Origin of the sequence: Metapseudomonas phytobenefica, from assembly GCF_043392685.1 — a bacterium.
Classification (GTDB): domain Bacteria; phylum Pseudomonadota; class Gammaproteobacteria; order Pseudomonadales; family Pseudomonadaceae; genus Metapseudomonas.
Genome location: NZ_JBHZGM010000001.1, coordinates 56,675 through 111,587 on the forward strand (window position 1 = coordinate 56,675; position 54,913 = coordinate 111,587).

Sequence of the window (54,913 nt, forward strand, 5' to 3'; positions counted from 1 at the left end):
AACTGGGCGAGGCTGGCGCCACTGTGGCGGCGGTAGGCCAGGGCGCTGCGCAGGGCCAGCAGCAGGCGCTTGAGGCCGCCGGAGCGCTCCAGGCGGTCCAGCAATTCATTGCGGATCATCCGCTGGGGCATGCCGTCGATGGCGCGGCTGACGATAATCGCCGCCGGGTCGCGGACCTTCAGGTAGCGCTCCAGGGTGGCCGGCGGCACCGGGCTGTCGGCGCTCATCAGAAAGCGCGTGCCCATGGCGATGCCGTCGGCGCCCAGCGCCAGGGCGGCGAGCAGGCCGCGTCCGTCCTTGAAGCCGCCGGCGGCGACCACCGGTACGTCCACGGCTTCGACGACCTGGCCGAGCAGGATCGAGGTGGGCACCGAGCCAGTGTGGCCGCCGCCCTCCCCGCCCTGCACGGTCACCGCGTCAGCGCCCAGTTCCACGGCTTTCACCGCGTGCTTCAGGGCCCCCACCGTGGGGATGCAGACCACGCCGGCCTCCTTCAGCCGGGCGATCATCGCCTTGCCCGGCGAGCGGCTGTAGCTCACCGCGCGCACGCCGTGCTTGAGCACCAGCTCGACGATCTCGCCGGCGTTGGCCTGGTACATGTGGAAGTTGACGCCGAAGGGCTGGTCGGTCAGCCGCCTGGTTTCGAGGATGGCGGCTTCCATGTGTTGCGGTTCGATGGTGGCCCCGGCGAGGAAGCCGAAGCCGCCGGCATTGCCGGTGGCCGCCACCAGTTTCGGGTCGGCCACCCAGCCCATGGCGGTCTGGATGATCGGGTAGCGGCAGCCCAGCAGGCGGGTCAGGCGGGTGTCGAGGGAAATCGCCATCACGCCTCCGACGGGTTGCGCTGGGACTGGGCCATGGCGCGGGCGTCGTAGCCACCCAGCTTGTCGCCACTGACCAGTTCGTTGTGCACATGGGCGAAGTGGTGCAGGCCGAACACCATGTCCATGGTGGCGCGCTTGCCCATCAGGTCTTCGGCGTTGTTCACCGCCTGTTTGGTGAGTTGCAGGCCCAGGCGCGGCATCTGCGCGATGCGCCACGCCACGTCCAGGGTCACGTCTTCCAGCACGTCACGCGGCACCACCTTGTTGACCATGCCCATCTGGTACGCCCGCTCGGCGCCCATGCGCTCGCCGAGGAAGAGGAATTCCTTGGCGATGCGCGGGTTGAGCTCATGGACGTGGGCGAAGTACTCGACACCGGGAATGCCCATGCGCACCACCGGATCGGCGAAGTAGGCATCTTCCGAGGCGATGATCAGGTCGCAGACCCAGGCCAGCATCAGCCCGCCGGCGATGCAGGCGCCCTGCACCATGGCGATGGTCGGTTTGGGCATGTCGCGCCAGCGCCGGCACATGCCGAGGTAGACCTCCTGTTCGCGGGCGTAGAGGAACTCGCCGCCCGGCTTGTTCACATGGTCGTACCAGAGGCTGGCGCGTTCGAAGCTCTGGTTGACGTCGCGGCCCGGCGTGCCAATGTCGTGGCCGGCGGAGAAATGCTTGCCGGCGCCGCGCAGGACGATGACCTTGACGTTGTCATCGTCGCAGGCGCGTTTGAAGGCGGCGTCCAGGGCGTAGGTCATGCGCGAGTTCTGCGCGTTGTGGTACTCGGGACGATGCATGGTGACCAGGGCCAGCGGGCCCTGCACCTCGTAGCGCACCACCTCTGCTTCGTGCTGTTCGTGGTTCATCAGCGGATTCGCCTCAGTGGCTGGTGGCGCGGGCACGCACGCCCGGTGGGTTGTCCTTGAGCTGGCTGGCACGCAGGTTGTGCGGGTCCAGTTGCTGGATGAGGATCAGTTGTTCGAGAGTCGGCGCGGCGGTGGTCGGGATGTCGTCCGGCACGTGCAGCGGGAAGCCGGTGGCGGCCTGCACTTCGTCCGCCGTGACGCCCGGATGCAGCGAGCGGATGCGCATTTGCCGGTCGGGGCCCTGGAAGTCGAGCACGCAGAGATCGGTGATGATCCGGCGGATGTCGATGTCGTCCAGGGACCAGCCACGGGCGAGGCGCTCGGGGTTGTAGCCGACCGATGCCACCACATCCACTTCGCCGTCCACGAACACCCGCTTGTTGTGGCTGGGTACCAGGAAGGAGTTGGCGTGGCTGATGGAGTTGCCGGGGAAGCCGCGCACCCCGAGCATCTGCGACTTCGGTTTGGCATGGTCGCCGATGCAGGAAATGTTGGCCTGGCCGAAGCGGTCGATCTGCACCGGGCCCACCAGGGCGTGGCGCTTGCCGCTCCAGACGTTGTCGAAGATGCGCGAGAAGCCCATCCAGCTGTCGAACTTGGGCTGGTAGCCGCCGCGCGGGCCCAGAGGCACCGGCTCGGCGACCATGAAGGCTTCGGAGTCGGTCATCATCAGTTCGGCATTGCTGTTGAGCATCGCCAGCGACGCGGCCAGGCGCTGCAACACGCCGATGCCGGTGGCGAGCACCTCGCCGTCGTCCGCGAAGGCTTCGGAAGCGGCGCAGATCATCAGTTCGGCGAGGCTGTAGGGTTGATTGGTGGCAGTCATCTCAGCGTCCTCAGAAAACCGGGAGCGGCAGTTGGCGAATCGCCTCCAGGCCGCCTATGCGGGCCAGGTATTCCGCTTCCCCGCAGTTGACGTAGCGCTCCATGTAGGCCTGCCAGCCATCCGGCTCGGCGGCCGAGGCGTTGTAGGCCTTGAAGTGGGCGGTATCGAAGCCGTAGAGCGGCGCGCAGGACGACGGATGGGCGCCGCCCGGCAGGTGCACCACGGCGCTGGTGCGGTTGCGCTCCCAGAACACCTGGCGGGCGCGGGCCGGGTCCTCGTGGAACCAGGCGCTGCCCACCAGTTCGTCGCAGCTGACATAGGCCTTCTCGGCGGCGCGCACGAAGAGGTCGTCCATGTAGTGGTCCGGGCCGGCGATCTGGCAGACGCCACGGGCATCGGCGCGGTCGACGTGGATCAACGCGGCGTCCAGCTTCAGCGCCGGCATGGCCACCCAGTCGCGGTCGTCGTAGGGCGAGCCGACCAGTTTCAGTTCCGGGTTAATGCGCAGCACGTCGGTGCCCAGACCCACGGCGGTGGGAATGAACGGCACGCCCATGGCGGCGGCCTTGAGGCCGAGCAGCAGCATGCCTTCGTCGATTTCCATCACCTCCACCGCGCCTTCCTGGCGGGCCTTACGGAAGTAGGGTTCCAGCGGGATGAAGTCCAGCGAGACGAAGGCGTAGACCAGCTTCTTCACCTTGCCGGCGGCACAGAGCATGCCGACGTCGGCGCCGCCGTAGGCGACCAAGGTGAGGTCCTTGAGGTCGGATCGGAGGATCTCGCGCACCAGGGCCATGGGCTTGCGCCGCGGGCCCCAGCCGCCGATGCCGAGGGTCATGCCGTCCTGCAGCTGGCCGACCACGTCGGCGGCAGTCATGCGTTTATCCATGATGCGTTCTCTCCTAACGACGGCCGACACTGAAGTCGTGGCCCCAGTGGCTGACCACGGTGCTCTCGAAGGGGGTGTGGCGCTCCCAGTCCATGACCTTGCCGCCGCAGCCGTACTCCAGGTCGAAGCCGCCCGGGGTCTGCATGTAGAAGCTGGTCATCTCGTCGTTGGTGTGACGGCCGAGGGTGGCGGAGAGCTTGACGCCGCTGGCATGCATGCGGTCCAGGGCGCGGCCCACGTCGTCCAGTTCGCCCACTTCCACCATCAGGTGCACGCAACCGGAGGGAATCGGGCACTCGAACAGCGCCAGGGAGTGATGGCGGCCGTTGTTGCAGTGGAGGAAATGGATGCGCTTCTCCGGCTCGGCCGGATCGGGGGTGAAGCGCACCTTCATCAGGTCGGAAAGACCGAAGCCCATCACCCGCTGGTAGAAGTCCAGGCAGCGGTCGAAGGAGGGAGCCGGCAACACGGCGTGGCCCATGCCCAGATCGCTGGTGACGAAGCCGGAGACACCGGCCGGGGAAACGAAGGGGGCGAAATCCTGCTGCGGACCCCAGAAGAGTTCGTGGCGGTTGCCATCCGGGTCGGCGAAGCGCGCCAACTCCTGCACCTTGCGGCCGGAGGCGTCGGCGGCGCTGGCCCGCTGGACCTCGACGTCGGCCTGCTGCAGTTCGGCGATGGCCTGCTCGAAGGCGGCCTTGCCGGCCACTTCCCAGCCACAGGCGCCGTAGCCGTCGCGGTCGGCACGCTCCACCAGGATGCGGTAGGGGCGTTCATCCATCTTCAGGTAGAGCCGCTCGTCCGTAACGGCATCCACCATCATGCCGAGCACCCCGGTGGCGTACTCGCGCCAGCGGTTCAGGTCTGTCGAGGCTACGGTGACGTACCCCAAGCCACGGATATCCATGCGGTTCTCCTCATTGTCGTTATCGCCGCGCAAGCCAGGCGCGGAGCGCTATGGGGAGGGATTAAATCGGTGCCCCGGAGAGCGGGCATCGTCCGTTGGGACTAGCGCGAAAGGCACGTGGGGCGGGGCTTCGACCTTCATGGCAACGCCCGTGTAGGAGCGAGCTTGCTCGCGAACCTCCTGAGCCCGCCCTTTCGCGAGCAAGCTCGCTCCTACGCAGTGGATTCGCTCCACAAGCAGCGGAATCATCTGGTGGATATTTCCTGCTGCCGGAGTGCTGGCCGGCGCAGTAACTTAGCTGGCGGATCATTCTTGAGGGACGGCGATGGACTCAATCACCCAGGCGATGCTCGGCGCCAGCATCCAGGGCGCGCTGCTCGGCCGCTGGCAGGGGCGCAAGGCGCTGCTCTATGGCGCCCTGCTCGGCACCCTCCCCGACCTGGACGTGGTAATCCGCTACACCGATGCGGTGGAAGCCATGACCCATCACCGGGGCTTCAGCCATTCGATCTTCGTGCTCAGCGCCCTGGCGGCGGTGCTTACCCTGCTGGTGCGACGATGGCGACCGAATCCCGGCTATTCCACGCGGCGACTGTTCCTCGCCCTCTGGCTGGTGCTGGCCACCCATCCCCTGCTGGATTGCTTCACCAGCTATGGCACCCAGCTGTTCTGGCCACTGATGACGCCCCCCATCGTCTGGTCGAGCATCTTCATCATCGACCCGCTCTACACCCTGCCGCTGCTGGCGGCGGTGATCGGCGGCCTGGTCTTCGGCCTGCGCGACCGCTCGCCACGGCTGCCGGTGGCGGCGTTGGCGCTGTCCAGCCTCTACCTGCTCTCGACCCTCGGCGGCCAGGCCATGGCCAAGCAGCGCGTGCATGAGGTACTGGAACGGGATGGCATTCGCCCGCAGGCGATGTTCATCACGCCGACGCCGTTCAACACCCTGCTCTGGCGGGTGATCGTGCTCGACGGCGAGGACTACCACGAAGCCCTGGTGGGCTGGTTCGACCGCGAGCCGCCACGGCTGGAACGTATCCCCCGAGGTACCGGACTGGCGCGGCGCCTGCGGGACTCGCCACAGCACCAGCGGCTGGCCTGGTTCACCCACGGCATCCTGCGCTACGACCAGATCGACCAGGCGCTGGTGGTCACCGACCTGCGCCTGGGCATGACCGGCTTCCACCCCTTCCGTTTCATCCTCGCCGAACACCGGGATGGCCACTGGCAGCCGGTGAAGGAAGCTCGCCGCTGGCCTGCCGAGCGGGGAGACCTGGACCGGCTCAGGGTGCTCTGGCAGCGCATCTGGCGTGAGGATCAGGCGGTTCCGCTGTCCGCCTGGGCGGGGCTGCTGCAGCACTAGATCGGTCTTGGCGCTGCGCCGTAACGCTCCGCCAACGGGTGTAGCTGCTGTCGTAGGAGCGAGCTTGCTCGCGAAGCCTTGCGAGATATCGCCCATTCGCCAGCAAGCTGGCTCCTACAGCGTTTCCCCAGCGCACCCTACCCGTCCCGTCCCCAGGATCTGGTTTCCCAGCTTCACATGAAAAGGCCCGGCGCTGGGCCGGGCCTGGGTGGAGCCTGGGGAAGCAATCAGCTGGCGGCGTAAGCCTGGGCGGCCTTGGCCGAGCTGGACAGCTTCAGGCGGTAGCAACCCCACATCACCAGCAGCCATACCGGGATGGCGTACACCGATACCTGGATGCCCGGGATCATCAGCATGATGCCGAGGATGAACAGCACGAAGGCCAGGCACAGGTAGTTGCCCATGGGGTACCAGAGGGCGCGGAAACCGGTGCGCACGCCGTCCTGGTCCATCTGCTTGCGGAACTTCAGGTGGGAGTAGCTGATCATCGCCCAGTTGATCACCAGGGCGGCCACCACCAGGGACATCAGCAGCTCCAGCGCGTTCTGCGGAACCACGTAGTTGACCACCACGGCGAGGAAGGTCACGGCCGCCGACACCAGCAGCGAACGCACCGGTACGCCGCGCTTGTCCACCTTGGCCAGGGCACGCGGGGCGTCGCCCTGCTCGGCCAGGCCCAGCAGCATGCGGCCGTTGCAGTAGGTACCGCTGTTGTAGACCGACAGGGCGGCGGTCAGCACCACGAAGTTCAGCAGGTGGGCGGCGGTATCGCTGCCGATCAGCGCGAAGATCTTCACGAAGGGGCTGCCGCTGTAGGCATCGCCCGCGCCGTTGATGGAAGCCAGCAGCGCATCCCAGGGGCTCAGGGAGAGCAGCACGACCAGGGCGCCGACATAGAAGATCAGGATGCGGTAGATGACCTGGTTGATGGCTTTCGGGATCACCTGCTTCGGCTTGTCGGCCTCGGCCGCAGTGAAGCCAAGCATTTCCAGGCCGCCGAAGGAGAACATGATGAAGGCCATGGCCATCACCAGCCCGCTGACGCCGTTGGGGAAGAAGCCGCCATGGGCCCAGAGGTTGGCGACCGTCGCCTGCTCGCCGCCGCTACCGCTGAACAGCATCCAGCAGCCGAGGACGATCATGCCGACGATGGCGACCACCTTGATCATGGCGAACCAGAATTCGGCCTCGCCGAAGAGCTTCACGTTGGCCAGGTTGATGGCGTTGACCACCAGGAAGAAGATCGCGGCGGTGGCCCAGGTGGGAACGTCCGGCCACCAGTAGTGGATGTACTTGCCCACGGCGGTGAGCTCGCTCATGCCCACCAGGATGTAGAGCACCCAGCAGTTCCAGCCCGAGAGGAAGCCGGCGAAACCGCCCCAGTACTTGTGTGCGAAGTGGCTGAAGGAGCCGGCGACCGGCTCTTCGACGATCATTTCGCCCAGCTGGCGCATGATCAGGAAAGCGATGAACCCGCAGATGGCATAGCCGAGGATCATCGAAGGACCGGCGGACTTGAGCACGCCGGCGGAACCGAGGAAGAGACCGGTGCCGATGGCGCCGCCGAGGGCAATCAACTGGATATGGCGATTCTTCAGGCCGCGTTTCAGCTCGCCCGAGTGTTGCATCTCACTCATTGCGTCACCTTTTGTTGTTGTCGTGACGGGATTTCACCCGCAGGGCTTGTGGCCCGGCGGAACGTTGCAAGGCAGGTGGGTAGACCAGACCCCGGATCACTGTGCGTCTGGCTGTACCTCCGGAGCAGCATTTCTGAATGCTTCGAGGGCTTCGCAGCGCGCAGCGATATCGAGGATGCGCGGATAGGCCGAAAGGTCACAGTCGAAGCGTCGTGCGTTATAGACCTGGGGCACCAGGCAGGCTTCCAGGTAGCCGGGGCGGCTGCCCAGGGAGAGCTTGCCGCCAAGGGCTTCCAGGCCCTTTTCCACAGCGGCGAAACCTGCGGCCACCCAGTGACGGTACCAGGCATCCTTGGCCTCATCGGCGATGCCCAGTTCAGCCTTGAGGTACTGCAGCACCCGCAGGTTGTTCAGCGGATGCACGTCGCAGGCGATATGCATGGCCAGGGAGCGCGACAGGGCGCGCTGGGCGGGATCGGCCGGCAGCAGGGCCGGTACGGGGAAGACTTCTTCGAGGTATTCGAGGATGGCCAGGGACTGGGCGATGCGGATTTCGCCACCGGCATTGCCGGCATCCACCAGCAGCGGGACAAGCCCCTGGGGATTGAGTTCGCGATAGGCGGCCTGGTGCTGCTGGCCGCCATCCTTGACCAGGTGCACCGGTTCCTGGCGATAGGCCAGGCCCTTGAGGTTGAGGGCGATACGCACGCGGTAGGCAGCGCTGGAGCGCCAGTACCCGTAGAGGGTGAGTTCTGTATTCATGGCGTCGGGCCGAATTTTTGTTTGCGCCATCTCACTCTGGCAGGGCCTGGCGAACAAGGCACGGAATCTCCCGAAAAAACGCGTCGGACGGGCGATACGGAAAGTTTTCCTTACACCCCTGAAAACCCGGCGATACCACCTGCCAGACGCTCCGCCTTCGTAAGGTTTTCTTTACAGGGCGTTCAGCCAGGCTGCCAGGCGGGAGCGGCATTGGCAGCAATCTCCCATCTGAAAGCACGATTTCATCTATCCGGAGGATTGCGGCCGGATCACCTTCAACTAAGGTTCTACACGGAGACAGCACCTGCCTTTATCCCGCGTGCCGGGTCAAGGAATCCACGTTTGGCCAGAGGAGGTGGCGTGTGGAAGAGACCAGTAGTCCGGAAGGAGCGAGCAGAGGCATCCAGGAACAACAACAGGTCAGACAGGAACTGGCGGCAATCACGGCCGAACGCGAGCAGCTGCAATTCGACACACCGGCACCGCCCCGGGAAGAGGCCCCGCCGCAGAGCAACATCCTTCCCTTCCCCAGACGAACATTGCCAAGCCCCGGCCTGCGCTGCGGCAACGCACTGTTGCTGGACTATCTCTACGGCGTCGAATCGGAAGCCCTGCGCAACCTGCCCGAGGAGCGCACCCGCCAGCTGTTCGATTTCGCCACCACTTCGCAGGCGGCCCGGGCCCTGCGTTGTCGTCGGCGCATGCTCGCCCGCGCCCTGGACGAAACCTGCCTGGACTCCGGCAAGGGCGCACGCATGCTGTGCATCGCCGGTGGCCACTTCCGCGAGGCGGAGCTGGCCCGCGAACTGCGCCACGGGCGCTTCGGCGAGATGCTGGTGTTCGATGACGATGCGACGCGCCTGGACAGGGTACGCAAGAGCTATGGCGCCCTGGGCGTGCGCACCCGCCTGGGCAACCTGGACCAACTGCTGAACGGCGAGTGCCAGTTCGAGGACTACGACCTGGTGTATTCCGCCGGCGTCACCGAGCTCCTGGACGACCGTCGTTGCGAACGCCTGGTATACCGGCTGTTCCAGGCCCTGCGGCCGGGCGGCCGCCTGTTGCTGGCGAACTTCCTGCCGGGCGTCAATGCCATCGCCTATCTCGAAGGCCTGCTGGACTGGCACCCGCACTATCGCCACGACGTGCAGATGCTCAGCCTGCTGGATGGGGTGGATTACAACCAGATCGCCTCGGCACGGGTTTTCCACGACATAGGCCAGCGCATCGTCTTCCTGGAGGCACTGAAGTACGGCTAAGCGGCCTCGGTCCCGTAGGTTGGTCCGAGCCCGCGAGGCCCAACGTGACCACATACGAACATCGCAGCGTTGGGTTTCGCTGCGCTCTACGCCAACCTACAAAGGCCTCTCCCCCGCCCCTCTCCCGGAAGAGGAGAGGGGGGACGAACGGAGGCCTCTGCAGGGGCGAATTCATTCGCGATTGAAATCACCCCCACAGCATCAGGACAGGGCTCAGCCCTGTTGCAGGTGCCCGTAGAGCTTGGCGTAGAGCCCGCCTTCGGCGATGAGCTGCTGGTGGTCGCCGTCTTCGGCGATATGGCCGCCGTCGAATACCAGCACCCGGTCCGCCTGCTTAACCGCGGACAGGCGGTGGGCGATGATCAGGGTGGTGCGGCCATTGAGGAAGGTGCCGAGGGCCTGGTGCAGGGCATACTCGGTGGCAGCGTCGAGGGCCGAGGTGGCTTCGTCGAGGATCACCACCTTGGGTTCGGCCAGCACCATGCGGGCGATGGCCAGGCGTTGCCGCTGGCCGCCGGACAGGCGCACGCCGGAGCGGCCCACCACACTGTCCAGCCCCTGGGGCAGGTTGCGGATGGTATCGGCCAGCTGGGCGATTTCCAGGGCGCGCCAGCAGGCGTCGTCGCTGCGTTCGCGGCCCATGGTCAGGTTGGCGCGCACGCTGTCGTTGAACAGCGCCGGGTGCTGCAGGACCACAGCGACGTTGTCGCGCACCTCGGCCAGGCCGATCTCTTCCAGCCGGCAACCGCCATAGCGGATCTGTCCGGCCTGGGGCTGGTAGAGCCCCAGCAGCAGTTGCACCAGGGTGCTCTTGCCGCCGCCGCTGGCGCCGACTATGGCGACCTTCTCGCCGGGAGCGATGGACAGGTTGAGGCCATCGAGCACCGGCTCCTCGGAATAGGCGAAGCGCAGGCCCTTCACTTCGATGCCCACGGTTTCGCGGCCGCGGAACGGATCGACGCTCGGGCTGTACTGCGGCTCGTCGGCGCGGGCCAGCAGCTCGTTGATGCGGCCCAGCGCGGCGCCGGCGGAATAGTAGGAATACTGCAGGCCCAGCAACTGCTCCACCGGGCCGATCATGAACCAGAGGTAGCTGAACACCGCGAGCATCTGGCCGATGGACAGGTCGGAGAACAGCACGGTGAGCATGGCCGCGGCGCGGAAGAAGTCGATGCCGAACTGGAACAGCAGTCCGCTGGTGCGCCCCGCCGCGTCGCTTTTCCACTGGGAGGCGACGGCGTAGTCGCGGACTTCCTGGGCGCGCTGGCCGAGACGGCCGAAGAAGAAGCCCTGGCGGTTGCTGGTACGCACTTCCTGGATGGCTTCCAGGGTTTCCGTCAGCGCCTGGGTGAAGCGCGCGGTGCTGTCGTTCTCCAGCTTCTTCAGGTGCTTGACCTTCTTGCCCAGCTGCACGGTGGCGTAGATCACGAGCGGGTTGAACAACAGGATCAGCAGCGCCAGCTGCCAGTGCATCCAGACCAGGATGGCCGCCGTGCCGGTGAGGGTCAGCACGGCCACCAGGAAGCGGCTGAGGGTTTCGCCGACGAACTTGTCCACAGTGTCCAGGTCGGTGACCAGGTGGGCGGTGACGGTGCCGCCGCCAAGGCTTTCGTATTCGCCGAGGGAAATACGCTTCAGGCGTTCGATCAGGCGGGTGCGGATGCGGTAGACGATGTCCTTGGCGAGCCGCGCGAACAGCCGCGCCTGCAGCACGTTGAAGATCAGGGCCGTGCCGCGCAGGACCAGGGTCGTCACCAGCATCAGGCCGATGTAGCCAACGGCGCTCTCCCAGGGCTGGGGCAGGAAGTGGTCCATGAAGCGCAGTGCCGCATCGCCGCGCTGCAACAGCACTTCATCCACCAGCAATGGCAGCAGCAGCGGAATGGGCACGCTGCAGAGGGTGGCCAGTACGGCAACCAGATTGGCCAGCCAGAGAGCTTTCTTGTGGCGCAGGGCCAGACGGCGAATCTCCGCCCAGCTCAGGCGATCAGGCATGATTGCCGCGCTCCAGCCAGCGCCCCAGCAGCGGTGCCAGTTCCTCGAGCGGCTGGTAGCCGTTGGTCAGCAGCGCCAGTTGGCCATCGCGCTCGGCCAGCAGGGTGGGGAAGCCGGCGATGCCGAGGTCCTGCACCCAGGTGAAATCGGCAACGGTCGCCTCATGGCTGGAGGCGGCGTCGAAGGCTTCGGCGAATTCGATGCGCGGAATCCCGGCCTGTTCGGCCAGTTCCACCAGGACCGCGGCCTGAGTCACATTGCGACCTTCGGCATAGAAGGCGTGCTGGATCAGCCGGACCAGCGGCCAGGCCAGGTCCGGCGCAAGGGAACGGGCGACCACCAAGGCGCGGCAGGCCGGCTCGGTGTCATAGATGAAGCCGTCGGGCAGGGCCCCGTCGAAGCGGAACGGCTGCCCGGTGGCCCGATGCACCGCTTGCCAGTGCTCGAGGATGTAGCGCCGGGTGTTGGCCTCCAGGGCGGCGCCCTGGCCGGCGCGCAGACCGCCGGCCACCAGGTGCAGCGGAACGCCGGCCGCCGCGGCCTGCTCGGCGAGTGCCGAGGCCACCGGGGCGAACCCCCAGCACCAGGAACACATGGGGTCCATCACATAGAGCAGGCGGGCGTTGGACAAACTCAGTTCTCCAGGGCTTGGCGCGGGTCGCGACCGATCGGGTGCGGCAGGTTGCGAGCCTTGGCCAGTTCGATCTGCTTCTGCCGCTCGATGGCGCTGGCGCGGGTCTTCTCGCTCAGGCTGTCCCAGCAGTGCGGGCAGCTGATACCGGGCGCGTAGTGTTCGGATTGGCGATCTTCCACGGAAATGGGGTTACGGCAGGCGTGGCACTGATCGAAATCGCCCTCGGTTAAATCGTGGCGCACGGTGACGCGGTTGTCGAAGACGAAGCAATCGCCGCGCCAGAGGGTTTCCTCCTGGGGCACTTCTTCCAGGTACTTGAGGATGCCGCCCTTGAGGTGGAAGACCTCTTCGAAGCCCTGGCCGAGCATGTAGCTGGAGGCCTTCTCGCAACGGATGCCACCGGTGCAGAACATCGCCACCTTCTTGTGGCGGGCGGGGTCGAAGTTGGCCTTGATGTAATCGGGGAACTCGCGAAACGACTTGGTCTGCGGGTCGATCGCGCCCTCGAAGGTGCCGATGGCCACTTCGTAGTCATTGCGGGTATCGATCAGCAGCACTTCGGGGTCGCTGATCAGGGCGTTCCAGTCCTTGGGTTCGACGTAGGTGCCGACCTGCTGGTTGGGGTCCACGCCCGGAACGCCGAGGGTGACGATTTCCTTCTTCAGCTTGACCTTGGTGCGGTAGAAGGGCTGCTCGGCGCAGTAGGACTCCTTGTGGTCCAGGTCCGCCAGGCGCGGATCGACCTTGAGCCAGGCGAGCAGCGCGTCGATGGCTTCGCGCGTGCCGGAAACCGTGCCGTTGATGCCTTCTTCGGCGAGCAGCAGGGTGCCCTTGACGCCGTTGTCCAGCATGGTCTTGAGCAGGGGTTCACGCAGCGCAACGTAGTCCTTCAGGGTGACGAACTTGTACAGCGCCGCAACAACGATCTGGGTCATGCGGTGACTTCCTCCAGTGGTCGCCCACGTAAAGGGCGGACCGGGTGACAGAAACGACTGCGCCGGCTGGGCCGGCGCGGTGCGAAGTCTATCAAAAAGCGACTGGATTCAGGCTGCGTGAAATGGTCTCAGGCGCCGAGCGGACAGCTGAAGAACGCAGGCCGGACTTTCAGTGGTCGTGCTTGCTGCCGCCGCGGCAGGTCGGCGAATCCGGCGCCGCGCCCTGCTCCGCCCATTCCTCGGGCGTGTAGGTGTGCAGGGCCAGGGCATGGAACTGCCTCATCAGCTCGCCCAGGCTGCCATAGACCTTCTGGTGGCGCTTGACGGCGTTGAGCCCGGCGAACACCGGGCTGACGATCACAGCCTTGTAGTGGGTTTCCTGGCCGCGGCTGTGCATGTGGCTCTCGTCCAACACGTCGAGGTGCTGGGGTTCGAGGGCCTGCAGGGCGGTCAGGATGCGGTCACGCATGGACATCGTTCGACTCCGGTTACGGCTTCTTCTTGTCCTGGGGCGCCAGTTCGCTGGTCATGTCGCTGAGCAGCTTGTTGACCTCGGGCACGGCGGATTCCAGGCGGCTCTGGGTGAGCTGGGCGGACTGCTGGGTCAGCGCCGGCATCTTCTCCAGCACTTTCTTGCCCAGGGGGGATTCGTAGAAGGCGATCAGCTCCTTCAGTTCGCTCTCGGAGAAGTTGCTGGTGTAGATCTTCACCAGCTCCGGCTTCAGCTTGTCCCAGCCGACAGCCCTGTCCAGGGCGGCGTTGGCCTTGGCCTGGTAGCTCTCCAGGGTGGCCTTCTTGCTGGCCGGTGCCTGGGTCTGCTGGAAACGCTGCTCGAACATCTGCTGCACCTGGGCATAGACCGGAACGGTCAGCTTGTCGGCGCGGGCGAGCTTGAGGAAGCGCTCGGCATCGGCGGCGTGGCTGGCGGCATCGGCCAGGACCTGGCCACTGGCGCAGGCCAGCAGTACGGCGGTGCAGAGAACGCGAAGCTTGGTCATTAGGTATCCTTGTCTGGGCACGGATGACGGGGACTGCCCCGAGGCGGGTCATTCTGCGCTCAAGCCGATAGCGTGCTCAAGCGGCGGTTTTTTCGACAAGTCCACGACGAAAATGTGCGATGCCGCACTCCACCAGGATATTGTCAAAACGCCATCACTTGCCCATGCTTTCGCCCGCTGGGCATGCTTCGCCGGCCAGGAACCTTGCTGCGACCATCGACGGACTTTCCGATGAGCTGCACCTGGCCTTCCCCGGCCCTGTACAAAAAATCACCTAAAGGACGCGGTTTCGTACAGCGCCTGAAGTCCCCAGGCTTTGCACACACATGGACGTGCCCGATGAACAGCCATATTTCCACCCTGGAGCCGGGACTTCCCGCGCTCTGCGATGCCCGCGGCAGGCTCGCGCCCGCCGCCGTCGGCTGGTCGAGCCGGCCACGCCTGAACTGCGCGATCCCCGGTCATCCGGGCCGGCGCAAGCGCTGGAACCACTGGTGCATCACCACCCCGCGCTGGATGCTCTCGCTGACCATCGCCGACCTCGATTACCTGGGCTACGGCGCCGCCTACTTCCTTGATCTCGACAGCGGCCAGGCCGTGGCCCATACCCAGCTGCGCCCCTTCGCCCTGGGCTGCCGGCTGCCGGATACGCCGCTGGAAAGCCACAGCTTCGAGCACTCGCGCCTGCAGTTCCGCGTCGACGAGCACCCCGGCCGCCTGAGCATACGGGTGGAGACGCCGGACATCGGCGGAATGCCGCTGCAGGCCGTGCTCGACGTGCTGCGCCCCGCGCACCTGGACTCGGTGAACCTGGTCGCTCCCCTCCCCGGCCACGGCTTCCACGCCAGCAGCCGCCAGCTCGGCCTGCCCGCCAGCGGCAGCGTGCAACTGGGTGAACGCCAGTACCCGTGCATCACCGGCCAGAGCTTCGCCGCCCTGGATTTCGGCCGCGGCGTCTGGCCCCTCCATAGCCACTGGACCCGCGCCGCCTTCGCCGCCCCCGGTGGCATCGCCGGGAATTTCGGCGCGGGCTGGACCGACTCCAGCGGCCTGACCGAGAACGCGCTGTGGTTCGGCGGCCGCCTGGCCAAGCTCGACCGCCCGGTGCAGATCGAGCAGGCGCCGAACGATCCCCTCGCCCCCTGGCGGCTGTCCACCGCCTGCCGGCGGGTCGAGCTCACCTTCACGCCGCGCCAGCTGCACCAGGCCCGCCCTCGCCTGGGCCTGTTCTACGCCGATACGCGCCAGTGGTTCGGCCGCTTCGACGGTGTTCTGCGCAGTCCGGATGGCGAGTGCGTGCCGGTGACCAACGCCCTCGGCTGGCTGGGTTCCACCCGCACGCGCTGGTAATTGCCCGAACGGTTGAACCGAGTGCCAGACAGAGGGCCTAAACTGCGGAATCAATAGCCGGAGCCAACCCAAATGAGCCGCACAGAAACCGACAGCCTGGGGCCCGTCGAAGTCGCCGACAACGCCTACTGGGGCGCCCAGACCCAGCGTTCGCTGGAAAACTTCGCCATCGGCGGCGAGCGCATGCCGCTGGCGGTGGTGCACGCCCTGGCCCTGATCAAGAAGGCCGCCGCCCGGGTCAATGGCCGCGATGGCGACCTGCCACCCGATGTCGCCCGCCTGATCGAGCAAGCCTCCGATGAAGTGCTGGCCGGCAAGCATGACGACCAGTTTCCCCTGGTGGTCTGGCAGACCGGCAGCGGCACCCAGAGCAACATGAACGTCAACGAGGTGATCGCCGGCCGCGCCAACGAACTGGCCACCGGACAACGCGGCGGCAAGAGCCCGGTGCATCCGAACGACCATGTGAACTTCGCCCAGAGCTCGAACGACTGCTTCCCCACCGCGATGCACATAGCCGTCGCCCGCGCGGTACAGCACGAGCTCCTGCCGGCCATCGCCGAACTCTCCGGCGGCCTGGCCGAGCAATCCGCGCGGCACGCCCATCTGGTCAAGACCGGCCGCACCCACATGATGGATGCCACGCCCATCACCTTCGGCCAGGAACTCTCTGCCTTCGTCGCCCAGCTCGACTATGCCGACAAGGCGATCCGCGCGGCCCTGCCGGCGGTCCTGCAACTGGCCCAGGGCGGCACCGCCGTGGGCACCGGACTGAACGCGCCCCACGGTTTCGCCGATGCCATGGCCGCCGAACTGGCCGCGCTGTCCGGGCTGCCGTTCGTCTCGGCTCCGAACAAGTTCGCCGCCCTCGCCGGCCATGAGCCGCTGGTGAACCTCTCTGGCGCCCTCAAGACCCTCGCAGTGGCCCTGATGAAGATCGCCAATGACCTGCGCCTGCTGGGCTCCGGCCCGCGCGGCGGCCTGGCCGAAGTGCGCCTGCCGGCCAACGAGCCGGGCAGCTCGATCATGCCCGGCAAGGTCAACCCCACCCAATGCGAGGCGCTGTCGATGCTGGCCTGCCAGGTCATGGGCAACGACGCCACCATCGGTTTCGCCGCCAGCCAGGGGCATCTGCAACTGAACGTGTTCAAGCCGGTGATCGTGCACAACCTGCTGCAATCCATCCGCCTGCTCGGCGACGGTTGCCGCAACTTCCAGCAGCACTGCGTGGCCGGCATGGAACCGGACGCCGCGCGCATGGCCGAGCACCTGGAACGCGGCCTGATGCTGGTGACCGCGCTCAATCCGCACATCGGCTACGACAAGGCCGCGCAGATCGCCAAGAAGGCCTATGCCGAAGGCACCACCCTGCGCGCCGCGGCCCTGGCGCTGGGTTACCTGACCGACGAAGAGTTCGATGCCTGGGTGCGCCCGGAAAGCATGCTGGAGGCCGGTCAACATGGCTGAGTCGGTCAAGCATGGCGCAACGCCACTGGAAGGCGATGGCAAGCGCATCCTGATGATTCTCGGCACCCCCAAGGGAGGCAGCCTGTGCCATGCCCTGAGCGATGCCTTCGCCCAGGGCGCCCGCAGGGAAGGACACGTGGTACGCCTGCTGAAACTGGGGGAAATGCAGTTCGACCCGGTGCTGCGCGGGGGCTACGACCAGAGCCAGATCCTGGAACCCGACCTGCTCGAAGCGCAGCGGCAGATCCACTGGGCCGAGCACCTGGTGTTCATCTATCCGGTCTGGTGGGGCGGCCTGCCAGCGCTGCTCAAGGGCTTCTTCGACCGTGTCTTCCTGCCCGGCTTCGCCTTCCGCTACCGCGGCCAGTCCCAGGCCTGGGACAAGCTGCTGAGCGGACGCACCGCCGACCTGCTGGTGACCCTGGACACTCCGCCCTGGTACTTCCGCTGGATCTACGGCGCACCGGCACATCGGCAGATGGTGCGCACCATCCTCGGCTTCTGCGGCATCAAGACACGCCGCCTGACCGAGTTCTCCCCGGTACGCCCCTCCTCCGAGGAACAGCGCCAGAGCTGGCTGCGCAAGGCGGAGATACTCGGGTCGCGCTGCTAGTGAGGCGAGGCGACCTTTGCAGGGTCGATTTCTATCGACTTGCGGGCCGAAGGCCTGCCTTGCAGTATGCCGGGGGCCGCTGCGCGGCCCTTGGCGTATGAATTCGCCCCCACAGGAGACAGCGTCACGTGCAGGTTGGGTAGAGGCACGAAACCCGACATTTCGCAGCTGATGCTGGCTACGTTGGGTCTCGCTGCACTCGGACTAGCCTACAGGGAGCCGCTCGCCGCCACCTCACGTCGCGCCCGCCAGCTGCGCATGAGCGAAGGCGCCAGGGCGGTGAGGGCCGAGCCCAGCACCACGAACACTGCGCCGGCGTAAGCGATCCAGTTGATCTCTTCCGGCTGCACATGGTCCGGCCAGAGGGCCGCACAGGCGGCGACGCTGGCGAAGGTCACCAGCGGAGTGATGGCCAGGGTGGCGCTGACCCGCGACGCCTCCCAGTGGGCCAGGGCTTCGGCGAAAGCGCCGTAGGCCACCAGGGTGTTCAGGCAGCAGGCCAGCAGCAGCCAGCCCTGCAACGGGCTCAGGTCGAGCGCTTCCAGCGGATGCGCCCAGGGGGTCAGCAGCGCGGCGCAGCCGAGGTAGATCACCATCATCACCTGTGCCGAACTCCAGTGGGTCAGCAGCTGCTTCTGCGCCAGTCCGTAGAAGGTCCACACGGCCGCGGCCAGCAGGATCACCAGCACGCCCAAGGTGTACTGGCTCATGGAGGTGAGCAGTTCCTCCAGGCGCTGGTTGAAGAACAGCCCGAAACCCAGCACCGTCACCACCAGCCCCAGGGCCTGCCCCAGGCTGAAGCTCTCCTTGAAGATGAACAGGCTGCTCAGCAGGAAGAGGATCGGCGCCACCTGGATCACCAGTTGCGTGGTGCCGGGGCTGAGCATGTTCAGGCCGATCAGGTAGAGCACGTAGTTGCCGGTCAGGCCGCCTACCGCCAGCACCACCAGCCAGCGGCCACGGGCGCCCAGCGGACGGAATCCGGGCAGGCGACGATTGGCGCCCAGATAACCGAACAGCAGCAAGCCGGCGACTATCAGGCGATACCAGGTGACGGTCACCGGGTCCATGGTCTGCAGGACTTCCTTCAGCCAGATGGGCAGGACACCCCAGAGCACGGCCGTGAGCAAGGCAAGGAACAGACCGTAGACCCAACGGCCGGAGGAGATGTGCATGGGAACCTCAGCAGGAAAGCCCGGCATTCTGCGGCGGGCAGGACAAGAGACGCCATTCTAGGAGGGCCGGTTCCCAGGGCACAGGAACAGTTCCCGCTCTGTCGCGGACGAAACTGTACCTGTCGCAACCGCTGCCGCCCGTCGAGCCCCGGCGCAAGGTCGATGACGCTGGTTAGACTCAAAATGCCAATGCAGAAATGGAGGTGGTCCGATGTTCGGTCGACGCGCGTCCGACAAGGCGCCAGGCACCCACTACAGAAGCGAGCGTGTCAGTGCCGTGAACGGACAGTACTTCTTCTCCACCCGGGAGGGGACCCTGGAAGGGCCCTATTTCACCCGTGTGGATACGGAGCGGGAGATCGCGCTGTACATTCGTCGCATACAACTTTCCAACGCCATACTCAGCCAACGGGCGCCATGAGCGCCCCACAACGAAAGAACCCGCGCCCGGCGCGGGTTTTCTTTTGCGGATATCAAGCCGGCGCGGAACACAATCACTGTGGGGGCGAATTCATTCGCTATGGGCAACGCAGCTGCCCTATTCGAAGCAGCAAGGCGAATCTGCGGTCCCCTTAGCGATTGAAATCGCCCCCACAAAAGCAGGCAGCAAAGCCCTCAGCGACAGGCCTCGAACAATCCGGTGGCGCCCATGCCGCCGCCGACGCACATGGTGACGATGCCGTAGCGCTTGCCCTGGCGCTGCAGTTCGCGCACCAGGTGGCCGACCTGGCGCGAACCGGTCATGCCGAAGGGGTGGCCGATGGAGATGGAGCCGCCGTTGACGTTGTACTTCTCGTTGTCGATGCCCAGGCGGTCGCGGGCATAGAGACACTGGGAGGCGAAGGCTTCGTTGAGCTCCCAGAGGTCGATATCGTCGATGCTCAGGCCCCTGGCCTTGAGCAGCTTCGGCACCGAGAACACCGGGCCGATGCCCATCTCGTCCGGCTCGCAACCGGCAACGGCGAAGCCACGGAAGAACGCCCTGGGCTTGAGGCCCAGCTCCAGCGCCTTGTCCAGGCTCATCAACAGGGTCATGGAGGCGCCATCGGATAGCTGCGAGGAGTTGCCGGCGGTGACCGAGCCATCTTCCGCGAACACCGGTTTCAGGGAGGCCAGGCCCTCCAGGGTGGTGTCGGCGCGGTTGCAGTCGTCGCGGTCCACCACACCGTCCAGTACCTGCTTCTCGCCGGCGGCCTTGTCTTCGACGAAGTACTTCACGCTCATCGGCACGATCTCGTCGGCGAACAGCCCTTCGGCCTGGGCTCGGGCGGTGCGCTGCTGGCTCTGCAGGGCGTAGAGGTCCTGGGCTTCGCGGCTGATGTTGTAGCGGCGCGCGACGATCTCGGCGGTCTGCCCCATGGGGTAGTAGATGCCGGGGTGTTCGAGCTTCAGGCGCGGGTTGACGAAGTTGTCCTGGTTGATGCTTTTGAGGGTCAGGGTGATGGACTCGACGCCGCCGGCCACCATCACGTCGCTGCAGCCCGAGGCGATCTGGTTGGCGGCGATGGCGATGGCCTGCAGGCCCGAGGAGCAGTAGCGGTTGAGGGTCATGCCGGCGACGCCGATGCCGAGGCCCGAGAGCACCGCCACATTGCGGCCGATGTTGTGGCCCTGGGCGCCTTCGTTGGAGCCGGCGCCTACCACGCAGTCATCCACCAGCGCCGGGTCGAGGTCATTGCGCGTCAGCAGGGCATTCACGCAGTGGGCGGCCATGTCGTCCGGCCGGGTCATGTTGAACTTGCCGCGGAAGGACTTGGCCAGGCCAGTCCGCACACTGTCGACGATCACCACTTCACGCATGACGCACCTCGTTCTTGCCGGGATGGGAAGTAGGGCGAGCATAGTTCCGGCCTATGTTTCCCTACCATGATCATTCATCCCGCGTATGCGCGATCATCCCGTGCTCAGTCTTTCCTGAAGGCGGCCTCCAGCGCTTCGTTGATGGTGCGCAGCACCTTCACCCGTGCGTAGCGCTTGTCGTTGGCCTCCACCAGGGTCCAGGGGGCGATCTCGGTACTGGTGCGATCGACCATGTCGTCCACCGCATCGACGTAGAGGTCCCACTTGTCGCGGTTGCGCCAGTCTTCCTCGGTGATCTTGTAGCGCTTGAAGGCGACTGCCTCGCGCTCCTTGAAGCGTTGCATCTGGGTGTCCTTGTCGATCGACAGCCAGAACTTCACCAGCACGATGCCGAAGTTGTGCAGTTGCTCCTCGAAGTCGTTGATCTCGCCGTAGGCGCGCAGCCAGTCGGCCTCGGAGCAGTAATGCTCGACACGCTCCACCAGCACGCGGCCGTACCAGGAACGGTCGAATATGGTGAACTGCCCGCGCCCCGGCACGTGCCGCCAGAAGCGCCAGAGGTAGGGCTGCGCCCGCTCATCCTCGGTGGGTGCGGCGATGGGCACGGTGCGGTACTGGCGAGGGTCCAGCGCTCCGGTGACGCGGCGGATCGCGCCGCCCTTGCCCGCCGCGTCGTTGCCCTCGAACACCGCCATCAGGGCATGGCGACGCATGCGCTTGTCGCGCAGCAAACCGTTGAGCCGCGCCTGTTCCGTAGCGAGCTGTTCCTTGTAGTCGTCCTTGTCCAGCTTGCGGCTGAGGTCGAGGCTGTCCAGCAGGCTCCGCTTGTCGAGGTTGGACATCAGCGGCGCCGCATGGGGATGCGGCTTGTGCCGGCCCTTCTGCTTGAGGGCCGCCTGCAGCCCTTCGAGGATGATGCGGCCGACGCTGAGGCTGCGGTAGTACGGGTCGGCGCCCTCGATCACGTACCAGGGCGCGTAGTCGCGGCTGGTGCGGCGCAGTACCCGTTCGCCGAAACGCACGAAGCGGTCGTAGACCTCGCTCTGCTTCCAGTCCAGCGGATTGAGCTGCCAGCTGCGCTGGGGGTCCTTCTCCAGGGCCTTGAGGCGCTCCTTGAGCTGCTTCTTGGACAGGTGGAACCAGAACTTGAAGATCAGCGCACCCTCGTCGCAGAGCATGCGCTCAAAGCCTTCGGCGTCGTTGATGGCCTGGTCCAGGCGGGCGTCCTTGATCTCGCCCTCGACCCGCGCATGAAGCATCTGGCTGTACCAGTTGCCGAAGAAGATGCCGATCCGCCCCTTGCCCGGCAGTTTACGCCAGAAGCGCCATTGCGGCGGCCGCGAGAGTTCTTCGTCGGTCGGACGCAGGAAGCTCTCGACGTTGATCAGGCGCGGGTCCATCCATTCGTTGAGCAGCTTGACCGTCTCGCCCTTGCCGGCGCCTTCAATGCCGTTGATCAGGATGAGCACCGGGAAACGCGCCTGCTGCTTCAGCTCGAACTGCGCATCCAGCAGCGCTTCGCGCAGTTCCAGCACAGCCTTCTCATAGTTTTCCTTGTCGATTGAGTGGCCGATTTCGGCGGATTCGAACATGCAGACCTCCTTGGCGTGATGGGCAAAAGGTAACGGATGGCTTGGGGAGTGTCTGCGGGGCTTTTCCTGCGGGCAAGAAAAGCCGGAATTCCAATCTCGGAACCAACCCCGATCGGCTAACATTCGCGCTTCGCAGTCAGGAATACTCCATGTCCGATTTTCACCACGCCCAACTCGACTGGGACGAACAGGGCCGACCGTTGTCGCGGGAATTCGACGACATCTATTTCTCTCCGACCTCGGGTTTCGACGAAACCCATCATGTGTTCATCGCCGGCAATGACCTGGCCCGGCGCTTCGCCGAACTGCCCGCGGGCGGATGCTTTTGCATCGGCGAGACCGGATTCGGTACCGGGCTGAACTTCCTCTGTGCCTGGCAACTGTTCGAGCAGTGCGCGTCGGCCGATGCCCGGTTGCACTTCGTCAGCGTGGAGAAGTTCCCCCTCACCCGCGACGACCTCCGACGCGCCCTGGCCCTGTGGCCGCAACTGGCGCCCCAGGCCGCCCAGTTGCTGGACCAGTACATGGCGATCCACCCCGGTTTCCAGCGTTTCAACCTGGCCGCGGGCCGCGTGGTGCTCACCCTGCTGGTGGGCGATGCCCTGGACGGCCTGCCCGAGCTGGACGCGCAAATCGACGCCTGGTTTCTCGACGGCTTCGCCCCGGCGAAGAACCCCGAGATGTGGAGCCCCGCCCTGTTCACCCAGCTGGCGCGCCTGTCCCGTCCGGGAACCAGCCTCGCGACCTTCACCGCCGCCGGCTTCGTGCGCCGCGGGCTGACGGAGGCCGGTTTCGCCATCAAGCGCGTGCGCGGCTTCGGCAAGAAATGGGAAATGAGCCGGGGCCTGTTCACCGGTGAGGCGCAAGACGACGCCAAGCCCTGGTTCGCCCGCCCGCGCTTCGTCCCGCAGCGCCGCGAGGCCCTGGTAATCGGCGCGGGGCTGGCAGGCTGCGCCACTGCCGCCAGCCTTGCCGCACGTGGCTGGCAGGTGACGCTGCTGGAACGCCACGGCGAGCCGGCACAGGAGGCCTCCGGCAACCCCCAGGGCGTGCTCTACCTCAAGCTCTCCGCCCATGGCACGCCGCTGTCGCGCTTGATCCTCAGCGGCTTCGGCCATACCCGCCGGCTGCTGCAGCGCCTGGAACAGGGCCACGACTGGCAGGCCTGCGGCGTGCTGCAACTGGCCTTCGACGACAAGGAAGCGCAGCGCCAGGCGAAACTGGCCGAGGCCTTCCCCGCCGACCTGCTGCAGCGCCTGGACCAGGCCGAAGCCGAAGCCCTGGCCGGCGTCGCCCTGCCCGCCGGCGGGCTGTTCTACCCCGAGGCCGGCTGGGTTCATCCGCCAGCCCTGTGCCGCTTGCTGGCCAGCCATCCGAACATTCGCCTGGTCCCCCATGGCGAAGCCCTGGAGCTTCAGCGCGAGGGCGACCTCTGGCACGCCCGGAATGCCGGGCGCACCCTGGCCGCCGCCCCGGTGGTGGTGCTGGCCGGCGCCGCCGACGTGCTGCGCTTCCCCCAAGCCACCGGACTCCAGCTCAAACGCATTCGCGGGCAGATCAGCCGCCTGCCGGCCACCGCCGAAAGCGCGGCGCTGGGCACCGTGCTCTGTGCCGAAGGCTATGTGGCGCCGCCACGCGACGGCGAACACACCCTGGGCGCCAGCTTCGACTTCCACAGCACCGACCTCGCCCCCACCGCCGCCGAGCATGCGGGCAACCTCGAACTGCTGGAGGAGATATCCCCGGACCTCGGCCGCCGCCTGCACGCCGCCGAACTGGCGCCGGAGCGCCTGGAAGGCCGCGCAGCGTTCCGCTGCACCACCCCGGACTACCTGCCCATCGTCGGCCCGCTGGCCGATGCCGACGCCTTCGCCCAGGCCTATGCGGTGCTGGCCAGGGATGCGCGCCAGGTGCCGCAAGTGCCGGCGCCCTGGTACGACGGCCTCTATGTGAACAGCGCCCACGGTTCCCGTGGCCTGATCACCGCACCGCTGTCCGGCGAACTGCTGGCCGCCTGGCTCGACGACGAACCGCTGCCGGTGCCCCGCGCCGTGGCCGAGGCCTGCCACCCCAACCGTTTCACCTTGCGCCGCCTGATTCGCGGCCAGGGCGCCTGAGCGTGGACCTGTTGCTGCTCGAAGCCCTGGCCATCGGCGCCGTGCTCGGCCTGCTGCTGGGCCTGACCGGCGCCGGCGGCTCGCTGGTGGCCCTGCCCCTGCTGCTCAGCCTGCACCTGCCGCTGCGCGATGCCATCGGCGTGAGCCTCGGCGCCGTCGCCCTGTCCGCCGCCATCGGCGCCATTCCCCGCGCCATCCAGGGGATGGTGGCCTGGCGCCCGGTGCTGCTGCTGGCCATCTGCGGCCTGCCCGGCAATGCCCTCGGCCAGTGGCTGGGGCGCTTCATTCCCGAGTCCGCGCTGATACTCGGTTTCTGCCTGCTGGTGCTCTGGTCCGCCTGGCGCATGTGGCGCGGCGCGGCATCGCCGAAAAGACACTCCGGCCCGCTGCGCAGTGCGCCGCTGATGACCATCGGCGCCGGCGTTGGGCTGCTGTCGGGCGTAATGGGCGTGGGCGGCGGCTTCCTCGTGGTGCCGGCGCTGCTCTGGTTCACGCCGCTGTCGATGCTCGCCGCCACTGCCACTTCGATGGCGGTGATCGCGCTGGTTTCCGGCGGCGGCTTCCTGCTCTACCTCACCGGGGCGCAGCCGCCCATGGCCCTGCTCGGCGGCCTGGCGGCCGGCGGCGCGGTCGGTGTGCTCTGCGGCGGCCAACTGGCCGCCCGTCTGCGCGGCGCCACCCTGCAACGGCTGTTCGCCCTGATGCTGGTGGCGGTAAGTCTGTCCCTGGCGGTGCAAAAGTTGCTGGGCTGAGCCACGAAGGCCTTTTTAGAACCAATCGATATAAAACTCACGGAACTGCACAAGGGTCGGACCCTAGAGTGCCCCTTTCCGGGCACTCACTCCCCAACGGCAACACCGGTAAGGAACTATGTGCGGCATTTCTGGAGAACTTCGCTTCGACAAACGCCCGGCCGACCTGGCCGCCCTCGATAGAATCACCCACCACCTAGCGCCCCGCGGTCCAGACGCCTGGGGCCTGCACAGCCAGGGACCGATCGCCCTGGGCCATCGACGGCTGAAGATCATGGACCTGGCCGAGGCCTCCGGTCAGCCCATGCTGGACCCCGAACTGGGGCTGGCGATGGTGTTCAACGGCGCCATCTACAACTACCCCGAACTGCGCAAGGAACTGCTTGCCCTCGGCTATCGCTTTCATTCCGACGGCGACACCGAAGTGCTGCTCAAGGCCTGGCACGCCTGGGGCAAGGACATGCTGCCCAAGCTCAACGGCATGTTCGCCCTGGCCATCTGGGAACGTGACAGCCAGCGCCTGTTCCTCGCCCGCGACCGCCTCGGCATCAAGCCGATCTACCTGTCACGCAACGAGCAGCGCCTGCGCTTCGCCTCCAGCCTGCCGGCCCTGCTCCAGGGCAGCGACCTGGACAAGGCGCTGGACCCGCAGGCGCTGAACTTCTACCTCAACTTCCATTCCGTGGTGCCGGCGCCGCGCACCCTGGTCAAGGGTGTGGAAAAACTGCCACCGGCGAGCTGGATGCTGATCGATGCCGACGGCAACTGCAGCCAGGGCGTCTGGTGGGAACTGAAGTACGGCCCGCGCGAGGACGAGCAGAGCCTGGGCTTCGACGACTGGCGCGATCGCTTGCTGGCCGGGCTGCGCGACGCCGTGTCGATCCGCCAGCGCGCCGCCCGCGAAGTGGGCGTGCTGCTCTCCGGCGGAGTGGATTCCAGCCTGCTGGTGGGCCTGTTGGCCGAATCCGGTATCGAACAGCTGGCGACCTTCTCCATCGGTTTTGCGGATGCCGGCGGCGAACGCGGCGACGAGTTCGAGTTCTCCGACCTGATCGCCAACCACTACGGCACCCGTCACCAGCAGTTGCGCATCGATGAGCACGAAGTGCTGGAACAGTTGCCCGCCGCCTTCGCCGCCATGAGCGAGCCGATGGTCAGCCACGACTGCATCGCCTTCTACCTGCTCTCCCGCGAGGTTTCGAAGCACTGCAAGGTGGTGCAGAGCGGCCAGGGTGCCGACGAACTCTTCGGCGGCTATCACTGGTACCCGCCGCTGGCCGACACCACGGACCCGTTCAACAGCTACCGCACGGCCTTCTTCGACCGCAGCCATACCGAATACGAGGCCACGGTGCAGCCGGGCTGGCTCAGCGATGACCTGGCCGGCGACTTCGTGCGCCAGCACTTCGAACATCCCGGCGCCCTCGACCCGGTGGACAAGGCGCTGCGCCTGGACAGCACGGTGATGCTGGTGGACGACCCGGTGAAGCGGGTGGACAACATGACCATGGCCTGGGGCCTGGAGGCGCGGGTGCCGTTCCTCGACTACCGGGTGGCCGAACTGTCGGCGCGGATTCCCTCGCGCTTCAAGCTCGGCGACGGCGGCAAGGCAGTGCTCAAGGCCGCCGCGCGCCAGGTCATTCCCCACCAGGTGATCGACCGGCCCAAGGGTTACTTCCCGGTGCCCGGCCTGAAATACCTGGAAGGCCGCACCCGCGACTGGGTACGCGAACTCCTGCTGGACCCGAGCCAGGATCGCGGCCTGTTCCGGCCGGCCATGCTCGAACGCCTGCTGGCCAGCCCCACGGAAGACATCACCCCGCTGCGGGGTTCGAAGCTCTGGCAGATGGCAGCGCTCAACCTCTGGCTCAATCAACAGGGACTCTGAACAACAATGAAAGCCCACCCCCTTCACAGCCAGCGCCTGTTGCGCGGCCAGGCTCCGTCCTATCAGCGCCTGCAGGCACGACTGGCCGAGGGACACCTGGAACCCCACGACACACCGCAGATCCTCCATTGCGGCTGGGGCCGCCTGCTGCTCGGCCACACCTTCCCCGACGCCGCGAGCCTTGCCCAGGAGCTGCTGGACGAGCAGCCCGGCGAACGCGATATCGCCCTTTACGTCGCCGCGCCCCAGCAGGTACTGGCCCAGGCGCCGCAACAGCTCTTCCTCGACCCATCCGACACCCTGCGCCTCTGGTTCCCCGACTACCGCCCCGCGCGCCGGGCCTTTCGCGGCTTCCGCATCCGCCGTGTGCTGAGCGATGCCGACTGGCAGGCGGTCAATCAGCTCTACCGCTGCCGCGGCATGCTGCCGGTCGACCAGGACGCCATCACCCCGCTCCGCCAGGGCGGGCCGGTGTTCTGGCTGGCCGAGGACGAGCGCGACAACCAGGTGATCGGCGCCGTCATGGGCCTCAACCACCAGAAGGCCTTCGACGATCCGGAAGGCGGCTCCAGCCTCTGGTGCCTGGCGGTAGACCCGCAATGCAGCCGCCCCGGCGTCGGCGAAGTACTGGTGCGCCACCTGGTCGAACATTTCATGAGCCGCGGTCTCAATTACCTCGACCTCTCGGTGCTGCACGACAACCGCCAGGCCAAGGCGCTCTATTCCAAACTGGGCTTCCGCGACCTGGCCACCTTCGCGATCAAGCGCAAGAACAGCATCAACCAGACCCTGTTCCTCGGCCCCGGCCCGGAAGCGGAGCTCAACCCCTATGCCCGCATCATCGTCGACGAAGCCCTGCGGCGCGGCATCGAAGTGCAGGTGGACGACGCCGAAGGCGGGCTGTTCAGCCTCAGTCAGGGCGGCCGGCGCATCCGTTGCCGGGAGTCGCTGTCCGACCTTACCAGCGCGGTGAGCATGACCCTCTGCCAGGACAAGCAGCTGACCCATCGCGCACTGGCCCGCGCCGGCATCTTCCAGCCGGCGCAGCGCCTGGCGGGCAGTGACGAGGAGAATGCGGCCTTCCTTGCCAAGCACGGCAGCCTGGTGGTCAAGCCGGTGAATGGCGAGCAGGGCCAGGGCGTGGCGGTGGGCCTGTGCAGCCTCGAGGAGGTGAAGACCGCCATCGCCAACGCCGAGCACTTCGACAGCCGCGTGATCCTGGAGAGCTTTCACCAGGGCCTGGACCTGCGGGTGGTGGTGATCAACTACGAAGTGGTGGCCGCGGCCATCCGCCGTCCGGCGGAAGTGGTCGGCGACGGCCAGCGCAGCGTGCGCCAGCTGATCGAACGCCAGAGCCGCCGGCGCCAGGCCGCAACCCAGGGGGAAAGCCGCATCCCGCTGGATGGCGAGACCGAACGCACCCTGCGCGCTGCCGGCTATGAATATGAAGATGTGCTGCCGGCCGGCACCCGGTTGGCGGTGCGGCGAACCGCCAACCTGCACACCGGCGGCACCCTGGAGGACGTCACCGCGATCCTCCATCCGGCCCTGGCCGAGGCCTCCATCCTCGCCGCGCGGACCCTGGAAATCCCGGTGGTCGGTCTGGACCTGCTGGTCACCGCCGCCGACCAGCCGGACTACGTGATGATCGAAGCCAACGAACGGGTCGGCCTGGCCAACCACCAGCCGCAACCCACGGCGGAACGCTTCATCGATCTGCTGTTCCCGCTGACCCGGACCAGTTGAGTGCCATGCAGGGTGGGCTTCAGCCCGCCAGGTCCCAAGATCCACTCCAAGGAGACGCCATGAGCCAGTCACTCCCCGAGCCCGATCTCACCTACCTGCAGAAGGTGCTGCTGGAAATGCTCGCCATTCCCAGCCCCACCGGTTTCACCGACACCATCGTGCGCTACGTCGCCGAGCGGCTGGATGAGATCGGCATCCCCTACGAGCTGACCCGGCGCGGCACCATCCGCGCCACGGTCAAGGGCATGCAAAGCAGCCCGGACCGTGCGATGTCGGCGCACCTGGACACCATTGGCGCCATCGTCCGCGAGATCAAGGACAACGGCCGCCTGGCCCTGGCGCCGGTGGGCTGCTGGTCCAGCCGCTTCGCCGAAGGCAGCCGCGTCAGCCTGTTCGGGGACAACCGGGTACTGCGCGGCAGCGTGCTGCCCCTGCTGGCGTCGGGGCATGCCTTCAACACCCAGGTGGACAACCTGCCCGTCAGCTGGGACCACGTGGAACTGCGCCTGGACGCCTACAGCACCACCCGCGCCGACTGCGAGACCCTGGGGGTTTCGGTAGGTGACTTCGTCGCCTTCGACCCGCTGCCGGAGTTCACCGAGAGTGGCCACATCAGTGCCCGCCACCTGGACGACAAGGCCGGCGTCGCCGCCCTGCTCACCGCCCTCAAGGGCATCGCCGAGGCGCGCCTGGTCCCGCCCATCGACTGTCATCCGCTGTTCACCATCACCGAGGAGATCGGCTCCGGCTCGGCCGCCGCGCTGCCCTGGGACGTCAGCGAGTTCGTCGGCATCGACATCGCCCCGGTCGCCCCCGGCCAGCTCTCCAGCGAGCACGCCGTGACCGTGGCCATGCAGGATTCCGGCGGTCCCTACGACTTCCACCTGTCGCGGCACCTGCTGCGCCTGGCCGAAACCAACGCCATCTCGCTGCGCCGCGACCTGTTTCGCTACTACCACAGCGATGCCCAGTCGGCGGTCACCGCCGGCCATGACATCCGCACCGCCCTGCTGGCCTTCGGTTGCGACGCCACCCACGGCTACGAGCGCACCCACATCGACAGCCTGGAGGCCCTGACCCGCCTGATCGGCGCCTACCTGATGAGCCCGCCGGTATTCGCCTCCGACGCGGTCACCAGCCAGCAGTCCCTGGAACCCTTCAGCCACCAGCTGGAACATGACGCGCAGATGGAGAGCGAGACGCGCGTCCCGACCGTGGAAAGTCTTGTAGGAAAGGGTGACGGCAACCCTTGAAGGGCAACCCGGTCAGGAGCAAAGTGCCACCCAGGGATGCAATAACAATTCGGGTGGTTACCCATGCTTCACCTTTCAGGCTGTGTGAAAACTGTCGCACTCGGTCTGGCCGTTCTTCTGTTCTGGCTCTGCCGGCCCGCCTTCGCCCAGGAGGCCGTACCACTGGACCAGGACCAGTTGCGACTTTCGCTCGGCCAGTGGGTCAGCTACCTCGAAGACCCCAGGGGCGAACTCAGCCTGGAACAGGTACGCAAGCTCCCCGATCCTGCGTTCCGAAAGGCCCGGGGCGAACAGCCCAACATGGGCAAGAACCGATCTGTCTGGTGGTTCAAGGTGCGCCTGGACAATCGCCGGCCCCGGGCACTGGACGGTTACCTGGAAGCCAACTACCCGCTGCTGGACGATATCCGCCTCTACTACCTCCCCCCTGACGGCCGGGTGCAGGCGCAGGAAACCGGCGACCACTTCGCCTTCTCGCAACGTCCGGTCAAGGTCCGCAACTTCTGGTTCCCCCTGCACGTTCAGCCAGGGCAGAGCACGCTGATCCTGCGGGTGGAGAGCACCAGCACCCTCTTCGTGCCGCTGGTGTTCAGCACCTTCGACGCCAGCGCCGCCGCCCAGGAGAACCTCATGGGCTTCAACGGGGCCTTCTATGGCGTGCTCTTCGCCATGTTCTTCTACAACCTGTTCCTCTACCTGTCGCTGCGCGAGAAGGCCTACCTCTGGTACCTGGCCTACAACCTCAACGTCGGGCTGCTCGCCGCCTGCTTCGACGGCATGCTGTTCAAGCTGCTGCCCGAGCACGTGACGCTGCAGTCGGTGGCGATCTACATCTTCATGTACCTGCACTGCCTCGTGGCCCTGCAGTTCAGCCGCCATTTCCTCCACACCAGCCAGCACTTCCCGCGGCTGGACCGCGTGCTGCGCGGCCTGATGCTGGCAACCCTGGTGGCGCTGCTCAGCGCCCCGGTGATCGGCCTGCAGAACTGGAACATCTTCGCCAGCCTGACAGTGTCGGGCATTTCCGCCTTCCTCCTGCTTACCGGGCTGCACGTCTGGCGCAAGGGCTTGCGCTACGGCTCCTACTACACCCTGGCCTGGGGCGTGCTGCTGTTCGCCTTCATCCAGACCACCACCGGCTCCCTGGGCATCGAAGTGCTGGGTCTGTTCGGCGCCACGGTGGTGAAGATCGGCGTCACCATTGAGCTGATCACCCTGTCCATCGGCCTGGCCGACCGCATCAACTCCCTCAAGGAGGAAGGCTTCCGTTCGCGCCAGGCCGCCGAGCAGGCGCGCATCGAGAACCAGGCCAAGAGCCGCTTCCTGGCCACGATGAGCCACGAGATCCGCACGCCGCTGAACGGTGTGCTGGGCATGCTGCAATTACTAAGGGAAACGCCGCTGGACCGCAGCCAGCGCTTCTACGTGGACACCATCGCCAGTTCGGGCACCGCGCTGATGGCGGTGATCAACGACATCCTCGACTTCGCCCGCATCGAGTCCGGCAAGCTGGAGCTGGAACACATCGAGTTCGACCTGGAAGACCTGGTTTCGGAAACCCTCGGCCTGTTCACCGCCCAGGCCATGGACAGGCGCCTGGGCCTGCACCTGAGCCTGGATGCCGGGGTGCCACGGCGCGTCCAGGGCGACCCGACGCGACTCAAGCAGGTGCTGATGAACCTGCTGGGCAATGCCCTGAAATTCACCGCCGAAGGCCACGTGACCCTCAACCTCGGCCTGCGCCGCAATGCCGAGGGCAAGTCCCGCCTGGTGTTCAGCGTCATCGACAGCGGCATCGGCATCCGTCCCGAAGCCCTGGCGCAGCTGTTCGACACCTTCTCCCAGGGCGATTCCAGCACCACCCGCCGCTACGGCGGCAGCGGCCTGGGCCTGGCCATCAGCAAAGAGCTGGTGGAAATGATGGGCGGACGCATCGAGGTGCAGAGCACGCTCAACCAGGGCACCCGCTTCAGCTTCGACATCCCGCTGCAACCGGGCGAACTCCAGACCGACGACCTGACCCCGTTGCTGGGCGGCCGCACCGCGCTGATCGCCTGCCAGGACGACCTCGGCCTGGATGCCATTGGCCGCCTGCTCGGCCGCTGGGGCATGCGCTGCGAAGGCTGCAAGGACCCGGAGCAACTGCTCGCCCAACTGAAGGATTGTGCCGTGCCGTCCCTGCTGGTGATCCAGGCGCCCTGGCCGAGCGATCCGGCGCGCTGGATGGACAAGCTGCGGCCGCATCTGGAACAGGGCCAGCGAGTGATGCTGATCTGCCCGCCGGAATCCTGCCAGAACCTGCCGGCCGGCACCGGCCTGCGCCTGCGGGCCACGGCCCAGCCGCTGATCCTGGCGCTGCTGCGCGACACCCTGCAGGAGCTGTACCGCGAACGCCGCCTGGAGGAACGCACCCTGCAGCAGGAAGAACGGCGCCGGGTGAGCGCAACGCCGTGCATCCTGGTGGCCGAAGACAACCCGGTGAACCAGATGGTGGTCCAGGGCTTCCTCAAGAAGCGTGGCTACCTGGTGCGCACCGTGGCCAATGGCCTGGCGGCGCTGGAGGAATACCAGCGCGACCCGGAAGGCATCCAACTGATCCTGATGGACTGCGAGATGCCGGTAATGGACGGCTTCGAAGCGACCCGGCAGATCCGCCGGCTGGAGCGCACGCGCAACTGGCAGCCGGTGCCCATCGTCGCGCTGACCGCGCATATCCTCGAGGAACACCGCCAGGCCGGCGCCGCTGCCGGCATGGATGACTTCCTAGGCAAACCCCTGGACAGCGCCCTGCTGTTCAGCACCCTTGAACGCTTCATCCAGCGCCAGAGCGTGGACGGATGACGACGCGGGCCGGCGGAGTTAGCATTCCGCCCCCGCTGGAGACCCCCGATGCTCATCCCCTTTGACCTGCTCGAAGCCGAAACCCTGACCCGCCTGATCGAAGACTTCGTCACCCGTGAAGGCACCGACAATGGCGACGACACCCCGCTGGAAACCCGCGTCGAACGGGTTCGCCGCGCCCTGCAGAAGGGCGAGGCGGTGATCGTCTACGACCCCGACAGCCAGCAGTGCCAACTGATGCGCAAGTTGGACGTACCCAAGGAGTGGCTGGAGGAGTAGCGCTGTAGGGGCGGATTCATTGGCTGTGCCTGCATCAAATGTTGCAAGTAGCCGCATTGCCCGTAGGAGCTGGCTTGCCAGCGAATGGCCCCTTTTCGCTAGCAAGCTAGCTCCTACAAGGCTCCTGGACCGATTGGCGATTTCCGCAGACACAGCGAATTCATTCGCCAAGGGCCGCGCAGCTGCCCTCTGAGAACTCACAACTTCGCCGCCTGCACGGCTGCGCCCAACGGCAGGCTGCGTTCCACCTGCGTCATCCGCGTCACTTCCACCTTCATCTTGTCCTTGCCCAGCAGGTAATCCACCAGCCGCTGGGAGAAGGGCCAGTAGTTCAGTTCCGCCTTCAGGGTGATGGGGCCTACGGCATCCTTCGGCACTTCGAAGGTGAACTCGCGGATGTCATAGCCCTTGGGCAGGAGGCGGTTGTCCGACAGTATCTGGGTGGCATTCCAGACCTCGATGTCCAGTTCCTTGCCGTCCTTGTCCCCCAGATGGACCTTGAAGTTGCGGGTATCAGGCTCGGTGGCGCCGTCCTTGATCGCACCCAGCCGGTAGATCTCGCGTCCGGCCCCGTCCACCGCCCGGAAATCGATCCAGACCTCGCGCCCCTCGGGAAATCCCGTGGGCAGCTTGTGCCCGGCCCCAACGTTGGCGACCTTCACCCGCACCGACACCTCCTGGCCCGGCGCCAACTGCTCCGGCACCGACTCGAAGCTGATCTCGGCAGCCCTGGCCAACTGCTCCCGTGCGCGCTGGGCCGCCTCGTCCTGCCCCAGGTACGACAGCACCGCCGCATTGGCCCCGGTGAACCAGTGGGACGCCACATCGGCACGCTCCGGCCCCATGATCGCAGCCTTGCCGGCGAATCCCGGCATGTGGCAGCTCTGGCAGGTCTCGCCGTTGAAGCTGTAGGGGCTCTCGAGCCATTCGTCATAGGTGCGTTCCACCGCCACGGAGCTGAACGGGTGGGTCACGTTGTGGCAGGTGGCGCAGAAATCCGAGCGAGTATGCAGGCCCGAATAGACCGTATCGTGGTACGGGGACACCGCATCTCCGCGCGGGCCGAACTTGGTCGGCCGGCCATTGGCACGCGGACTGAGCACATAGGCGCCATTGTCCAGCCCGGTGCGCGCGTTGATGTTGTGGCAGGTCTCGCAGTCCACCCCCGGCATCGGGTTGTGCACGGCGGTGAACTCCGCCGGGGCGCGATTGACCGCCGAGTTGATCTGGCCAGTGGTCAGTCCGATGGGGGTATGGCAGCCGGTGCAGAAGTTATCCACCTGCCCCGCGGTCGCCTCGCTGGCGTGCCTGAGCAAGGCCCGGTAGATCGGCTCATCCCAGGACTGGGCCATCATCGAGGTCCGCCATTGCCGGTAGATGTCGGTGTGGCAGGCGCCGCAGACCTGGGCGTCGTCGAAATCCGTGGCATTCAGCACGGCGTTGTTCGGCGTGTTCGCCCGGTGGGGGAAAAACGGCAGGTCCTGCTTGTTCTCCAGCAGCCTGGAGCGCGCCGGCTCCAGCCACTTGTCGTCCGACGGCGGCGTCTCGGCGGTGGCGACGAGGCTCGCCAGCCAGGACAGCAGCAGGCCGGCGAACAGCCAGGAGAACAGGCGTCCGGACCGGACAGCAAGACTTGAAGTCGACACCTTCTTCGCCGAATCGTCCATTTCGCCACCCACCTTCACAACCCCGATGAGAAGGCGCACGAACTCCGCAGAATAACGGTAATAACCGCCTCTTTCAGCGCCTTTTTGCCGAACTTCATCCACTTCCCCGTTGTTGGGGGAAGTAAGTCAGTAGTAGATGGAGCTCAGTGCAGCGTCAAAGGTATGACGCAAGCAGGAAACGAGCGAACGAAAGGCTTATCCGTATGATTCATATGGCCTTAATTGAAATTAGGCGCGAAAAGACAGGCGATGAAGTGGCGATTCTTCCGTACCAGCGACAGCATGGCCGGACATGAACGACAGGCACAAAAAAGCCGCCACGGGGCGGCCGAAACAAAGCACAGAGCACCAATAGACTCCAGGGTCAGAGTGTAGTTGCCCTGCTATGAAAAGCTGACGGCGAATCGCAAAACACCGTGCATTTCGTCGGCAATTTCGCCCAATTGACGCACAACCGCTCTATCTCGCGGATTTACCCTGGGTCGCAGATCGATGTTCGCCGACGACGCGCATCAGGCTGACGCGGCTATCCGCTCTCTGGCAGAAGGAGAGAAATTTCGTACACCCCATTGACCTTGAGGGCCTACAAAAGCCCTCGCTAGAGTCCACGATCGTCGCGGCAGGAACCGCGACCGGGAGTCGCAACCCGAACAACGCAAGGCGCGTCCCGCCTGGATTGCAATCGCAACATGGCGGGCCGTGCAGGGAAGGCTTAGGCCTTGCCGGGTTTTCCTCGCGTAACCGGTTTGCGACCCCTGTACGGCCCGCCGCCCTTCCATGTCGTGATGACAAGGCGCTGCTCCTACATAACGCGAGGACGCAAGGATATGCACTGTTCACGCCCCCTGCAGTCAGCCATCGACACCCTCGGCCTACGCCCCCTGCGAGGCTGCCCGAAACCCGACTTCATCCCTCTCCCGCCGTCGTCCCAGCCGTACGGCAATGTCCTGTTCATCCATGCCCAGGCACCCTCGGCCCAGCTGTTCGAAGCCGCCAACCAGCGCATGGGCGCCCTGGCTGATCTGTTGCGGATGCTGGAGTCCGTCGGCGACAACGCCCTGGCCCAGCAAACCGCCCGGCTCGCCTCGGCCCTCGGCCTGCTCCTGGCGGATGCCCAGGCATTGCACGAAGCGGCGTACCAGCGCTCGCGCGAGGAAGAACGCGCAGACACCGATCAGCACGCTCCCGAAGCCGCCTCACCTGCCGAATCCCCGGCCTAGAGCCAGTATTCCCAGGCACGCCCGATCCGTTCACTGATGCGGGCGCGCACGGGACGGCGGCGCCACGCCTCCAGGGTGAGTTCATCCGACCCGTCCACGTCTTCCAGGAATGCCTTGCGCATCCGCTCACCGAAATCCGTCCCCAGCACCACCACATTGACCTCCTGGTTATGCAGGAAGCTGCGCCAGTCGAGATTGGTGGAGCCCACGGTAGACCAGACGCCGTCGATCACCCCGGCCTTCACATGCAGCAGCGCATCGCGGCGCTCGAAGATCCGCACCCCGGCCTCCAGCAGCTCGCGGTAGTAGGCCCGCCCGGCATGGAAAACCAGCCAGGAATCGGTGCTGCTGGGCACCACCAGACGTACGTCGACACCCCGGGCCACGGCGGCCTTGAGTGCATCGAGCAGTTGCGGATCGGGCACGAAGTAGGCGCTGGTCAGCCAGATTTCGCTCTGCGCGCTGTGCAGGGCAGAGATGAGCGTGGCGTAGATCTGGCTGTAGGGCTCGTCCGGCGAGCTGCCGATCGCCCGGACCACGTCCTTGCCCTTGCGCTCCAGGGGCGGAAAGTAGTGCCGGGCCACCAGTTCGCCGCCCTTCTGCCGGTCCCAGGTGGTGATGAAGAGCTTCTGCAGATCGGCCACCACCGGCCCTTCGATGCGCAGGTCGGTATCGCGCCAGGGCAGGTCACGACGCGGCCGCCCCTGCCGGCTGGAACCGAAGGAACCGCCGGAATAGACTCCGCTGATGTTCACCCCGCCGAGAATGGCGACCCGCCCGTCGACGATCAGCAACTTGCGGTGGTCGCGCTGGTTCAACTGCCAGCCCGCTCTGGCGGTCAGGGGATTGACCGGGTTGAACTCCACCAGCCGGATACCCGACTCACGCAATCTGTCGAAGAATGCCGGCGGCGTGGCGAGGGTGCCGACGCTGTCGTAGATCAGGTTGACCTGCACGCCACTGCGCTGCTTGGCGATCAGGGCGTCGGCGAAGCGTTGCCCGACCTCGTCGCCGTCGAGGATGTAGGTTTCCATGTTGATGTGGTCACGCGCGCTTTCGATGGCCGCGAACATCGCCGCGTAGGTCTCGGGGCCGTCCTGCAGCAGGTCGACCTTGTTGCCGTCGGTGAGCGGGCTGCCCACCAGGGTCTCTTCGATCGCCAGATGCAAGTCGAAGATGTTGGTCTGCATGCCGGAGGCCTTGAGCCGGTCCAGGATCGCCTGGCTGCGCGATTCGGAAAGCGGGCCCTGGGCGCCATCCAGCTGCACCGTGGAGGCCGGTGAATGGACCATGTCGGGGTTGATGCGGGGCAGTGAGCTGCAGGCCAGGAGAAGCGTCGAATAGAGCGCCACCAGGACACGCGCCACGGTCCCTGATGACGGCAGGTTCATCCAGCATCCTCCTGCACGGGGGAGGTTCGATGCCCGCAAGGCGAATCGCCGCTTCTGCGTCTGCCTTCCGGGCTGCCTTGTCGATTTCGACAGCGCTCTCCCGGGGAAAGTTAAGGAAAATTCTTCGACCGGATCAAACCCTGATGCTGCTTTCCGGCATCAGGCGCAATGACGCACGGCCCCCTGGCGGTGCCTCAGCTTGGCGAGAAGCGCGGCCCCAGCAGGATCACGGTCGCCCCCAGGACACAGAGCGCCGCGCCCAGCCAGTCGCTGGCCAGCGGCCGGGTGCGCTCCACCAGGCCCAGCCAGAGCAGTGAGGCGACGATGTAGATGCCGCCATAGGCCGCATAGGCCCGCCCCGCATAGGCCGCCTCCACCCGGGTCAGCAACAGGGCGAAGAGCGTCAGGCTGAGCAGGCCGGGGGCGATCCACCAGGCGCTCTTGCCCATCCGCAGCCAGAGCCAGAAGGCGTAGCAGCCACCGATTTCGAAGAGCGCGGCGAGGAAGAACCAGAGGTAGTTGAGCATCGATGTATTCCCTTCCGGATGAAGCGACGGCGGCTCAGCTGTCAGCCGCGCACGCCGCCTTCGCGTTCCCAGGCGCAGCGCACCCGCAGAGTGTCTTCCTGGGGGCTGTGCAGGCCCTGCTCGCTTTCCCAGCGGAAGGTATGGATGCCGTTGAGTTCGGTTTCCAGGTGGACGACGGCGCTGCTCCAGTAAAGCTGCCTGAGCAGGGCTTCGAATGCCTTGACCCAGAGGTTCCATTCGTACTCCACCGCCGGATAGCTGGCGCCGAAGTGAATCACCTGGGTAAGGAACAGGCCTTCGCCCGGTTGCTCGCAGCAGGAAAACATCTCACGGCCGAGAAAGGGCCAGGCCTCGCCACTGGGCAGGCTGTCCAGCACACGGCGATTGGTTTCGCGGCGCAGACGATGCTCCTGATCGTCGAGCGACGGCCAGTCACGGATGCAGCCATAGACGATGGATTCGGACTCCACGCGGGCACTCCCGGAAAACAGTGGCAGCCTTCTAACACAGGACTGCCACGGGAGAAAGGAAATGCATCGTAGTCCTCAACGACGCTTGAGCCCGAGCACCCAGGCCAGCAGGCTCATGACCAGCGCAAGCGCGGTGAGAACCATGAAAGGCGCCTGATAACTGCCTGCCATGTCGCGGCCGAAGCCGGCCAGGATCGGGGCGAAGCTGGCCATGCCGTATCCGGCGAACAGCATCATCGCGGTCCAGCGGCTCACCGCCAGCGGCGTGTGCGCTTCATACAGCGGCAGCACCAGGGACAGGGCGAAGGAGCCGCTGAGCCCGAGCCCCAGCAGCGCTGCCCAGACTTCCGGCAGCAAGGTCGGCTGGACGCAGATCATCCCCAGGCAGACGCTGCTGATCAGACCGCACACCAGCAGCAACTGGTAGCGGTTGTCGAAACGCTGGGCCAGCCAGGGCAGCACGAAGGCACTGGGCAGGCCCACCAGCATGAAGAGGCTGAACAGGCTGTTGCTGCGCAGCAGGCTGAGGCCGGCCTCGTGGTAGCGGGCCACCAGCCAGGTGGTCAGGGCATAGAACAGACCGGCCTGGAGGGCGAAGAACGCGGTGATCAGCCAGGCCCGCGACTCTCCCCAAGGCAGGCCGCCCTGCCCGGCTTCGCTGGCGGATTCGGCACGATTGGGTATGCGCAGCCAGAGCAGCAATGCGACGAACGCCGGCGCGGCCCAGAAGGCCAGACCGAAATGCCATTGGTCCCCGAGCAGCTGGGTCACCGGCGGCGTCAGCACGGCGCCGGCGGCGCCGCCGATGGTCAGGCTCAGGGAGTACCAGGCGACCACCCGCCCGACGTGGTCGTGGAAATGCCGCTTGATGAAGCCGGAGAGCAGCGGCCCGGCGACCGCGATGCCCGCGCCCATGGCCACGGCACTGCCGATCAGCACGGCGCTGGCGTGGCTGGCCAGGCGGGCCAGCAGGGCGACGCCGATCAGCCCCAGGCAGAAGGTGATCACCCGCTCCAGGCCGAAGCGCACGGCCAGGCGCGGCGCGAGCGGCGCCAGGAGGCCCATGCAGAGCACGGGCAGGGCCGTGGTCAGGCTGATCAGGCTGCGACTCAGCGCCAGCTCGTGGGCAATGCGTTCGATCAGGGGGGCGAGGGAGGTGATGCCGGGCCGCAGGTTGATCGCGGCGAGCACCAGCGCCAGCATCAGCAGCGCGCGGGAAAGGGGTTTCACGGTGGGTCCATCCGGAAAGGCAGTCAGGCCGGGGGAGCAACCCTACTCCCCCGGTCCGCGGCCGGGCAACCCCGAACCACGACGAACCTGATCGATCGGACAGTCAGGTTCTCAAGCCTGACGCCTGGCCTTCATCTTCGCCGCCATGCTGGCCATCTCGTCGTAGAGCGCCTGCGGATGCTTCTGCTTCACGGCCCAGGCCATACGGCCCTGCTCGTGGGGCAGGATCATGAAGGTGCCGGCGGCCACTTCCTGGAAGATGTAGTCGGCGATATCCGCAGCGGTGATCGGCGAGCTCTCCAGCAGCTTGCCCACCTGCTGTTTCATCGCTGGAGTCGGCCCACGGAAGGAATCCAGCAGGTTGGTCTGGAAGAACGACGGGCAGACCACGTGCACGCCCACGCCCTCTTCCTTGAGCTCGATCAGCAGGCTCTCGGAAAGGGCCACCACGCCGGCCTTGGCGACGTTGTAGTTGCTCATCGCCGGGCCCTGCATCAGCGCGGCCATGGACGCGACGTTGATGATCCGCCCCTTGCTCTTGTGCAAAAGCGGCAGGAACGCCTTGCAGCCCTTGACCACGCCCATCAGGTTGATCGCGATCTGCCAGTCCCAGTCCTCCAGGGACAGCTCCTCGAAGAAGCCGCCCGAGGCGACGCCGGCGTTGTTGACGATGATGTCGATGCCGCCAAGCTTTTCTTCGCAGGCCTGGGCGAAGGCGGTGAGCTGGCTGTAGTCGCGGACGTCGCAGCGCTGGGTGAACCCCTCACCACCGGCCTCGCGTACCAGCCTGAGGGTTTCCGCCAGGCCGGCCTCGTTGACGTCGGACAGGGCCAGCTTCCAGCCCTCGCGAGCCCAGCGCAGGGCGATTTCGCGACCGAGCCCGGAACCGGCGCCGGTGATCATGATGCGGTTTTGCATGGTGAGGTGCCTTTCTGCATGTGCGGTAGATGAGCCGCAGTGTAGCCAAGGCCATGGTCCGCAAACCCTTGAATCACGGCGCTGAATGACGGAGGTGAAACACCGCTAGCGGCGCCGCATCAGCCGCCTGGCCAGCAGCCCGTAGGGCACCAGGTTGAGCAGCAGCACGAAAGCCCCGAGCCAGAGCTGAATACCTGGCGTCAGCCCCGCCGGGTAGATCAGCGGCACCAGGTAATGCTCGATGAAACCGCCGCCGTAGCCCTCCTCCCCGGCCGCACGGCGCAGGTGGTTCTCCAGGGGCGTGAGGGGGCAGACCAGGTGCAGCAGCTCCACCGTCGCGCCCCAGGCCACTGCCGGCAGGTGCAGCAGGAACAGGCGCGGCCACTTCAGGACCAGCAGCCCGCCCAGCACCACGAAGAGAATGAAGGCCAAGTGCAGCAGCAGTACGGAGTCGGCAGCGATCCGGTAAGTCATGAACGGCTGTCCATGGAGTCGTTCTCCTTGAACCATCAGGCAAGGGGGTCAGTCGGTAACTACAGGCATGTTCCACGGGCCAGCAACCCTGTCGAGCGTGCCGGCGCCTCCACCAGCCATCGAGGAATCCTGCCCATGATCACCATTCTGCTGCTCGTCATTCTGATCCTGCTGCTGATTGGCGGCCTGCCGGTCTTTCCTCACTCCCGCCACTGGGGCTACGGCCCGTCGAGCACGGTCGGGTTGCTGCTGGTCATTGTGGTCGTGCTGATTCTGCTGGAGAGGATCTAGCGGCTGCCCGAGTTCCGTAGCCTGGATGAAATCCGGGAAAAGTCCCACCGCCGCTCCCGGATTTCATCGGGCTACGTTTTGCTGCGAACCGCCGGATCTTTCGCGCACGCAATAAAAAGGGCGGCCCGAAGGCCGCCCAACACATGCAAGGGAAGGAGTGGAATCAGTGGGCCACGGCGCCAGTGGCGCCCAGGCCGGTCTGGGAGCGCACGAACTGCGGGTAGAAGCGTGCACGCTCTTCGGCCGCGGCGGCCGACTTGTCGGTGATCGAGAAGAACCAGATACCAACGAAGGCGACGATGATGGAGAACAGCGCCGGGTACTCGTAGGGGTAGATCGCGCTTTCATGGCCGAGGATCTGCACCCAGATGGTCGGGCCGAGGATCATCAGCGCAACGGCGGTGATCAGGCCCAGCCAGCCGCCGATCATGGCGCCACGGGTGGTCAGCTTCTTCCAGTACATGGAGAGGAACAGCACCGGGAAGTTGCAGCTGGCGGCGATGGAGAACGCCAGGCCCACCATGAAGGCGATGTTCTGCTTCTCGAACAGGATACCGAGGCCGATGGCCACTACGCCCAGGCACACGGTGGTGATCTTCGAAACGCGCAGCTCGTCCTTCTCGCTCGCCTTGCCCTTCTTGAACACCGAAGCGTAGAGGTCGTGGGACACGGCCGAGGCACCAGCCAGGGTCAGGCCGGCAACCACCGCCAGGATGGTGGCGAAGGCCACGGCGGAGATGAAGCCCAGGAACAGACTGCCGCCTACGGCGTTGGCCAGGTGCACGGCGGCCATGTTGTTGCCGCCCAGCAGGGCACCGGTGGCGTCCTTGAAGGCCGGGTTGGTGCTGACCAGCAGGATCGCGCCGAAGCCGATGATGAAGGTCAGGATGTAGAAGTAGCCGATGAAACCAGTGGCGAAGAACACCGACTTGCGGGCTTCCTTGGCGTCACTGACGGTGAAGAAGCGCATCAGGATGTGCGGCAGGCCGGCGGTACCGAACATCAGGGCCAGGCCGAGGGAGATCGCGGAGACCGGATCCTTCACCAGGCCGCCGGGGCTCATGATGGCCTCGCCTTTCGGGTGAACCTTGATGGCCTCGCTGAACAGGGCGGCGAAGTCGAAGTTCACATGCTTGAGCACCATCAGTGCCATGAAGGAGGCACCGGAGAGCAGCAGCACGGCCTTGATGATCTGTACCCAGGTGGTGGCCAGCATGCCGCCGAACAGCACGTAGAGCACCATCAGGATGCCGACCAGAACCACGGCCACGTGGTAGTTCAGGCCGAACAGCAGTTCGATCAGCTTGCCGGCACCGACCATCTGGGCGATCAGGTAGAAGGCCACCACCACCAGCGAGCCGCTGGCGGACAGGGTGCGGATTTCCTTCTGCTTCAGGCGATAGGACGCCACGTCGGCAAAGGTGTACTTGCCGAGGTTACGCAGGCGTTCGGCGATCAGGAACAGGATCACCGGCCAGCCCACGAGGAAGCCGATGGAGTAGATCAGACCGTCGTAGCCGGAGGTGAACACCAGGGCGGAAATACCCAGGAAGGACGCGGCGGACATGTAGTCGCCTGCGATCGCCAGGCCGTTCTGGAAGCCGGTGATGCTGCCGCCGGCGGTATAGAAGTCGGCAGCCGACTTGCTGCGTTTGGAGGCCCAGTAGGTGATGTAGAGGGTGGCGCCGACGAAGGCGACGAACATGACGATGGCCGAGGTGTTCAGCGGCTGGCGCTGGACATCGCCTTCGATGGCACCGGCGGCCCAGAGTGCGGGCGCCACGACCATCAGGCCAAGCACGGCAAGGATGCGCGCGATCATTACTGGACCTCCTTGAGGATTTCCTGATTCAGACGGTCGAACTCGCCGTTGGCACGGCGGACGTAGATGCCGGTCAGCACGAAGGCCAACAGGATCAGACCGACACCGATCGGGATACCCCAGGTGACGGGAGATTCAGCGTTGATGCGGGTACCGAGTAATTGAGGCTCGAAGGCGATCAGGAGAATGAAGGCCAGGTAGAGGCCGAGCATGATGGCAGAGAGTATCCAGGCAAAGCGCTCTCGCTTGGATACCAATTCCTTGAAGCGCGGATTCTCCTGAATCCGCTGGTAAGTGCTGTCGTTCATTGTTGTTGTCCTCCACAGCGCGGGTTGCGGGTGAAGCCAACAATAGATCGGCGGTACAAGCGCAACAGACGACCTTAGTCGTACATCGGGGCGTTCTCGACCAAGGTCGTAGAAGAATCATAAAGCGAAACTATCGGCGCTATCGCAGCTGAGAATTTCCCTGTATCGAACGACCGGCCTAACCTCGACACATCGAATAATTATTCTCATTAGCGAGGTGCGCCATGCTCAAGACCGTGACCTTCACCCTCATGCACTTCTGCATTGCCTTCAGCGTGGCCTACGTCCTGACTGGCAGCATCACGGTCGGCGGCCTGGTTGCGGCGGTGGAACCGCTGTGCAACTCGGTGGGTTTCTACGTCCACGAGAAGCTCTGGAAGCGCTTCGAGAAAGCGGACGCACAGGCGCAGGACATTCCGAAACATGCCTGGTTGCACCACCATGCGTAGTGGAAATCCGCCGTGCGGATTTTCCGAACCGGGCCGTAGGAGCGATGAGGGCTAATCCGCTAAGATGCACGGCTTTGCCCCCCATGCCAGCGCGCCCGAACATGAGTCAGAACGTCCGATTTCCTGTACGCCCCTACCTGCTGTCCTTCCTGGTCGCAGCGGTCGCCCTTGCTGGCCTCTGGTACGGCCTCGGCAAGCCGGTGATCCTGCCGGACGCCGCAACCCCCACCCACAAGCTGCAGTGCGCGTCCTACAGCCCCTTCGACAAGGACCAGTCGCCGTTCGACCAGCCTTTCGTGCTGCGCCCTGAGCGCATGGACGCCGACCTTGCCCTGCTGGCGACCCGCTTCCACTGCGTGCGCACCTACTCCATGACTGGCCTGGAAGCCATTCCGGAGCTGGCCCGCAAGCACGGCCTGAAGCTGATGCTGGGTGCCTGGGTGAACAGCAATCTGGTGGATACCCAGAAAGAGATCGACGCCCTGATCAAGGCCGCCAACGCCAACCCGGACGTGGTGCAGTCGGTGATCGTGGGTAACGAGGCCCTGCTGCGCAAGGAAGTCACCGGCGAGCAGCTGGCCGGGCTGATCGGGCAGGTCAAGGCCCAGGTGAAGCAGCCGGTCACCTACGCGGACGTCTGGGAGTTCTGGCTGCGCCATCCGGAAGTGGCACCGGCGGTGGATTTTCTCACCATCCACCTGCTGCCCTACTGGGAAGACGAACCTGCCGGCATCGACCAGGCCCTGCGCCGTGTCGCCGAAGTCCGCCAGGTGTTCGGCAACAGATTCGCACCCAAGGAGATCTTCATCGGCGAAACCGGCTGGCCCAGCGAAGGCCGCCAGCGCGAAACCGCCGTGCCGAGCCGGGTCAACGAGGCGAAGTTCATCCGTGGCTTCGTCGCCATGGCCGAGGAGAACGGCTGGGGCTACAACCTGATCGAAGCCTTCGACCAGCCCTGGAAACGCGCCAGCGAAGGCGCGGTGGGCGGCTACTGGGGCCTGTTCGACGCCGATCGCCAGGAGAAAGGCGTGCTGGCCGGCCCGGTCTCCAACCTGCCCTACTGGCCCATGTGGCTGGGCATTTCCGGCCTGATCTTCCTCGCCACCCTTGCGCTCGCCGGCCGCCCGTCCTCGACTCGCGCCGCCCTGGTGCTGCCGTTGCTGGCCGCCGTGGGCGCCGGTTGCATCGGCCTCTGGGGCGAGCTGGCGCGGGTGACCAGCCGCTTCGTCGGCGAGTGGGCCTGGGCCGCTTTCCTGGTCGGCCTCAACCTGATGGTCCTGGCCCATGCTGCGCTGGCGCTGTCCGCCCGCGGCGGTGTGCGTAGCCGCCTGTTCGACTGGCTGGAAACCCGTGGCGGCTGGTGGCTGTGCGCCTCCGGCTTCGCTGGCGCGGTGCTGATGCTGGCCCTGGTGTTCGACGCCCGCTACCGCAGCTTCCCCAGCGCCGCCCTGCTGCTGCCGGCACTGGTCTACCTGTTCCGCCCGGTCGCCGCGCCGCGCCGCGAGATCGCCCTGTTGGCGGTGCTGATCGGCGCCGGCATCGTGCCGCAGCTGTACGAGGAAACCCTCGGCAACGTTCAGGCCATCGGCTGGGCGGCCGTGAGCGCCCTGCTCCTGGCCGCCCTGTGGCGCAGCCTGCGGCTTCGCGGTTGATCCCCTGTGGGGATGAATTCATTCGCGATTGAAATCACTCCCCCCCTTCGCCGACAACAAAAAGGACGCTCGAAGCGTCCTTTTTGTTGCCCGATGGAATGTCAGGCGCTGACCGGCACCGCTTCCGGCTGGCGGCGCACCAGGCGCAGGCCGGCGATGACGCAGGCGAACACTGCGAGGCTGGCGGTGTAGAGCACCAGGGCCGGCAGGGCGAACAACAGGGCCAGCAGGGCCAGGCCCCAGCCGGCGCGGCCAGGGATGAAAAAAGCGCCCAGGGAGGCCACCAGGCCGATCCACCCGATGACGCTGAAGTGAATCAGCAGGCCCAGGCCGGAGCGAACCTGGCATTCCCAGCGTTGCGCTTCGTCGACGCACAGGCCGACCCACTGGCCGTCCTCCATCAGGGCGAAGCGGACCCCGTAGCTGGCGGCCAGCCACAGCGGCAGCAGGATCAGCAGCAGGATGAGGGACGAACGGCTGGACATGGTTCTCTCCGAATGGGTAAGCGGCGCCAAGGATACCCCCCCGTTCATTCGAAGCAAGGGCCATACAACGCTCCGCCACAACCTGGCCTGACGTACGGACTGCACTTGCAAGACTTGCAGTTGTCATAGCCCCGGTATTCACTCCTGACGTTCTCTCATATGGAACGCGGCCCGGCGGCCCTGACGGGCCGGACCGGTGGAGTGGCTGCAGCCCGCCCAAGACTTCGGGCCAGAGCCTCCGCAGAAACTGTACAGGGACCTCTCCTATGCTCCGAACAAGCCTCGCCGCCCTGTTGGGCTGCCTGACCTTCTGCGCCCATGTGCTGGCCGCCGACCTGGATGCCGCCAGCTACGGCTTTCCGATCACCAACCCTTTCGAGGCGACCATCGCCACCACGCCGCCGGACCTGCGCAGCACGGTGCCGGCGGACGACGACATCGACCAGGCCGACTACGACCTGAAACTGCGCCCGGAACGCGAGAGCGCCCTGCCCGACAACTTCTGGTCGGTGAAGAAGCTGCGCTACCGCCTCGCGCAACAGAAAGGCCCGGCACCGCTGGTGTTCGTCATCGCCGGTACCGGCGGCCACTACGCCAGCACCCACGCGGAAAATCTCAAGAAGCTGTTCTACGGCGCCGGCTACCACGTGGTGCAGCTGTCCTCGCCCACCAGCTACGACTTCATGGCCGCGGCCTCGCGCCATGCCACCCCTGGGCTCACCGCCGAGGATGCCGATGACCTCTATCGCGTGATGCAAGCCGTGCGCGCCCAGCATCCGGGCCTGGACGTCACCGGTTTCTACCTCACCGGCTACAGCCTGGGCGCCCTGGAAGCCGCCTTCGTCAGCCACCTCGACGAAACCCGCCGCAGCTTCAACTTCAAGCGCGTGCTGCTGCTCAATCCGCCGGTGAACCTCTACACCTCGGTGACCAATCTCGACCGCCTGGTGCAGACCCGCGTGAAGGGCGTCGACGACACCACCACCTTCTATCAGGTAGTGCTCGGCAAGCTCACCCGTTACTTCCAGAAGAAGGGCTACATCGACCTCAACGACGCCCTGCTCTTCGACTTCCAGGAGTCCAGGCAACGGCTCTCCAACGAACAGATGGCGATGCTGATCGGCACCTCCTTCCGCTTCTCCTCCTCGGACATCGCCTTCACCTCGGACCTGATCAACCGTCGCGGCCTGATCACCCCGGTGAAGTACCCCATCAACGAAGGCACCAGCCTGACGCCCTTCTACAAGCGCGCCCTGCAGTGCGACTTCGACTGCTACATCACCGAGCAGCTGATCCCGTTCTGGCGCGCCCGCCACAACGGCAGCAGCCTGACCCAGCTGATCAACCAGGTCAGCCTCTATGCCCTGGAGGACTACCTCAAAGGCAGCAGCAAGATTGCGGTGATGCACAACGCCGACGACCTCATCCTCGGCCCCGGCGACCTTGGCTTCCTGCGCCGCACCATGGGCGACCGCCTGACCCTGTACCCCCACGGCGGGCATTGCGGCAACCTCAACTACCGCGTCAACGGCGACGCCATGCTGGAGTTCTTCCGTGGCTAAGAAAGCACTCTTCATCGCCCTGCTGCTGGCCAGTGGCCTGGCCGTGGCCCAGGAGCCCGACCAGGACGGCTTCACCCAACCGCTGAAGGACCTGAAGTTCAACCCCGGCCTGGACCAGCGCGAATTCGAGCGCTCCACGCTGGACGCGTTGAACATCTACGACCCCTTCGAGTCCTGGAACCGGCGGGTCTACCACTTCAACTACCGCTTCGACGAATGGGTGTTCCTGCCCGTGGTGCACGGCTACCGCTATGTCACGCCGGGCTTCGTGCGCGCCGGCGTGAGCAACTTCTTCAGCAACCTGGGCGACATCCCCAACCTGCTGAACAGCGCGCTACAGCTCAAGGGCAAGCGCTCCCTGGAAATCACCGGCCGCCTGCTGTTCAACACCACCATCGGCGTCGTCGGCCTCTGGGACCCGGCCACGCGCATGGGGCTCCCCAAGCAGACCGAAGACTTCGGCCAGACCCTCGGCTACTACGGCGTCACCGACGGCCCCTTCCTGATGCTGCCGATCCTCGGCCCATCCAACCTGCGCGATACCGGCGGGCTGGTGGTGGATTACGTCGCCGACTACCAGATCAACTTCCTCAACGTGCCGGAAGTCTCCAGCAACCACCCGGAAATCACCGCCCTGCGCATGGTGGACAAGCGCTACACCACCAGCTTCCGCTACGGCCAGCTCAACTCCCCGTTCGAGTACGAGAAGTTGCGCTACGTCTACACCCAGTCGCGCAAGCTGCAGATCGCCGAGTAAAGCCAGCAGCCTCGGCATTTGTAGGGGCGAATTCGTTCGCCCCTACAGAGAAGCCAATAGATCGATAAATGAGATAGAAACAAAGAAAAAACACGCACCATCTATTCAATTAATAGGCGTAACATCCCGCTCATTCCAACCTTGAGGAGGTTCAGATGAGCGACCGCCAGATTCTCGAACAACGCCCCGGCCAGCCCGCGTCCGACGGTGCCGGCGTCAACCTGACCCGCATCTTCGCCGAGCAGGGCGTGCCGCGCTTCGATCCCTTCCTGATGCTCGACGAGTTCGGCTCGGCCAACCCGGACGACTACGTCGCCGGCTTTCCGCCGCACCCGCATCGCGGCTTCGAAACCATCACCTATATGATCGAAGGGCGCATGCGTCACGAGGATCACCTGGGCAACAGCGGCCTCTTGCAGAACGGCGGCGTGCAATGGATGACTGCAGCGCGCGGGATCATCCACAGCGAAATGCCGGAACAGGAAGAAGGCGTGATGCGCGGCTTCCAGATCTGGCTGAACCTGCCGAGCAAGGACAAGATGGGCGACCCCGGCTACCGCGACTTCGACCCGGCGGAAATTCCTCGGGTCCGCACTGCCGAAGGCGTCGAGGCGCTGGTGATCGCCGGCCGCTTCGACGATGGCCAGGTCGCCCGTGATGGCGCCGTGCAACGTCCGCACAGCGAGCCGCACATCTTCGATCTCGACCTGCCGGCTGGCAGCCGGGTATCGCCGCGACTGGCCGACGGCCTGCGGGTGATGCTCTATGTCTACGAAGGCAGCGCGCACCTCAACGGCCACGCCATCGGCAAGGGACGGCTGGTGCGCCTGTCCGAACAGGGTGCCCTGGAGCTGGCCAGCGATGACGGCGCCAAGGTCCTGCTGCTGGCCGGCCGCCCGCTGGGTGAGCCCATCGTCCAGTACGGCCCCTTCGTGATGAATACCCGCGAAGAGATCGAACAGGCGCTGCGGGACTACCGGGATGGCCGCTTCGGCGCATGACATCCCGGCCGGGCTGAACATCGGTCGTTCCCCAGGGTGGGTCACGCTTCACCGCCCCACCCTCTGCGTCAGCCCTGGCTCCGCTGGTGGACGTTTGGCGCGACGTCCACCCGGCTAAAGGGCAGGAACGGTGTGGGGGTAGGCCGGCGCCATTTCCAGGCCGAGGAAACGCTGCAACTCGGCGCGCTTGGCCATGGTGTCCTGGTAACCCAGTTCGATCAGCTCATTGCAGTAGCCAGGCTCGAACAACAGGTAGCTGAGCACCCCCGCCCCGCTCGCCCGGGTTGCCCCCGGTCCGCGCAGGAAGGTGCGGATGGCGCGCGGCATCTCGCGGCGGTGACGGGCGGCGATTTCATCCAGAGGCTGGCTCGGCGAAATCACCAGCACCTCCACCTGCTCCGAACTCAGGTGGCGTGGCCGCGACTCCGGCGGGATCGCCCGGCTCATCCGGTTGATCCGCTCCAGCAGTTCGATGTCGCTTTCCAGGTTGTCGATGAAGGTGCTGTTCAGCAGATGCCCGCCGATCTGCGCCAGGGTCGGCGGACGGCCGCCCTGGGGCTGCACCATTTCCTGGCTGGGGTTCATCCCCAGCGGGTTGCCACTTACGCCCACCACCAGCACCCGGTTGGCGCCCAGGTGCAAGGCCGGGCTGATGGGCGCCGTCTGGCGTACCGCGCCGTCACCGAAATACTCGCGCCCCATGCGTACCGCCGGGAACAACAGGGGGATCGCCGCGCTCGCCATCAGGTGCTCGACACTCAGGCGGGTCGGCACGCCGACGCGGCGGTGACGGAACCAGGGATCGATGGTGGCGCGGCCCTGGTAGAAGGTCACCGCCTGGCCGCTCTCGTAGCCGAAGGCGGTCACGGCCACGGCACGCAGCTGGCGGGTGCGGACGGCGGCGGAGATGCCGCTGAAATCCAGCTCGCGAGTCAGCAGCTCACGCAGGGGGGCGTTATCCAGCAGCGCCACCGGGATATCGCGCCCCAATCCCAGCAAGCTGTGACCGAAGAAACGCGAACTCTGGCGGAGCACGCCGGGCCAGTCGCTGCGGTAGACCGCTCCACAGTGAAAGCCCTGCCAGACACTGTTGAGACGGCGGACGGCCTGGCAAAAGTGCAATGCACCGCAGGCCAGAGCCACGGCATTCACCGCGCCGGCGGAGGTACCGACGATGACTGGAAAAGGATTGCAGGCAGCATCCGGCAGCAGGTCGGCGATGGCGCCCAGCACCCCGACCTGATAGGCCGCCCGCGAACCGCCACCGGAAAGAATCAGCCCGGTAACGGGCTGCTGGGTGGCGGCGCTGGCATCCATGGACGGCTCTCCGGACGGTACTTTCCGATTATAGGTTTCAGTAGAGCTTCGGCGCGCCTTGCGGCCGGGTCTTGAAGCGACGGTGAGCCCAGAGGTACTGCTCGGGGCATTCGCGCACCGCCTCTTCCACCCACTGGTTGACGCGCAGGCAATCGGCTTCCTCGGTGTCACCGGGGAAGTCGGACAGCGGCGGATGGATCACCAGCTGGTAGCCGGAGCCATCCGCCAGGCGACGCTGGGTAAAGGGCAGGACAATGGCGCGGCCCAGACGGGCGAACTTGGTGGTGGCGGTGACGGTGGCGGCCTCGATGCCGAACAGCGGCACGAAGATACTCTGCTTGCGGCCGTAGTCCTGGTCCGGCGCGTACCAGATGGCGCGGCCGGCGCGCAGCACCTTGAGCATGGCGCGCACATCCTCGCGTTCGATGGCGGTGGCGTCCAGGTTGTGGCGCTCGCGGCCACGGCGCTGGATGAAGTCGAACACAGCGTTCTTGTGCTCGCGGTACATGCCGTCGATGGTGTGCACTTGGCCGAGCAGCGCGGCGCCGATCTCCAGCGTGGTGAAATGCAGGGCCATGAGGATCACCCCCTGGCCTTCGGCCTGGGCCTTCTGCAGGTGTTCCAGGCCTTCTATATGGGAAAGCCGCGCCAGCCTCGCCTTCGGCCACCACCAGCTCATGGCCATCTCGAAGAAAGCAATGCCGGTGGAGGCGAAGTTTTCCCGCAGTAGACGCTCACGCTCGCCTTTGGAGAGGTCGGGAAAGCACAGCTCAAGATTGCGCCGGGCGATCTTGCGCCGCGAGCCGGCCACCCCCAGCATCAGCGCCCCCAGCACACGCCCCAGGCCCAGCTGCACCCGGTACGGCAGCAGGGTGATCAGCCAGAGCAGCCCCAGCCCCAGCCACAGCGCCCAATAGCGCGGGTGAAGGAACTGTGGGCGAAATTGAGGTCTATCCATCTCTGAATCCGCTTGAGCGAGAAAGTCGCGCATTCTACTCCAAATGCGCCTCCCCCTTCCGGCTTGCTAGCGCCGGGCGATCTCGCTATAAGTCCTCGCCATTCACGACTGCAGGCAGACCATGAGCCAAGCCGACCTTCTCGACCAAGAACCCGTGTTCCAGCTCAAGGGCAGCATGCTCGCCATCACCGTGATGGAACTGGCCCACAACGACCTCGAACGCCTTGACCGGCAACTGGACGAGAAAGTCGCCCAGGCCCCCAACTTCTTCCAGAACACCCCGCTGGTGCTGGCGCTGGACAAGCTGCCCGAAGGCGAACCGCTGCTCGACCTCCCGGCAATGCTGGAAATCTGCCGCCGCCATGGCCTGCGCACCCTGGCCATCCGCGCGAAACGCGAAGAGCACATTGCCGCCGCCGACGCCCTGGACATCCCGATCCTGCCGCCGTCCGGCGCCCGCGAACGCCCCATCGACCCGGTAGAGCCCGAAGCGAAAAAGAAGGTCGAAAAGCCCGCCGAACCGCCCAAGCCCGAGGTGCAGCCGACCAGGATCATCACCACGCCGGTGCGCGGTGGCCAGCAGGTTTACGCCCCCGGCGGCGACCTGGTCGTCCTCGCCGCGGTCAGCCCCGGAGCGGAACTTCTCGCCGACGGCAATATCCATGTTTACGGCCCGATGCGCGGCCGTGCGCTGGCCGGTATCAAGGGCGATACCAAGGCGCGGATTTTCTGTCGCCAATTAGCCGCCGAACTGGTCTCCGTAGCCGGCCAGTACAAGGTTGCAGACGACTTGCGCCGCGATCCGCTATGGGGTCAGCAAGTGCAGGTCAGCCTGTCGGGAGACGTGTTGAACATCACCCGCCTTTAACGGATACTGCCGCGAAATTTCAGGGAACTGAAAGGGAAGAAGGACGGTTCGGGCGAACCGATAACTTCCCGGTTTTACTTATTCATTTGGGGTGAATCACCTTGGCCAAGATTCTCGTTGTCACGTCCGGCAAGGGTGGAGTGGGTAAAACCACCACCAGCGCCGCAATCGGTACCGGTCTAGCACTGCGCGGTCACAAGACTGTCATCGTCGACTTCGACGTCGGCCTGCGTAACCTCGACCTGATCATGGGTTGTGAACGTCGCGTGGTGTACGACTTCGTCAACGTCATCAATGGCGAAGCGTCCCTTACCCAGGCCCTGATCAAGGACAAGCGCCTTGAGAACCTCTACGTGCTGGCCGCCAGCCAGACCCGTGACAAGGACGCGCTGACCCTCGAAGGCGTGGGCAAGGTCATCGAGGAACTGTCGCAGAATTTCGAATACGTGGTCTGCGACTCGCCGGCCGGTATCGAAAAGGGCGCCCACCTGGCCATGTACTACGCCGATGAGGCGATTGTCGTGACCAACCCGGAAGTCTCCTCCGTCCGCGACTCCGACCGCATGCTCGGCCTGCTGGCCAGCAAGTCCCGTCGCGCCGAGAAGGGTGAAGACCCGATCAAGGAGCGCCTGCTGCTGACCCGCTACAACCCCGAGCGCGTCACCAAGGGCGAAATGCTCGGCGTCGAAGACGTCGAGGAAATCCTCGCCATCAACCTGCTTGGCGTGATTCCGGAGTCCCAGGCGGTCCTCAAGGCTTCCAACCAGGGTATCCCGGTCATCCTCGACGACCAGAGCGACGCCGGCCAGGCGTACAGCGATGCCGTCGACCGCCTGCTTGGCAAGGAACTGCCCCATCGTTTCCTCGATGTGCAGAAGAAAGGACTCTTGCAACGCCTGTTTGGAGGCCGTGAATGAACATTTTCGACTTCTTTCGCGAGCGGAAGAAGCAGAGTAGCGCTTCGATCGCTAAAGAACGCCTTCAGATCATCGTCGCCCATGAACGCGGCCAGCGCAGCCAGCCGGATTACCTGCCGGCCCTGCAGAAAGATCTGGTGAACGTGATCCGCAAGTATGTCGACATCGACCAGGAGCAGGTTCAGGTGCTGCTGGAGGATCAGGGCAACTGCTCGATCCTCGAGCTGAACATCACCCTGCCCGAACGTTGATCGAGCAATAGACCCGGGCCCTGTTGGACCCACGACGGCGGCTTCGGCCGCCGTCTTCATTTCCGGAACTGCCATGCCGCTTTCCCAGATCGAATTCATCCACCGGGACGACGCCCTGCTGGTGGTCAACAAGCCCACCCTGCTGCTTTCGGTGCCCGGCCGCGCCGACGACAACAAGGATTGCCTGATCACCCGCCTGCAGGAGAACGGCTATCCCGAGGCGCGCATCGTCCATCGCCTGGACTGGGAAACTTCCGGCCTGATCGTCCTGGCCCGCGACGCCGACAGCCACCGCGAGCTGTCCCGCCAGTTCCACGACCGCGAGACCGAGAAGGCCTACACCGCGCTCTGCTGGGGCGAGCCGGAGCTGGACAGCGGCCGCATCGAACTGCCGCTGCGCTACGACCCGCCGACCAAGCCGCGCCACGTGGTGGACTTCGAGCACGGCCGCCATGCGCTGACCTTCTGGCGCGTGATCGAGCGTTGCGGCCACTACAGCCGGGTCGAGCTGACCCCCATCACCGGCCGCTCGCACCAGCTGCGCGTGCACATGCTGTCCATCGGACATCCGCTGCTCGGCGACCGCCTTTACGCCAACCCCGAAGCGCTGGCCGCCCATGAGCGTCTCTGCCTGCACGCCAGCCTGCTTTGCCTGACCCATCCCCAGACGGGTGAACGCCTGAGATTCGAGTGCCCGGCGCCGTTCTGACCTAGGCTCAAGAAAAAGACCTCGATTCGGGAAAGAGATGAGCCTCACCGAGTTCTACAACGCCACCGAGGGTCAGCCCGCCCGCTTCACCCTGCTCACCGCTCTGGAAAACTGGGACGGGCCGCCCGGCCACGCCCTCGACCTGGGTTGCGGTGCCGGCCGCGACACGCTGGAGCTGCTCAGGCGCGGCTGGAAAGTGCTGGCGGTGGATGCGGAACCCGAGGCACTGGCCCGCCTCGATGCCCAGTTGGACGACGAGAAACGCCAGAGACTGCAAAGCCGCTGCTGCCGCTTCGAAAGCCTGCCGTTGCCGCCGGCCAACCTGGTCAACTCCAGCTTCGCCCTGCCCCTCTGCCCGCCCGCGGCCTTTCCCAACCTCTGGCAGGCCATCTGCGGCGCACTGCCGGCTGGCGGCCTGTTCGCCGGCCACCTGTTCGGCGAACGGGACGACTGGGCAGACAACGGCATCACCATCCTGCGCCGCCGGCAACTGGAAGAACTGCTCTCGGGCTGGGACGTGCTGATGCTGGAAGAGAAGGAAGAAGACGGCATCACCGCCAAGGGCCGCAACAAGCACTGGCACCTGTTCTCGGTGGTCGCACGGCGCCTGTGATCCGGCATCGGGGCCGGGTCCAGGTTCGGGCTGCATCCTTGTAGGGGCAATTCATTCGCCAAGGGCAACGCAGTTGCCCCTAACACCAGTTTCGTAGGGTGGGTCACGCTTCACCAACCCACCATCGGCGCAGAACCGGGCAGCGGTGGTGGATGTGAAAAGCAACACCCACCCGCACTGATTGACGTGGAAGTCGCTCCACACATGACGCAACACCCTCGCTATCGGCCTGTTAGGAAAATTCACCGCCGGTCGCCCTCCTAATCCCTGGGGCCTATGGGATAAACT

At 65.7% G+C, this 54,913-nt stretch carries 52 protein-coding genes (1 of these 52 only partly in view); 25 read left to right on the forward strand and 27 right to left on the reverse strand.

Annotated features, from left to right (window positions below; translation table 11 throughout):
* The 5 genes in view from ACFW0B_RS00250 to ACFW0B_RS00270 are tightly spaced (at most 13 nt apart) and all read right to left on the reverse strand, a layout consistent with a single transcriptional unit that may run on beyond the window.
* Positions 1 to 824: the 5' portion of an NAD(P)H-dependent flavin oxidoreductase gene (locus tag ACFW0B_RS00250; protein WP_449145962.1), read on the reverse strand. It extends 250 nt beyond the left edge of the window; the window shows 824 of its 1,074 coding nt (coding positions 1–824); it begins with the start codon at positions 822 to 824; its stop codon lies beyond the left edge, outside the window.
* The gene (locus ACFW0B_RS00255) at positions 824 to 1,690 is read right to left on the reverse strand and encodes an enoyl-CoA hydratase (RefSeq protein WP_449145963.1); all 867 of its coding nucleotides are present in this window, start codon (positions 1,688 to 1,690) and stop codon (positions 824 to 826) included. Before ACFW0B_RS00255 ends, ACFW0B_RS00250 begins: the two co-directional genes overlap by 1 nt.
* 13 nt (positions 1,691 to 1,703) lie before the next feature.
* Positions 1,704 to 2,516 (reverse strand): CoA-transferase subunit beta, encoded by an 813-nt coding sequence (locus tag ACFW0B_RS00260; RefSeq protein WP_449145964.1) that lies wholly within the window; start codon positions 2,514 to 2,516, stop codon positions 1,704 to 1,706.
* A 10-nt stretch (positions 2,517 to 2,526) separates the two neighbouring features.
* Positions 2,527 to 3,405, reverse strand: a complete 879-nt coding sequence (locus tag ACFW0B_RS00265; protein WP_449145965.1) for a CoA transferase subunit A — start codon at positions 3,403 to 3,405, stop codon at positions 2,527 to 2,529.
* A gap of 13 nt (positions 3,406 to 3,418) precedes the next feature.
* On the reverse strand, positions 3,419 to 4,312 hold the full coding sequence (locus tag ACFW0B_RS00270; RefSeq protein ID WP_449145966.1) for a VOC family protein: 894 nt from the start codon (positions 4,310 to 4,312) through the stop codon (positions 3,419 to 3,421).
* 325 nt (positions 4,313 to 4,637) lie between these two features.
* On the opposite strand from ACFW0B_RS00270, the gene ACFW0B_RS00275 reads away from it, so the two are divergent.
* On the forward strand, positions 4,638 to 5,675 hold the full coding sequence (locus tag ACFW0B_RS00275) for a metal-dependent hydrolase (protein WP_449145967.1): 1,038 nt from the start codon (positions 4,638 to 4,640) through the stop codon (positions 5,673 to 5,675).
* A 227-nt stretch (positions 5,676 to 5,902) separates the two neighbouring features.
* On the opposite strand, the gene ACFW0B_RS00280 is transcribed toward ACFW0B_RS00275, so the two are convergent.
* Both ACFW0B_RS00280 and maiA read right to left on the reverse strand, forming a co-directional pair.
* Complete coding sequence (locus tag ACFW0B_RS00280; protein WP_449145968.1) at positions 5,903 to 7,312, reverse strand: amino acid permease; 1,410 nt, start codon at positions 7,310 to 7,312, stop codon at positions 5,903 to 5,905.
* A 96-nt stretch (positions 7,313 to 7,408) separates the two neighbouring features.
* Complete coding sequence (gene maiA, locus ACFW0B_RS00285; RefSeq protein WP_449145969.1) at positions 7,409 to 8,074, reverse strand: maleylacetoacetate isomerase; 666 nt, start codon at positions 8,072 to 8,074, stop codon at positions 7,409 to 7,411.
* A gap of 362 nt (positions 8,075 to 8,436) precedes the next feature.
* On the opposite strand from maiA, the gene ACFW0B_RS00290 reads away from it, so the two are divergent.
* On the forward strand, positions 8,437 to 9,333 hold the full coding sequence (locus ACFW0B_RS00290) for a class I SAM-dependent methyltransferase (RefSeq protein ID WP_449145970.1): 897 nt from the start codon (positions 8,437 to 8,439) through the stop codon (positions 9,331 to 9,333).
* Positions 9,334 to 9,546: 213 nt separating this feature from the next.
* Here the strand turns inward: ACFW0B_RS00290 and ACFW0B_RS00295 are convergent, their stop codons facing one another.
* The 5 genes from ACFW0B_RS00295 to ACFW0B_RS00315 form a co-directional block, all read right to left on the reverse strand.
* Complete coding sequence (locus ACFW0B_RS00295) at positions 9,547 to 11,328, reverse strand: ABC transporter ATP-binding protein (RefSeq protein WP_449145971.1); 1,782 nt, start codon at positions 11,326 to 11,328, stop codon at positions 9,547 to 9,549.
* Positions 11,321 to 11,932: a DsbA family protein gene (locus tag ACFW0B_RS00300; RefSeq protein ID WP_459251679.1), complete on the reverse strand. Its 612-nt coding sequence runs from the start codon at positions 11,930 to 11,932 to the stop codon at positions 11,321 to 11,323. Before ACFW0B_RS00300 ends, ACFW0B_RS00295 begins: the two co-directional genes overlap by 8 nt.
* A 29-nt stretch (positions 11,933 to 11,961) precedes the next feature.
* Positions 11,962 to 12,897, reverse strand: a complete 936-nt coding sequence (gene trhO, locus ACFW0B_RS00305; RefSeq protein ID WP_449145972.1) for an oxygen-dependent tRNA uridine(34) hydroxylase TrhO — start codon at positions 12,895 to 12,897, stop codon at positions 11,962 to 11,964.
* A 169-nt stretch (positions 12,898 to 13,066) separates the two neighbouring features.
* Positions 13,067 to 13,372 carry a BolA family protein gene (locus tag ACFW0B_RS00310; RefSeq protein ID WP_449145973.1) on the reverse strand — a complete coding sequence of 102 codons (306 nt, stop codon included), beginning with the start codon at positions 13,370 to 13,372 and terminating at the stop codon, positions 13,067 to 13,069.
* A 13-nt stretch (positions 13,373 to 13,385) separates the two neighbouring features.
* On the reverse strand, positions 13,386 to 13,895 hold the full coding sequence (locus ACFW0B_RS00315; protein ID WP_449145974.1) for a DUF2059 domain-containing protein: 510 nt from the start codon (positions 13,893 to 13,895) through the stop codon (positions 13,386 to 13,388).
* A gap of 339 nt (positions 13,896 to 14,234) precedes the next feature.
* Here ACFW0B_RS00315 and ACFW0B_RS00320 point away from each other — a divergent pair, with 339 nt between their 5' ends.
* From ACFW0B_RS00320 to ACFW0B_RS00330, 3 genes are all read left to right on the forward strand, one after another.
* The gene (locus ACFW0B_RS00320; RefSeq protein WP_449145975.1) at positions 14,235 to 15,245 is read left to right on the forward strand and encodes a DUF2804 domain-containing protein; all 1,011 of its coding nucleotides are present in this window, start codon (positions 14,235 to 14,237) and stop codon (positions 15,243 to 15,245) included.
* Positions 15,246 to 15,317: 72 nt separating this feature from the next.
* Positions 15,318 to 16,712 carry a class II fumarate hydratase gene (locus ACFW0B_RS00325; protein WP_449145976.1) on the forward strand — a complete coding sequence of 465 codons (1,395 nt, stop codon included), beginning with the start codon at positions 15,318 to 15,320 and terminating at the stop codon, positions 16,710 to 16,712.
* Positions 16,705 to 17,325: an NAD(P)H-dependent oxidoreductase gene (locus ACFW0B_RS00330; protein WP_449145977.1), complete on the forward strand. Its 621-nt coding sequence runs from the start codon at positions 16,705 to 16,707 to the stop codon at positions 17,323 to 17,325. Before ACFW0B_RS00325 ends, ACFW0B_RS00330 begins: the two co-directional genes overlap by 8 nt.
* A 209-nt stretch (positions 17,326 to 17,534) precedes the next feature.
* Here the strand turns inward: ACFW0B_RS00330 and ACFW0B_RS00335 are convergent, their stop codons facing one another.
* Positions 17,535 to 18,500, reverse strand: a complete 966-nt coding sequence (locus ACFW0B_RS00335) for a DMT family transporter (protein ID WP_449145978.1) — start codon at positions 18,498 to 18,500, stop codon at positions 17,535 to 17,537.
* Positions 18,501 to 18,711: 211 nt separating this feature from the next.
* Here ACFW0B_RS00335 and ACFW0B_RS00340 point away from each other — a divergent pair, with 211 nt between their 5' ends.
* The gene (locus ACFW0B_RS00340) at positions 18,712 to 18,921 is read left to right on the forward strand and encodes a DUF6316 family protein (protein WP_449145979.1); all 210 of its coding nucleotides are present in this window, start codon (positions 18,712 to 18,714) and stop codon (positions 18,919 to 18,921) included.
* A gap of 194 nt (positions 18,922 to 19,115) precedes the next feature.
* Here ACFW0B_RS00340 and ACFW0B_RS00345 read toward each other — a convergent pair whose 3' ends face one another.
* Positions 19,116 to 20,300, reverse strand: a complete 1,185-nt coding sequence (locus ACFW0B_RS00345) for a thiolase family protein (RefSeq protein WP_449145980.1) — start codon at positions 20,298 to 20,300, stop codon at positions 19,116 to 19,118.
* A 104-nt stretch (positions 20,301 to 20,404) separates the two neighbouring features.
* Positions 20,405 to 21,892 carry a polyphosphate:AMP phosphotransferase gene (gene pap / locus ACFW0B_RS00350; protein ID WP_449145981.1) on the reverse strand — a complete coding sequence of 496 codons (1,488 nt, stop codon included), beginning with the start codon at positions 21,890 to 21,892 and terminating at the stop codon, positions 20,405 to 20,407.
* 149 nt (positions 21,893 to 22,041) lie between these two features.
* Here pap and mnmC point away from each other — a divergent pair, with 149 nt between their 5' ends.
* The 7 genes from mnmC to ACFW0B_RS00385 all read left to right on the forward strand — a co-directional run bounded on the left by mnmC (position 22,042) and on the right by ACFW0B_RS00385 (position 32,768).
* On the forward strand, positions 22,042 to 24,009 hold the full coding sequence (mnmC, locus tag ACFW0B_RS00355) for a bifunctional tRNA (5-methylaminomethyl-2-thiouridine)(34)-methyltransferase MnmD/FAD-dependent 5-carboxymethylaminomethyl-2-thiouridine(34) oxidoreductase MnmC (protein WP_449145982.1): 1,968 nt from the start codon (positions 22,042 to 22,044) through the stop codon (positions 24,007 to 24,009).
* Between the two features lie 2 nt (positions 24,010 to 24,011).
* On the forward strand, positions 24,012 to 24,761 hold the full coding sequence (locus ACFW0B_RS00360; RefSeq protein ID WP_449145983.1) for a sulfite exporter TauE/SafE family protein: 750 nt from the start codon (positions 24,012 to 24,014) through the stop codon (positions 24,759 to 24,761).
* Between the two features lie 118 nt (positions 24,762 to 24,879).
* Positions 24,880 to 26,649: an N-acetylglutaminylglutamine amidotransferase gene (locus ACFW0B_RS00365; RefSeq protein WP_449145984.1), complete on the forward strand. Its 1,770-nt coding sequence runs from the start codon at positions 24,880 to 24,882 to the stop codon at positions 26,647 to 26,649.
* Positions 26,650 to 26,655: 6 nt separating this feature from the next.
* Positions 26,656 to 28,395 carry an N-acetylglutaminylglutamine synthetase gene (ngg, locus tag ACFW0B_RS00370; protein ID WP_449145985.1) on the forward strand — a complete coding sequence of 580 codons (1,740 nt, stop codon included), beginning with the start codon at positions 26,656 to 26,658 and terminating at the stop codon, positions 28,393 to 28,395.
* A gap of 59 nt (positions 28,396 to 28,454) precedes the next feature.
* Entirely contained in the window at positions 28,455 to 29,648 is a 1,194-nt protein-coding gene (locus ACFW0B_RS00375; RefSeq protein WP_449145986.1) for an osmoprotectant NAGGN system M42 family peptidase, read from the forward strand.
* 63 nt (positions 29,649 to 29,711) lie between these two features.
* Positions 29,712 to 32,489 carry a hybrid sensor histidine kinase/response regulator gene (locus ACFW0B_RS00380; protein WP_449145987.1) on the forward strand — a complete coding sequence of 926 codons (2,778 nt, stop codon included), beginning with the start codon at positions 29,712 to 29,714 and terminating at the stop codon, positions 32,487 to 32,489.
* A gap of 48 nt (positions 32,490 to 32,537) precedes the next feature.
* Positions 32,538 to 32,768, forward strand: a complete 231-nt coding sequence (locus tag ACFW0B_RS00385; protein ID WP_449145988.1) for a YheU family protein — start codon at positions 32,538 to 32,540, stop codon at positions 32,766 to 32,768.
* 197 nt (positions 32,769 to 32,965) lie between these two features.
* Here ACFW0B_RS00385 and ACFW0B_RS00390 read toward each other — a convergent pair whose 3' ends face one another.
* Complete coding sequence (locus ACFW0B_RS00390; RefSeq protein WP_449146291.1) at positions 32,966 to 34,435, reverse strand: multiheme c-type cytochrome; 1,470 nt, start codon at positions 34,433 to 34,435, stop codon at positions 32,966 to 32,968.
* Positions 34,436 to 35,262: 827 nt separating this feature from the next.
* Between ACFW0B_RS00390 and ACFW0B_RS00395 the strand changes: the two genes are divergently transcribed.
* Positions 35,263 to 35,655, forward strand: a complete 393-nt coding sequence (locus tag ACFW0B_RS00395) for a hypothetical protein (RefSeq protein ID WP_449145989.1) — start codon at positions 35,263 to 35,265, stop codon at positions 35,653 to 35,655.
* Here the strand turns inward: ACFW0B_RS00395 and cls are convergent.
* From cls to ACFW0B_RS00425, 6 genes are all read right to left on the reverse strand, one after another.
* Positions 35,652 to 37,046: a cardiolipin synthase gene (cls, locus tag ACFW0B_RS00400; RefSeq protein ID WP_449145990.1), complete on the reverse strand. Its 1,395-nt coding sequence runs from the start codon at positions 37,044 to 37,046 to the stop codon at positions 35,652 to 35,654. The two genes, ACFW0B_RS00395 and cls, sit on opposite strands and share 4 nt — an antisense overlap.
* 194 nt (positions 37,047 to 37,240) lie before the next feature.
* Positions 37,241 to 37,573 carry a YnfA family protein gene (locus ACFW0B_RS00405; RefSeq protein ID WP_449145991.1) on the reverse strand — a complete coding sequence of 111 codons (333 nt, stop codon included), beginning with the start codon at positions 37,571 to 37,573 and terminating at the stop codon, positions 37,241 to 37,243.
* A 41-nt stretch (positions 37,574 to 37,614) separates the two neighbouring features.
* Positions 37,615 to 38,043, reverse strand: coding sequence for a hypothetical protein (locus tag ACFW0B_RS00410; RefSeq protein WP_449145992.1), 429 nt, complete (start codon positions 38,041 to 38,043; stop codon positions 37,615 to 37,617).
* Between the two features lie 75 nt (positions 38,044 to 38,118).
* The gene (locus ACFW0B_RS00415) at positions 38,119 to 39,273 is read right to left on the reverse strand and encodes an MFS transporter (protein WP_449145993.1); all 1,155 of its coding nucleotides are present in this window, start codon (positions 39,271 to 39,273) and stop codon (positions 38,119 to 38,121) included.
* A 111-nt stretch (positions 39,274 to 39,384) separates the two neighbouring features.
* Entirely contained in the window at positions 39,385 to 40,191 is an 807-nt protein-coding gene (locus ACFW0B_RS00420) for an SDR family oxidoreductase (RefSeq protein WP_449145994.1), read from the reverse strand.
* 105 nt (positions 40,192 to 40,296) lie between these two features.
* Complete coding sequence (locus tag ACFW0B_RS00425; RefSeq protein ID WP_449145995.1) at positions 40,297 to 40,665, reverse strand: DUF2784 domain-containing protein; 369 nt, start codon at positions 40,663 to 40,665, stop codon at positions 40,297 to 40,299.
* A 135-nt stretch (positions 40,666 to 40,800) separates the two neighbouring features.
* Between ACFW0B_RS00425 and ACFW0B_RS00430 the strand changes: the two genes are divergently transcribed.
* Positions 40,801 to 40,956, forward strand: a complete 156-nt coding sequence (locus tag ACFW0B_RS00430) for a DUF3309 family protein (RefSeq protein WP_449145996.1) — start codon at positions 40,801 to 40,803, stop codon at positions 40,954 to 40,956.
* A gap of 163 nt (positions 40,957 to 41,119) precedes the next feature.
* Here ACFW0B_RS00430 and ACFW0B_RS00435 read toward each other — a convergent pair whose 3' ends face one another.
* Both ACFW0B_RS00435 and ACFW0B_RS00440 read right to left on the reverse strand, forming a co-directional pair.
* Positions 41,120 to 42,778, reverse strand: coding sequence for a cation acetate symporter (locus ACFW0B_RS00435; RefSeq protein ID WP_449145997.1), 1,659 nt, complete (start codon positions 42,776 to 42,778; stop codon positions 41,120 to 41,122).
* On the reverse strand, positions 42,778 to 43,086 hold the full coding sequence (locus tag ACFW0B_RS00440; RefSeq protein ID WP_449145998.1) for a DUF485 domain-containing protein: 309 nt from the start codon (positions 43,084 to 43,086) through the stop codon (positions 42,778 to 42,780). The genes ACFW0B_RS00435 and ACFW0B_RS00440 overlap by 1 nt, the downstream gene beginning before the upstream one ends.
* A gap of 224 nt (positions 43,087 to 43,310) precedes the next feature.
* On the opposite strand from ACFW0B_RS00440, the gene ACFW0B_RS00445 reads away from it, so the two are divergent.
* Together ACFW0B_RS00445 and ACFW0B_RS00450 are read left to right on the forward strand one after the other, a co-directional pair.
* Positions 43,311 to 43,535 carry a DUF2061 domain-containing protein gene (locus tag ACFW0B_RS00445; RefSeq protein WP_449145999.1) on the forward strand — a complete coding sequence of 75 codons (225 nt, stop codon included), beginning with the start codon at positions 43,311 to 43,313 and terminating at the stop codon, positions 43,533 to 43,535.
* 101 nt (positions 43,536 to 43,636) lie between these two features.
* On the forward strand, positions 43,637 to 45,187 hold the full coding sequence (locus ACFW0B_RS00450; protein WP_449146000.1) for a glycoside hydrolase family 17 protein: 1,551 nt from the start codon (positions 43,637 to 43,639) through the stop codon (positions 45,185 to 45,187).
* Between the two features lie 101 nt (positions 45,188 to 45,288).
* Here ACFW0B_RS00450 and ACFW0B_RS00455 read toward each other — a convergent pair whose 3' ends face one another.
* Positions 45,289 to 45,672 carry a hypothetical protein gene (locus tag ACFW0B_RS00455; RefSeq protein WP_449146001.1) on the reverse strand — a complete coding sequence of 128 codons (384 nt, stop codon included), beginning with the start codon at positions 45,670 to 45,672 and terminating at the stop codon, positions 45,289 to 45,291.
* A gap of 266 nt (positions 45,673 to 45,938) precedes the next feature.
* Between ACFW0B_RS00455 and ACFW0B_RS00460 the strand changes: the two genes are divergently transcribed.
* The 3 genes from ACFW0B_RS00460 (at position 45,939) to ACFW0B_RS00470 (ending at position 48,992) form a co-directional block, all read left to right on the forward strand.
* Positions 45,939 to 47,234 (forward strand): alpha/beta fold hydrolase family protein, encoded by a 1,296-nt coding sequence (locus ACFW0B_RS00460; protein WP_449146002.1) that lies wholly within the window; start codon positions 45,939 to 45,941, stop codon positions 47,232 to 47,234.
* Positions 47,227 to 47,991 carry an MlaA family lipoprotein gene (locus ACFW0B_RS00465; protein WP_449146003.1) on the forward strand — a complete coding sequence of 255 codons (765 nt, stop codon included), beginning with the start codon at positions 47,227 to 47,229 and terminating at the stop codon, positions 47,989 to 47,991. The genes ACFW0B_RS00460 and ACFW0B_RS00465 overlap by 8 nt, the downstream gene beginning before the upstream one ends.
* A gap of 155 nt (positions 47,992 to 48,146) precedes the next feature.
* Positions 48,147 to 48,992: a pirin family protein gene (locus ACFW0B_RS00470; protein ID WP_449146004.1), complete on the forward strand. Its 846-nt coding sequence runs from the start codon at positions 48,147 to 48,149 to the stop codon at positions 48,990 to 48,992.
* Positions 48,993 to 49,106: 114 nt separating this feature from the next.
* Here ACFW0B_RS00470 and ACFW0B_RS00475 read toward each other — a convergent pair whose 3' ends face one another.
* Both ACFW0B_RS00475 and ACFW0B_RS00480 read right to left on the reverse strand, forming a co-directional pair.
* Entirely contained in the window at positions 49,107 to 50,309 is a 1,203-nt protein-coding gene (locus ACFW0B_RS00475; protein WP_449146005.1) for a patatin-like phospholipase family protein, read from the reverse strand.
* A gap of 37 nt (positions 50,310 to 50,346) precedes the next feature.
* Positions 50,347 to 51,267 carry a lipid A biosynthesis lauroyl acyltransferase gene (locus ACFW0B_RS00480; protein WP_449146006.1) on the reverse strand — a complete coding sequence of 307 codons (921 nt, stop codon included), beginning with the start codon at positions 51,265 to 51,267 and terminating at the stop codon, positions 50,347 to 50,349.
* A gap of 121 nt (positions 51,268 to 51,388) precedes the next feature.
* Between ACFW0B_RS00480 and minC the strand changes: the two genes are divergently transcribed.
* The 5 genes from minC (at position 51,389) to ACFW0B_RS00505 (ending at position 54,625) form a co-directional block, all read left to right on the forward strand.
* A complete protein-coding gene (gene minC, locus ACFW0B_RS00485) occupies positions 51,389 to 52,135 on the forward strand; it encodes a septum site-determining protein MinC (RefSeq protein WP_449146007.1) in 747 nt (248 codons plus the stop codon).
* A 101-nt stretch (positions 52,136 to 52,236) separates the two neighbouring features.
* Complete coding sequence (minD, locus tag ACFW0B_RS00490) at positions 52,237 to 53,052, forward strand: septum site-determining protein MinD (protein WP_120652639.1); 816 nt, start codon at positions 52,237 to 52,239, stop codon at positions 53,050 to 53,052.
* Positions 53,049 to 53,303 carry a cell division topological specificity factor MinE gene (gene minE / locus ACFW0B_RS00495; RefSeq protein WP_449146008.1) on the forward strand — a complete coding sequence of 85 codons (255 nt, stop codon included), beginning with the start codon at positions 53,049 to 53,051 and terminating at the stop codon, positions 53,301 to 53,303. The genes minD and minE overlap by 4 nt, the downstream gene beginning before the upstream one ends.
* A gap of 73 nt (positions 53,304 to 53,376) precedes the next feature.
* Positions 53,377 to 54,012: an RluA family pseudouridine synthase gene (locus ACFW0B_RS00500; RefSeq protein ID WP_449146009.1), complete on the forward strand. Its 636-nt coding sequence runs from the start codon at positions 53,377 to 53,379 to the stop codon at positions 54,010 to 54,012.
* A 37-nt stretch (positions 54,013 to 54,049) separates the two neighbouring features.
* Entirely contained in the window at positions 54,050 to 54,625 is a 576-nt protein-coding gene (locus ACFW0B_RS00505; RefSeq protein WP_449146010.1) for a class I SAM-dependent methyltransferase, read from the forward strand.
* Positions 54,626 to 54,913 lie beyond the last annotated feature (288 nt).

What these genes read in the sequence shown, in the direction of transcription:
- ACFW0B_RS00405 (WP_449145991.1), bottom strand. Translation starts at nt 37,573, where the DNA reads ATGCTCAACTACCTCTGGTTCTTCCTCGCCGCGCTCTTCGAAATCGGT.
- trhO (WP_449145972.1), bottom strand. Translation starts at nt 12,897, where the DNA reads ATGACCCAGATCGTTGTTGCGGCGCTGTACAAGTTCGTCACCCTGAAG.
- ACFW0B_RS00320 (WP_449145975.1), top strand. Translation starts at nt 14,235, where the DNA reads ATGAACAGCCATATTTCCACCCTGGAGCCGGGACTTCCCGCGCTCTGC.
- ACFW0B_RS00375 (WP_449145986.1), top strand. Translation starts at nt 28,455, where the DNA reads ATGAGCCAGTCACTCCCCGAGCCCGATCTCACCTACCTGCAGAAGGTG.
- ACFW0B_RS00260 (WP_449145964.1), bottom strand. Translation starts at nt 2,516, where the DNA reads ATGACTGCCACCAATCAACCCTACAGCCTCGCCGAACTGATGATCTGC.
- ACFW0B_RS00340 (WP_449145979.1), top strand. Translation starts at nt 18,712, where the DNA reads ATGTTCGGTCGACGCGCGTCCGACAAGGCGCCAGGCACCCACTACAGA.
- ACFW0B_RS00425 (WP_449145995.1), bottom strand. Translation starts at nt 40,665, where the DNA reads ATGACTTACCGGATCGCTGCCGACTCCGTACTGCTGCTGCACTTGGCC.
- ACFW0B_RS00325 (WP_449145976.1), top strand. Translation starts at nt 15,318, where the DNA reads ATGAGCCGCACAGAAACCGACAGCCTGGGGCCCGTCGAAGTCGCCGAC.
- ACFW0B_RS00440 (WP_449145998.1), bottom strand. Translation starts at nt 43,086, where the DNA reads ATGAACGACAGCACTTACCAGCGGATTCAGGAGAATCCGCGCTTCAAG.
- ACFW0B_RS00455 (WP_449146001.1), bottom strand. Translation starts at nt 45,672, where the DNA reads ATGTCCAGCCGTTCGTCCCTCATCCTGCTGCTGATCCTGCTGCCGCTG.
- ACFW0B_RS00295 (WP_449145971.1), bottom strand. Translation starts at nt 11,328, where the DNA reads ATGCCTGATCGCCTGAGCTGGGCGGAGATTCGCCGTCTGGCCCTGCGC.
- mnmC (WP_449145982.1), top strand. Translation starts at nt 22,042, where the DNA reads ATGTCCGATTTTCACCACGCCCAACTCGACTGGGACGAACAGGGCCGA.
- ACFW0B_RS00445 (WP_449145999.1), top strand. Translation starts at nt 43,311, where the DNA reads ATGCTCAAGACCGTGACCTTCACCCTCATGCACTTCTGCATTGCCTTC.
- ACFW0B_RS00450 (WP_449146000.1), top strand. Translation starts at nt 43,637, where the DNA reads ATGAGTCAGAACGTCCGATTTCCTGTACGCCCCTACCTGCTGTCCTTC.
- ACFW0B_RS00460 (WP_449146002.1), top strand. Translation starts at nt 45,939, where the DNA reads ATGCTCCGAACAAGCCTCGCCGCCCTGTTGGGCTGCCTGACCTTCTGC.
- ACFW0B_RS00390 (WP_449146291.1), bottom strand. Translation starts at nt 34,435, where the DNA reads ATGGACGATTCGGCGAAGAAGGTGTCGACTTCAAGTCTTGCTGTCCGG.
- ACFW0B_RS00385 (WP_449145988.1), top strand. Translation starts at nt 32,538, where the DNA reads ATGCTCATCCCCTTTGACCTGCTCGAAGCCGAAACCCTGACCCGCCTG.
- ACFW0B_RS00330 (WP_449145977.1), top strand. Translation starts at nt 16,705, where the DNA reads ATGGCTGAGTCGGTCAAGCATGGCGCAACGCCACTGGAAGGCGATGGC.
- maiA (WP_449145969.1), bottom strand. Translation starts at nt 8,074, where the DNA reads ATGAATACAGAACTCACCCTCTACGGGTACTGGCGCTCCAGCGCTGCC.
- ACFW0B_RS00475 (WP_449146005.1), bottom strand. Translation starts at nt 50,309, where the DNA reads ATGGATGCCAGCGCCGCCACCCAGCAGCCCGTTACCGGGCTGATTCTT.
- ACFW0B_RS00470 (WP_449146004.1), top strand. Translation starts at nt 48,147, where the DNA reads ATGAGCGACCGCCAGATTCTCGAACAACGCCCCGGCCAGCCCGCGTCC.
- minC (WP_449146007.1), top strand. Translation starts at nt 51,389, where the DNA reads ATGAGCCAAGCCGACCTTCTCGACCAAGAACCCGTGTTCCAGCTCAAG.
- cls (WP_449145990.1), bottom strand. Translation starts at nt 37,046, where the DNA reads ATGAACCTGCCGTCATCAGGGACCGTGGCGCGTGTCCTGGTGGCGCTC.
- ACFW0B_RS00435 (WP_449145997.1), bottom strand. Translation starts at nt 42,778, where the DNA reads ATGATCGCGCGCATCCTTGCCGTGCTTGGCCTGATGGTCGTGGCGCCC.
- ACFW0B_RS00430 (WP_449145996.1), top strand. Translation starts at nt 40,801, where the DNA reads ATGATCACCATTCTGCTGCTCGTCATTCTGATCCTGCTGCTGATTGGC.
- pap (WP_449145981.1), bottom strand. Translation starts at nt 21,892, where the DNA reads ATGTTCGAATCCGCCGAAATCGGCCACTCAATCGACAAGGAAAACTAT.
- ACFW0B_RS00310 (WP_449145973.1), bottom strand. Translation starts at nt 13,372, where the DNA reads ATGTCCATGCGTGACCGCATCCTGACCGCCCTGCAGGCCCTCGAACCC.
- ACFW0B_RS00280 (WP_449145968.1), bottom strand. Translation starts at nt 7,312, where the DNA reads ATGAGTGAGATGCAACACTCGGGCGAGCTGAAACGCGGCCTGAAGAAT.
- ACFW0B_RS00270 (WP_449145966.1), bottom strand. Translation starts at nt 4,312, where the DNA reads ATGGATATCCGTGGCTTGGGGTACGTCACCGTAGCCTCGACAGACCTG.
- ACFW0B_RS00255 (WP_449145963.1), bottom strand. Translation starts at nt 1,690, where the DNA reads ATGAACCACGAACAGCACGAAGCAGAGGTGGTGCGCTACGAGGTGCAG.
- minE (WP_449146008.1), top strand. Translation starts at nt 53,049, where the DNA reads ATGAACATTTTCGACTTCTTTCGCGAGCGGAAGAAGCAGAGTAGCGCT.
- ACFW0B_RS00365 (WP_449145984.1), top strand. Translation starts at nt 24,880, where the DNA reads ATGTGCGGCATTTCTGGAGAACTTCGCTTCGACAAACGCCCGGCCGAC.
- ACFW0B_RS00335 (WP_449145978.1), bottom strand. Translation starts at nt 18,500, where the DNA reads ATGCACATCTCCTCCGGCCGTTGGGTCTACGGTCTGTTCCTTGCCTTG.
- ACFW0B_RS00480 (WP_449146006.1), bottom strand. Translation starts at nt 51,267, where the DNA reads ATGGATAGACCTCAATTTCGCCCACAGTTCCTTCACCCGCGCTATTGG.
- ACFW0B_RS00345 (WP_449145980.1), bottom strand. Translation starts at nt 20,300, where the DNA reads ATGCGTGAAGTGGTGATCGTCGACAGTGTGCGGACTGGCCTGGCCAAG.
- ACFW0B_RS00420 (WP_449145994.1), bottom strand. Translation starts at nt 40,191, where the DNA reads ATGCAAAACCGCATCATGATCACCGGCGCCGGTTCCGGGCTCGGTCGC.
- ngg (WP_449145985.1), top strand. Translation starts at nt 26,656, where the DNA reads ATGAAAGCCCACCCCCTTCACAGCCAGCGCCTGTTGCGCGGCCAGGCT.
- ACFW0B_RS00300 (WP_459251679.1), bottom strand. Translation starts at nt 11,932, where the DNA reads ATGGACCCCATGTGTTCCTGGTGCTGGGGGTTCGCCCCGGTGGCCTCG.
- ACFW0B_RS00505 (WP_449146010.1), top strand. Translation starts at nt 54,050, where the DNA reads ATGAGCCTCACCGAGTTCTACAACGCCACCGAGGGTCAGCCCGCCCGC.
- ACFW0B_RS00315 (WP_449145974.1), bottom strand. Translation starts at nt 13,895, where the DNA reads ATGACCAAGCTTCGCGTTCTCTGCACCGCCGTACTGCTGGCCTGCGCC.
- ACFW0B_RS00265 (WP_449145965.1), bottom strand. Translation starts at nt 3,405, where the DNA reads ATGGATAAACGCATGACTGCCGCCGACGTGGTCGGCCAGCTGCAGGAC.
- ACFW0B_RS00380 (WP_449145987.1), top strand. Translation starts at nt 29,712, where the DNA reads ATGCTTCACCTTTCAGGCTGTGTGAAAACTGTCGCACTCGGTCTGGCC.
- ACFW0B_RS00275 (WP_449145967.1), top strand. Translation starts at nt 4,638, where the DNA reads ATGGACTCAATCACCCAGGCGATGCTCGGCGCCAGCATCCAGGGCGCG.
- ACFW0B_RS00500 (WP_449146009.1), top strand. Translation starts at nt 53,377, where the DNA reads ATGCCGCTTTCCCAGATCGAATTCATCCACCGGGACGACGCCCTGCTG.
- ACFW0B_RS00395 (WP_449145989.1), top strand. Translation starts at nt 35,263, where the DNA reads ATGCACTGTTCACGCCCCCTGCAGTCAGCCATCGACACCCTCGGCCTA.